The organism is Terriglobales bacterium (genome assembly GCA_035937135.1).
Lineage (GTDB): Bacteria > Acidobacteriota > Terriglobia > Terriglobales > Acidobacteriaceae > DASYVL01.
Genome location: DASYVL010000022.1, coordinates 1 through 42,921 on the forward strand (window position 1 = coordinate 1; position 42,921 = coordinate 42,921).

Sequence of the window (42,921 nt, forward strand, 5' to 3'; positions counted from 1 at the left end):
AACTCGCCGCGCTCGAACTTATCCCTGGTGATGGGGGTCTGAAAGGGCGCGCCGCCGCCGCCCAGCGCCGCATCCAGCGCCCAGCTCCAGTTCCCGTTGCGGATGCCCACCACGAACACCTTCTGGTCCGACTGCCGCAGGTAGGCGGCCAGGTCCTGCACGTCGCGGGCGCTGGGGGCCTGAGTATCCAGGGGCTTGGAGGTGTAACGCAGCGCCGAGTCCTTGCAGATTTTCTTCGCCTTTTCGATGAACGGCTGGTAGTCGGGCTTGTTGGGGTCGAGGATGGAGACCACCTCCCGTACGCCCGTGCTCAGGATGCTCAGGTACCATTCGTCGTCGCTGGGGAAGGGGCCCACCACGATGCGCTTGTTGTCGTAGGTGAGCAGCATGCCCCGGTCGAGCGCCGCCGGCAGCAGCGCGTTGGCGGTCTGCATCCCATCGCGCTGTCCCTCCAGCACCCACTGCCGGGCCAGGTTGGTCCGGTGTGTCCCCAGGTAGCAGTGGATGTAATAACGCTTGCCGCTGCTCTGCACCAGTTTATTGAGGTTCTCCCGTGCCTCGTGGTTGTCAGAGATCCACGGCAGCATGGGGAAGTGGTAGAGCTTGATGCCCACCTGCTGGGCGTTGGCCTCCTCGCGCGCGATTAGGACGATCTCAAAGGGGATGGTGGGGTGCAGCAGGGAGATGACTCCGTCGTATCCCTGCTCCTTCAGCTTTTGCATCTCCGCCAGCTCCGGATAGGGGCCGAAGGTGGCCTGGGCGCTCACCTGCCGCACCGAGCCCTGGCGGGACGTAATCACCTTCAGGTCGGTGTCCAGGAAGGCGAAGAACACCAGCACGGCCGCCAGCACGCTTGCGCCCGCGATCCCGTAAGCCAGTCGCGGCCGCGGCGGCTTGACGGCCAGCGCTTTCCGGTAATACAGCAGCGTCACCACCAAAGCGATGACGAACCACCCATACACGAACGGCGCCAGGGTGCGGTCGATCCCCGTCTGCGACCATCCCATCGCGTTCAGCCAGCGCTCCACAGGCACCATCAGGAACATGAGGAAGCTGCCGCCGCCGGCAAACCCGAAGCTGCCGTAAAAGACGAGCCCCAACAGCAATCTTTGCCACTTCTTCATGGATGGAGGTAGGGGCTTGGGCACGTTAAATTAAAGGGGGTGCACTACTACTATCACATTTTCCACCCGCTACCAAGGCGTCCTCTCGGCCCGACCCTGACGGGCATCCCCCGGGGAACGGGGGGAGGGCAGCCCCAAAATAAACGGCCCAGCGCATGCGCCGGGCCGGGCAGCAGAGGGAACTGCCGAACTCATCCTGTCTTGCGGATATTGATGTCGCCGTGGGAATTGGTGAGCCGCAGGGCCGGCCCTCCCGCGCCCACCGCTCCGGTGGCCTTGGACTCGCGATCCGAGTTTTCCACCTTCAGCTCGCCGAAATCCGACTGGATGTCCCCGTGGTCGGTGCGCGCGGTCATCTGGAAGTTGGCTTTGGCAGGCAGCTCCACGCTGATGTGGCCGTGGTCGTTGACGATTTCCACCGCGCCCGTGGGCGGCTTGTCAGAAGTCAGCTCCACGTCGGCGTGGTTGCTATCCACCTTGATGTCGCCATTCATGTCTTCCAGGTGGATGTCCTTGGAGCGGGTCACGATGCGGAACGGTCCGGTCACGCCCCGCGCCCGCAGGTCGCCGATCTCCATGGTCATGTCGCCGTCCAGCCGCCCCATCTCCAGGTCGGTGCGCGAGGACTTGAAGCGCACCCCCTTGCCCACCTTGGCCAGGCTCATGGTGCCGAAGAAGTCGCCGTGCAGGTTCACCGCGCCGCCAATCTCGGACAGGTTGGAGTCGTGGATCCAGCCTTCCACGTCCACGTCGCCGGTCACCTTGCGGGCCCGGATGGAGCCCCGCCGCAGGTGGATCTCCGCGTTCCCGGTCACGTCGTCCATCGAGACGTCGCCGCGCGAGGTGTGCGCCTTCACGTTGCCTTCGCGCCCCTCCACTTCCACGTTGCCCCGCAAGGTCATCAGGTCGGCCACGGCCTTCCTGGGGACCTGGATCTCCAGGTCCATGGCGCTGCCCCGGCTGTAGTTGGCGATGCTGATGGCCACCTCGCTGCCCGAGACGTTGATCACCGGCTGCATGCTGCTATTGGTCCGGTCGGCCTCGCTCTGCGAGCCCGCCAGCACCGTCTTGCGCACCGTCACGTGCAGCTTGTCGTCCGTCCCCGCCCGCAGCTTGATGTCGCCGCGGTCCAGCGAGACCCGCAGGCTGCCGCCGGCCGGGAAGGCCTGGTCCAGTTGCTGGTTATAGGTGTAGCGCGTGCCGAAGAGGATGGGGAAGTCGTCTCCCAGGTCCATTTCGTCGCCCAGCGATCCCCAGTTCACGCGCGAGGCCTGGCTCGCCATCATCCCGAACAGGATCACAAACACCAGGAGAACGATCCCGCCTCCGCCGATCCCCGGCGCCGGACGTCCTTCGCTGCGCGCCTGGTAGTACTCCACCAGCTTCACCACTCCCCACAGGATGATGAACAGCGGCCAGTAGCGCGCGAACCACCAGCCCACGTTGCCCCAGCTCCAGAAGCCGGCGTTGATCAGGAGAAAGGCCACCCCCAGTCCGATGAGAATGATGGGGCCGAAATAGGAGCGGGGACGCGGGGTCTGAGTTTGAGTTCCGTTAGTCATGACTTGGGTCCTTTGGTGTTTCTGGGACGCTGGGCGGCGCGGGAAGGCCCGCAGCCGGAGCGCCCGGTGAGATGTGTCCGGCCGTGGAGCCGCTCGAACGCAGGAAGAGCAGCACTCCGATGACGATCAGGATTACCGGGAAGGTGTTGTGGAACCGGATGTGCGCCATGGTGGAGAGCAGGAACAGGACTCCCAGGGTGATGAGCATGGCGGCGCCCATCAGGTCCCACGCCAAGCAGCGCTGGCACCTGCAAGCCCGGTTTCTGACGTAGTTCTCCAAAGCAGTTCCTCCCTATCGGCCCGCGGCCGAGCGGCGCATGTACATGCGGATGCCCAGCGCGATCAGGATCAGCGGCCACAGCTTTCCGATCCAATTCCAGTGGAACAGGCCCGCGTTGCTCAGCAGGAAGAGCACACCCAGCCCGATCAGCACGATGGCTCCCGTGGGCACGTGGGAGAAGCTGCCCGCCGACTCGCCCGGGCCCCACAACCCCCGGCTCAGCCCCAGCGGATCGTCCGGCACCGGCTGGCCCAGGAGCCGCGCCTTAGCTGTCCTGTAGGCGTCGAACACCTGATAGAAGAAGAAGAACATGATCAGGATTCCCCACAGCGGTTCGTACTGTCCGGAATCCGCCAGCGTCACCAGCACCGCGAAGATGACCACGTGCACCAAGCCCTTGCCGAACTGGCCGTTGTACATCGCGCCCACGCCCGGGATGAGGCCAAGAAGCGCCGCCAGCACTGGGTTGCCGGCCCCCGGCGCGCCCACTCCCGGCGCCGTGCCCGCCAGCCGCGCCGCGATGCACTCCTCGCAGTAGATCACCCCGCGCACGTCGCGCTTGCACTCCTCGCACAGCGACTTGCCGCAGGTCCGGCAGAAGGCGGTGCCGGCCACTTCAGGATGGATTGCGCAATTCATGCTTTGCTCCTGGCATTGCTCTCCAAAGTTGCTCCCCGAATCCCTTGCCGTACCCGCGCCGAAGCCAGCACCAGCTCCCGGCTCTCCCGGCTGTACTGCTTATCCTTCTCCGGGTCGGGCTGGCCGCTGGTGTCGTTGTTCTTCTTGTCGTCTTTCTTGGGGGCGGAGGGCTGGGCCTGGGGCTCGGGCCGCGCCGCGTCCTTCAGCTGCTGCATCCGCGTCTGAATCTCATACACCAGCCGGATATTCTCGTAGTACTTCACTACCTTGGAGCTGGTCTCGTTGTAGTTGCGCACCGCGCTGCTCTGCAGGGCGCTGGGGCGCAGGTCCAGGTGCCGCAGGTCGCTCAGCTTTACCCCGGTCACCTGCATCATCAGGGAGACGGAGAAGAAAGCCATGGCCGCCGACATCGCGAACCGCGGCTGTCGCACCGCCGCATACAGCGGGAACAACGCCGGCTTCAGCCATCCCCGCGTCCAGCCCCGGCCGGGCTCGCCCGGCGCGCTGGCCTCGGCTTCCGCCTCCTGCCCGCTGGTCGCGATCAGGATGTTGTGCACCAGGTTCCGCGGCGGCTCCACCTCTTCCAGGGACTTCATCCAGCTCAGGCCGGCGGCTGCGTCCGCATACAGCGGACCGCAGTCGGAGCACGCCGTCCGGTGCTGCTCGAAGCGCTCGCGCTCTCCGCCCGCCAGGGCGCCATCCAGCGCCTCCGCCAGCAGGGCTTCGAACTCCGCGCAGTTCATCCGGGTTGTGCCTTCGCCCGCCATCAGTTCACCTGCCTATGAATACGTGCCAGCAGGCGCGCCAGTTCCGTACGCCCACGGTTAATCCTCGATTTCACCGTTCCCTCCGGGACATTGAGCGCCTGCGCGATCTCCTTGTAGTCCATATCCTGCAGGTCCCGCAGGATGACCGCCTCCCGCAGCTCCGGCGAAAGTTTCCCCAGCGCCTGCTGCACCATCTCCTGGGTCTCGCGCCGTCCCACATGGCGGTCGGGCGACACCCCGCCGTCGGCCAGCTTCTCCGCCAGGCTCAAGCCCTCTTCTTCCGGCCCCGACCCCGCGTCCAGCGACTCCGTCACGCGATCCATCTTGCGCTTGCGGAAGTTGTCCACCAGAAGGTTGCGGGTCACCGTGGTCACCCAGGTGGTGAAGGCGCCGCGCTGCACGTCGTAGCTGTTGAGGGTGCGATACATCTTGATGAAGACTTCCTGGGTCAGGTCCTCGGCTTCATCGCGGGAGCCGGTGAAGCGGTAGCACAGGTTGAAGATGCGCCGGTTGTGCTGCTCGACGAGCCTCTCCCACGCCGCGGCGTCGCCCGCCAGGCAGCGACGGAGCAAGGCAACTACGGCCTGAGCATCGTCCAACCCGCACTCCTATGCGCTCCCGGGTCAAATTCCTACAGCCATAAGATACGGAATTTGGAAGCCAAAAGTTCGCCGAAATCCATGAGCCGGGGCATTGTAGCAAAGAGGGGGAAAGCCCGGTGTCTGAGACGAACGAAAAGGGAAGATAGGCCGTCTCCCCCCCCGGCTATTCCGACGTGAAGTTGAGGCGCTTTGCGAGCGTGAGCGAGGCACCAGCCGAGCGGGAGCTCGCAGCCGAAATCCTGAGCGAGCGGAGCGAGTCGAAGGATCCTACTCGGACGTGAAGTAATCCGCGGTCACCGGGCTCTCGAACAGGGAGTAGTCGCGGGTGACCACGGTGATGCCGCTCTCGGTGACAAAATACCTCTGCTTGTCGGCGGCGGTGTCGTAGCCGATCTCGGTGCCCTCGGGGACCTCCACGTCGCGGTCGAGGATGGCGCTGCGGATGCGGCAGTGCCGCCCCACCCGGACGTGCGAAAACAGGATGCTGCCCTCCACCTCGCTGTGGGAGCTTACGCGCACGTCGGGGGAGAGCACGCTGTTGCGCACCGTCCCGCCCGAAAGGATGCAGCCCATGGAGACGATGGAATCCACCGCCGTCCCCAGCCGCCCCGGGTCGCCGAAGACGAACTTGGCCGGCGGATACTGCCGCTGGAAGGTGCGGATGGGCCAGTCCTTGTCGTAGAGGTTGAACACCGGCGACACCGCCACCAGGTCCATATTGGCCTCGTAGTAGGCCTCCAGAGTCCCTACGTCGCGCCAGTAGAGCGCCTCCGTCTTGTTCTCGTCCACGAAGTTGAAGGAGTGGACGCGGTACTCCGCCACCATCTTGGGCAGGATGTCATGCCCGAAGTCGTGCGTGGAGTTGGGGTCTTCGGCGTCCTTCAGCAGGACGGCCAGCAGCACCTCGGTGTTGAACAGGTACACGCCCATCGACGCCGAGATCATGCGCGGGTTGTAGGGCGAGCGGATCTCGGTCGACTCCGGCTTCTCCACAAATCCGACGATGCGTCCCTCGCGGTCGATGTCCACCACGCCCAGCCGCGAGCACTCGCAGGGATCCGCCAGCAGGGTGGCCAGGGTGACGTCGGCGCGCGCCTCCTCATGCTGCTGCAACATGCGCTCGTAGTTCATCTTGTAGATGTGGTCGCCGGAGAGGATCAGCACCCGCTTGGGCTGCTCCGCGCCGATGGAGTAGATGTTCTGGTACACCGCGTCCGCCGTCCCCAGGTACCAGTTCTCGCTCACCCGTTTCATGGGCGGCAGGATCTCGATGAACTCTCCCAGGTCGCGGGCCACGATGTTCCAGCCCTCGCGGATGTGCCGGTTGAGCGAGAGCGCCTTGTACTGGGTGAGGATGTACACCTTGCGCAGGTCGCTGTTGATGCAGTTGGAGAGCGTGACGTCGATGATGCGGTAGATGCCGCCAAAGGTCACCGCCGGCTTGGCGCGGTCCCGCGTCAGCGGATACAGCCGCTCCCCCGCGCCCCCCGCCAACAGCACTCCCAGTGTGTCTTTCATGGTGAAAGGACGATGGTAGCACAGCGAAAACCGCGCTCCGGGGCTAGAGCCCAGATGTGTTATAGGCCTGCATTCACTGGGCTAAAGCCCAGTGCTCCCACCACAAGAGGCACGACGTGATGCTGCCCATGAGTCTCGGAGAATCCAGTGGTGCGAGCACCGGCAGTGGTGGGAGCACCGGCCTTTAGGCCGGTGATTCAAGCGGCACTGAAATCTGGGGCTTTAGCCCCGGCTGCTACAATTCCGACCGTGAAGAAAACCGTGGAGAAGCCGCCCGCCCGCGAGAAGAAGCCCGCCGGGATGCGTCCCCTCTACACCCCCGCTGACCTGAAAGGGAACGACCCCGGCTATCCCGGCGACTATCCCTACACCCGCGGCATCCAGCCCACCGCCTACCGCGGACGCCTCTGGACCATGCGCCAGTACGCCGGCATGGGCGACGCCGAGGAATCCAACAAGCGCTACCGCTACCTGCTTGCCCACGGCACCACCGGCCTCTCTGTCGCTTTCGACCTGCCCACGCAGATGGGCATGGACTCCGACCACGCGCTGGCCGCGGGCGAAGTCGGCAAAGTCGGCGTGGCCATTGATTCCATCGAGGATATGGAGCGGCTATTTGAGGGCATCGACCTGACCAAGGTCTCCACCTCGATGACCATCAACTCCACCGCGTCGATCCTGCTGGCGCTCTACGTGACCGTCGCCAAGCGCGCGGGCGTGGACATCCGCAAACTCTCCGGCACGGTCCAGAACGACGTCCTCAAGGAGTACATCGCCCGCGGGACTTACATCTATCCGCCCCAGCAAGCGCTGCGCGTCATCACCGACATGTTCGCCTGGGCTCTGCGCGAGCTGCCCGAGTGGAACACAATCTCCATCTCCGGCTACCACATGCGCGAAGCCGGCTCGACCGCGGTGCAGGAAGTGGCTTTCACCCTGGCCAACGGCGTCACCTACGTCCGGGCCGCGCTCGACGCCGGCCTCGACGTGGACGACTTTGCCCCTCGGCTCTCCTTTTTCTTCAACGCCCACAACAATTTTCTCGAGGAAGTGGCCAAATTCCGTGCCGCGCGCCGCATGTGGGCGCGCATCATGCGCGAAGACTTCCACGCCAAAAACCCGCGCTCCTGGATGTTGCGTTTTCACACCCAGACCGCCGGCTCCACCCTGACCGCGCAGCAGCCGGAGATCAATATCGTCCGCACCACGTTGCAGGCGCTGGCCGCCGTCCTGGGCGGGACGCAGTCGCTGCACACCAACAGCTTCGACGAGGCCCTGGCCCTGCCCACCGAGGAAGCCGCGCGCATCGCCCTGCGCAGCCAGCAGATCCTCGCCTACGAATCCGGAGTGCCCAACACCGTGGACCCGCTGGCCGGCTCCTACGCCATCGAGTCGCTCACCAACCAGATCGAGGCCGCCGCCCAAGCCTATCTCGAGAAGATCGCCGCCCTGGGCGGCATGCTCACGGCCATCGAGCGCGGCTACGTCCAACAGGAGATCCAGAACGCCGCCTACGAACAGCAGCGCACCATTGATAGTGAGCAGTCCGTGGTCGTGGGCGTGAACCGCTTCCAGATGGAAGAAGAGAGATCGGTGCCCATCCAGCGAATCGATGAGCAACTAGGACGCAACCAGGTGGAACGGCTGCGCGCCCTGCGCGCTCGCCGCGACCAGAAGACATGGAAGGCTACGCTCCAGGCCGTCGAGGCCGCCGCCCGCTCTGGCGACAACCTGATGCCGCGCATCTTGAGCGCGGTCGAGGACTACGCCACCGTCGGCGAGATCTCAGACGCCATGCGCAAGGTCTTCGGCGAATACAAGGAAGCAGTGGTGATCTAGAGGTAGAGGCCAGCCTGCTACGTCGGCGTCTTCAGTTCTGCGCCTGCAGGTCGCAGGCCTCGCGGCAGTCGATGCAATACCACAGGCCGTCGTTGCACAGGCGGACATTGTTTCCCCCGTGGCACAGGCCGCAGTACTTGTCGCAGATGCACTTGGCCTCTTCCAGGTCGCAGACGCTGCAATGGAACGGTTGCGCCATAGAGGAAGCACTGTAGCGCGTTTTTTCGGTTCTGAAAAGAGGCTGCCGTTGACCCCTAGAAAAAGCGCGTGATAACGTAGCGGGTTCGTTCATCCCACGCCCGCCTAAGGAAACCTTTCTTGTCCACATCGCTGGAGGCCGCCGGCACGCTGCGCAAGACGGCGCTCAACTCCGTCCATCGCCAGATGGGCGCCAAGATGGTGGACTTCGGCGGCTGGGACATGCCCGTGGAATACCCCGCCGGCTTTGGCGAACGCCCCGGCGGCCTCATCCAGGAGCACCTCGCGGTCCGCACCGCCGTGGGCCTCTTCGACGTCAGCCACATGGGCGACATCGGCATGGAAGGCCCGCAGGCGCTGGCCGCGGTCCAGCACATCACCATGAACGACGCCTCGCGCCTCGCCTTAGGACAGGCGCAGTACTCCGCCATGCTCTACCCTCCGGGCACCTTCGTGGACGACGTCATCGTCCACCGCATGGACGAGAACAGCTATCTGCTGGTCATCAACGCCGGCACCCGGGAGAAGGACTACAACTGGGCGCGCGAGAACGCCCGCAACTTCGAGTGCCAGGTGGAGGACGCCGGCGACAACTTCACCCAGCTCGCCATCCAGGGACCGCGCGCCGCCGAACTGCTGCAGCAGCTCACCGACGCCGATCTCTCGAAAGTGAAGAACTACTGGTTCACCCACGGCACCGTATGCCGCCTGAAGGAGACCCTGATCGCCCGCACCGGCTACACCGGCGAGGACGGTTTCGAGATCTACATCCCCTCCGACCCCGCCATCAGCCGCCGCGTCTGGTTCGACATCCTGGAGACGGGAAAGGAAATGGGCATCCTGCCCTGCGGCCTGGGTGCGCGCAACACCCTGCGTCTGGAGTCGAAGATGGCGCTCTACGGCCACGAGATCTCGGACGACATCACTGTCTGGGAAGCCGGCCTGGACCGCTTCTGCCGGCTCACGCCGGAGAAGGGTAGCTTCATCGGCCGCGCGGCGCTCGAGCACCAGAAGGCCGAAGGCATCACCCGCACGCTGGTCGGCCTGGAGATGACCGGCCGCGGCATCGCCCGCGACGGCTATAAGGTGGTGGACAAGTCCGGCGCCGCCATCGGCGTGGTCTCCAGCGGTTCCTACGCGCCCTTTCTCAAGAAGAACATCGCCCTCGCCTACGTGCCGCCCGCGCAGTCTGCCATCGGCGGCACGGTTTCGGTCGAGATCCGCGGGCAGCCCGTCGAGGCCCGCATCGTTCCAACGCCGTTCTACAAGCGCCCCAAGGTCTAGGTTTTTCCGTCACTGAGAACCGAGAACTGAGAACCGAGAACTGGGGTTCGAGAACTGAGGCCCAATGACCTATCCCGCGAACTTGAAGTACACGAAGGAACACGAGTGGATCAGTCTCGAGACCGGCCAGGTGGGCATCACCGACCATGCCCAGGAGTCGCTCGGCGACATCGTCTTCGTCGAGCTGCCTAAGCTCGGCGCCGAGGTCGTTGCCGGCAAGAGCTTCGGAACCGTGGAGTCGGTGAAGGCGGTCTCTGACCTCTTCGCCCCCGTCTCCGGCACGGTGACCGCGATCAACGACTCGCTGGCCACCGCTCCCGAGCAGGTCAACAAGGATCCCCACGGTGCCTGGATGATCACCTTGAAGGTCAAGGACCCGAACGAGGCCGCGAAGCTGCTCTCCGCCGCCGACTACGAGAAGTTTGTGGCGGAAGAGGCGGGACACTAGTTCAACAATTCAACGAATCTCACATCAACCTCATGCGATACCTTCCCAAGTCCCCGACGGACCGCCAGCAGATGCTGCGCGAGATCGGCGCCGCGTCCATCGATGGCCTCTTCTCCACCATCCCGGCCGAATACCGCCTGAGCCGCGACCTGAAGGTCCCGCGGCAGATGGCGGAGTCGGAGGTCGTGGACTACTTCCGCCAACGCGCCGCTGAGAATGCCACCGGCTACGCGCTCTTCCTGGGCGCCGGCGCCTACCATCACTACCGCCCGGTGCTCATCGATGCGCTCATCTCTCGCGGCGAGTTCTTCACCGCCTACACCCCCTATCAGGCGGAGATCGCCCAAGGCACGCTCCAGGCCATCTTCGAATTCCAGTCCATGATCTGCGAGCTCACCGGCATGGAGGTGGCCAACGCCTCCATGTACGACGGCTCCACCGCCGTCCCTGAATCCGTGATGATGGCCGCGCGCATCACCGGACGCTCCGCCGCTGTCGTCGCCCGCAGCGTCCATCCCGAGCACCGCGAGGTGCTGGCCACCTACGCCAAGCATCAGGGCTTGCCCGTCGCCACCGCCGGCTTCACCGAGAACGGGCGCGTGGACCTGGCGGCGATGGAGAAAGCCGTCACCGACCAAACCGCCTGCGTGGTTATCCAGTCGCCAAACTTCTTCGGAACCATCGAAGACGTCGCCGCCGTCGCCGAGCTGGCCCACCGCAAGGGCGCGCTGCTCGTCGTCTCGATTTCTGAGGCGCTCTCGCTGGGCGCGGTGAAGCCACCGGTCGAAGCCGATATCGTCATCATGGAGGCGCAGTCCTTCGGCGTCCCGCTGGGCTTTGGCGGGCCTTACGTGGGCGTGCTCGCCACCCGCGACAAGTTCGTGCGCCAGATGCCCGGGCGCCTGGTGGGCGAGACCCGCGACCGCCACGGCAAGCGCGGCTTCTGCCTCACCCTCTCTACCCGCGAGCAGCACATCCGCCGCGAGAAGGCGACCTCGAACATCTGCACCAACCAGGGCCTGGTCGCCCTCATGGCCACCATCTATATGACCGTCTATGGGCGCGAAGGGCTGAAGGAGCTGGCGCGCCACAATCTGGCCAAGGCCGCCTATGCTTCTGGCGAGTTCGCGAAGAAAGCGAAAGTGCTCTTCGCCGGTGCGCCGCGCTTCAATGAGTTCGTGGTCCAGACCGCGGAAGACCCCTACACCATTAACCAGCGGCTGCTGGAGCAAAAGATCATCGGCGGCTTCCCGCTGAAGAAGTTTTACCCGGAGCTGAGCAACGCCGCTCTGTGGTGCTGTACCGAGCTGAGTACGAAAGCGGCGATTGATGCCGCGGTTCAGGCGGTGTCGAAATGAGCGTCAGCAAGGCAGCCTCCCGCCACGTCAACCGCGACGAAGGTCTTATTTTCGAGAAGTCCTCGCCCGGCAAGGCAGCGTGGAAGCTGCCGCCCCTCGACGTCCCCGAAGTGGACGCCGCCAAAACCCTGGGCACGGCCGCGCGTTCCGACCTCGGCCACATGCCCGAGGTCTCGGAGATCGAGATCATCCGCCACTTCACCCGCCTCTCCACCTGGAACTACGGCGTGGACACGGGCATGTACCCGCTGGGCTCTTGCACCATGAAGTACAACGCGCGCGTGAACGAGGTCGCCGCCCGCCTCGACGGACTAGCCAACGCCCATCCCTACCAGCCCGAGCGCGCCTCGCAGGGCGCGCTACGCATCCTGAAGACGCTCTCCGAGTGCCTGCTGGAGATCACCGGCATGGACGCCATCACGCTGCAGCCCGCCGCCGGCGCCCACGGCGAGATGACCGGCATCCTGCTCATCCGCGCCTATCTGGAATCGAAAGGGAACCCGCGCAAGAAGATCCTGATCCCCGACTCCGCCCACGGCACCAACCCCGCCACCGCCGCCATCTGCGGATACGCGGTCGAGAACCTAAAATCGAACGCCGCCGGCATGGTGGACGTCCCTTCGCTCGCCGCGCAGATGAACGAAGACGTTGCCGGCCTCATGCTCACCAATCCCAACACCCTGGGCGTCTTCGAGCAGGAGATCCACAAGATCGCCAAGCTGCTGCACGCTAAGGGCGGCCTGCTCTACATGGACGGCGCCAACATGAACGCCCTGGTGGGCAAGGCCCGCCCCGGCGACTTCGACGTGGACGTCATGCACCTCAACCTGCACAAGACCTTCTCCACGCCCCACGGCGGCGGCGGCCCCGGCTCCGGCCCCGTGGCCTGCAAAAAATCGCTCGAGCCCTTCCTGCCCGTACCGGTCATCGTCACCAAACCCGATGGCGCGCTGGGCTTCGACTACGACCGCCCCCAGGCCATCGGCCGCGTGCGCATGTTCTACGGCAACTTCGGCATGCACGTGCGCGCCCTCGCCTACATCCTGGCCAACGGCCCCGACGGCCTGCGCCAGACCACCGAAGACGCCGTCCTCAACGCCAACTACATCCGCGCCAAGCTGAGCGGCGCCTACGACCTCCCGTACGCGACGCCCACCATGCATGAGGTCGTCTTCAGCGACAAGCTGCAGGCCAAGTTCGGCGTCAAGACTGGCGACATCGCCAAGCGGCTCATTGATTATGGCTTCCACCCCTACACCGTGTCCTTCCCGCTCATCGTTCACGGCGCGCTGATGATCGAGCCCACGGAGAGCGAATCGAAGGAAGAGCTCGACCTGTTCGTCGAAGCCATGCTCGCCATCGCAGAAGAGGCGGAGAAAGATCCGCAGGTGATCCTCGAGGCCCCGCACTCCACCCGCCTCTCCCGCCTCGACGAAGTCCAGGCCGCCCGCAAGCCCGTGCTGCGCTGGAAGCCGCCAGCCAAAGAGTGAGGCCCGATGTCGGTTTTTGAAGACAAGAAGGAAGAGCTGGAGAAGTACGAGTTCATGATGGGCGTGCCGCGCGGGCGCCTGGCCGTGACCCTCGACCTGCTCACCGACGCCCTCACGCTCGCCGGCCAGCACGGCGTCTACTGCCAGAGCCAGCGCTATCCCGGCCGCCCGGTCATGGACGTCGAGCTGATCATGAAGTCCCTCACCGACGCCAAGGAACTAATCAGCACTGTGATGGAAGAACTGCGGAAGGCGCGCGAGGCGGAAACCAAAAACTAACCGCGGATTCTCGCGGATAAACGCGGATTAAGGTCTTGACCTTTCTCAATCCGCGTCCATCCGCGGTAGGAACTACACAACGTACTTTCCCGCCTCCAGCACCCGCTTCGCGATCTGCTGCCTGAGCACGATGGCATTCACCGGCTCATGCTTGCCCAGGCGGCGCAGGATGGCGAGCTGCGTGCGCAGCATGTCGCCCTCGGCCACCGCCACGATGACCTTCTTCGCCGCTGACTCGATCCGTTCCATCGCTCCCGCCGCGTACACCTGCGTCATCTGCACCGCCAGCGCAGCCGCAGCCTCGCCCTGGTTCGCGACGAGCTTGCGCGCGCGCAGCACGCACGAATCCATCGCATAGGTCTCGGTGACGATGTCGGCCAGCGCGGCCATGATCTCCTGCTGGTCGGCCAGCCCCATCATGTACTTTTGCGACGCCGAGCCCGAGGCGAACAGCGCGATCTTCTTCGCGCTGGTCACCAGCGCCCGCTCCGCCGCCAGCGCTCCTTCGAGCGCCTCCGACGCGCCCGGCCCCGCCAACACCTCGTCCATGATCTTCTGGATGGCGGGCATGAGCGCCAGTTGTCCCGACATGGCCCGCTTCAGCAGCCAGCCGGTGATGATCATGCGGTTGATCTCGTTCGTGCCCTCGAAGATGCGGTTCACGCGCGAGTCGCGATACGCCCGCTCCGCCGGGTACTCCTCCACGAAGCCGTACCCGCCGTAGATCTGCACCACCTCGTCCACCGCGCGGCTCAGCATCTCCGAGCCCCAGACTTTCAGGATCGAGCACTCGACCGCGAACTCCTCGATGCCCTTGCGCAGCTCGCGCGGCGCCTCCGGGCTGTTCTTGTCGATGGAGGAAAGAGCCGCATCCATCAGCCCCACCGTGCGATACACCATGGACTCGCCAGCGTAGATTCCCACCGCCATCTCCGCGATCTTCTCCTGGATCAGCCCGAACTCGGCGATGCTCTTGCCGAACGCCTTGCGCTGCTTGGCGTAGCCGATCGCGTTCTGGATGGCGGTGCGGGCCCCGCCCACGCAGCCCGCGCCCAGCTTGAAGCGCCCGATGTTAAGCGTGTTGAAGGCGATGACGTGTCCCTTGCCGATCTCGCCCAGCAGGTTCTCCACCGGCACCTTGCAGTCGTTGAGGATGATGGGCGTAGTCGAAGAGCCGCGGATGCCCATCTTCTTCTCCTCCGCGCCCGCGGAGAAGCCGGGGAAGGTGCGCTCCACGATGAACGCCGAAAACTTCTCGCCGTCCACTTTGGCGAAGACGATGAAGAGGTCGGCAAAACCGCCGTTGGTGATCCACATCTTCTCGCCGTTCAGGATGTAGTGCTTGCCGTCTTTGGAAAGCTCGGCGCGGGCGCGGCAGTTCAAGGCGTCCGACCCCGAGGACGATTCCGAAAGCGCATACGCTCCGATCATCTCCGACGACGCCAGCTTGGGCAGGTACTGTTTCTTCTGTTCCGCGGTGCCGAAGTACACGATGGGCAGCGTGCCGATGCCCACGTGCGCGCCAAAGCTCACCATGAAGCTGCCATTCTTGGCCATGCGGTCGGCGATGATGCACGACGACACCTTGTCCATGTCCGCGCCGCCGTACTGCTCGGGCACGTCCACGTTAGCCAGGCCCAGCTCGCTCGCCTTCTTCATCAGCGCGCGCGTCACCGCCCAGTCCTTGTGCTCGATCTTTTCCGCGTTGGGCAGGATCTCGTTCACGGCAAACTCCTCCGCCGTCTGCGCGATCTGCCGGTGTTCCTCACTGAAGTCTTCGGGAGTGAACACCTCGTCGAGCCCGCGCTCCTCGATCAGGAAGCTGCCGCCCGTGATCTTCGTCTTGGGTGCTGCCGTCGCCGTCGCCATAGAACTCCCCTTTAATTCAGATTCTCAAAGATCCCTGCCGCGCCCATGCCTCCGCCCACGCACATGGTCACCAGCCCGTAGCGCCCCTTGCGCCGCTTCAGTTCGCGGATGATGGTTGCCGTCAGCTTCGCCCCCGTGCAGCCCAGCGGATGCCCCAGCGCCACCGCGCCGCCGTTCGGATTCACCCGCGCGGGGTCAAGCCCGCCGGCTTTGATCACCGAGAGCGCCTGCGCCGCGAAGGCTTCGTTCAGCTCGATGACGTCCATATCCGCCAGCTTCAGCCCCGCCAGCTTCAGCGCCTTGGGAATGGCGTACACCGGCCCTACACCCATCTCTTCCGGCTTGTATCCGGCGGTAGCAAAGGAGACATAGCGCGCCAGCGGCGTGATGCCCAGTTCCTTGGCCCGGGAAGCCGACATCACAATCGCTACCGCTGCGCCATCGGACATCTGCGAGGAATTGCCGGCCGTGACGGTGCCGTGCGCATGGAAGGCCGCCCTCAGCGCTCCCAGCGCTTCGAGTGAAGTGTCCGCGCGCGGCCCTTCATCCACCTTGAAGGTGATCTCGATGCGCTTGGGCTTCGCCCCGTTGGGCGTGGTGAAGCTGACCGGAACCGGCACAACCTCATCGTCAAAGCGTCCGGCGGCTATCGCCGCCAAAGCCTTCTTGTGGCTCTGGAGCGAAAACTCGTCCGCCATCTCGCGCGTGATGCCGTACTTCACCGCCAGGCGCTCGGCGGTCAGCCCCATCGAGAGATACGAATCGGGATAATGTTCGATCAGCCAGGGATTGGCCGAAACCTTGTTCCCGCCCATGGGGATCATGCTCATGGACTCCGTGCCCCCGGCAACGATGACCTCCGCGCCTCCCGCCATGATCCTCTCCGCCGCCAGCGCGATCGCCTGCAAGCCCGAAGAGCAGAAGCGGTTGATGGTCATGGCCGAGGCTTCGACCGGCAGTCCGGCGCGCAGGGAAGCGATGCGCGCCACGTTCATCCCCTGCTCGGCCTCGGGCATGGCGCAGCCCAGGATGACGTCCTCGATCTCTTTCGTGTCGAGCTGCGGCATGCGAGCCAGCGCGCCCTTGATGGCCGTCGCCGCCAGGTCGTCCGGCCGCGTCGCCCGCAGTGTGCCTTTGAAGGCCTTGCCCACCGCGGTCCGCACCGAACTTACAATCACTACTTCTCTCATAACTCCCTCGTGCTACGGCTCTCGCTGCAATATCGGCTGCGCGTCCTTCAGCAGCCTGCCCAGCTCCAGCTCCATCTGCGTGGCGCTCGAGAAGTACGCCATCGCCCGCCCGCACTGGCTGCACACGATCGAACCCTCGAACCCGCCATAGCTTCCCGTCTGGGTTCCCGGCGCCGAGCAGTCCGGACACACCAGCTCGGCCGGCATCAGCTTCCCGCCCTCCAGCTTGGCCGCCACTTTCAGCATTCGCACCGTGCTCATCGCTTCACCTTCCCTCAAGGATTGTCATTCCGAGCCCGCCGGGCGGGCGAGGAATCTTCGGTTCGGCCAATTCTGCAATCTTCAATTCCGCAGCGGCTTTCCTGTCTTCAGCGTGTACTGGATCCGCTCCTGCGTCTTCTTCTCCCCGCACAGCGACTTGAAGCCCTCGCGCTCCAGGTCGAGGATGTACTGCTCGCTCACCGGCGTGCCTGGGGTGATCGCGCCGCCGCAGAGCACCTCGGCGACCTTGGTTCCGATCTTCACCTCGTGGTCGCTGATGAACTCTCCCTGGCGCAGCAGATGGACGCCCAGCTTCAAGGTCGCCAGGATATTCTCCCCCGGCGCGGGGATATTGTCGCGCGGGACGGGCGCGACGTATCCTGCGCGCGCCAGCTCCAGCGCCCGCGCTTTCGCGTCCGTCAGCACCCGCTCCCGATTCATGGTGATGCGGTCCTGCTCGCTCAGGAAGCCCAGCCCGCGCGCTTCGTACGCCGAGGTCGAGACCTTGGCCATGGCGATGGTCTCAAACGCGCGCTTCATCGCCTCCATCAACTCGACTCCCTCGCCGCGTCCATCCGGGCGGATGTGCGCCGCGCTATCCACCGCCCGCAGCAGCATCTCTTTGCAGCCGCCGCCGCCCGGCAGCAGGCCCACGCCCACCTCCACCAGTCCCATGTACAGTTCGACGTGCGGCTGGCGCGCCGGCGCGTGCAGCGAAACCTCGGTGCCCCCGCCCAGCGTCATCCCGAAGGGCGCGGCCACCACCGGCTTGGACGAGAACTTCACCGCCTGGGTCATGGCCTGGAACTGCCGGATGGCCAGGTCCACGTCGTCCCACTCTTCTTCCTGGACGGTCATCAGCAGCAGCATGAGGTTGGCGCCGACGGAAAAGTTCTGCGCGTCGTTGGTGATGACGAAAGCGTCGAAGCCGTCGCCCGGTCCGCCCGGCTGGAGCGAGCGCGTCACCAGCTCCACAATGTCGCCGCCCAGCGAGTTCATCTTCGAGTGGAATTCCAGGCACGCGACGCCGTCGTCCAGGTCCACCAGCGACGCCCCGGCATTCTTTTTCACAACCTTCGCGCCGCTCTTTTTCGCGACCGTGACCGACCACACGCCCTCGGGCGCCGCCACCGGCTTGTAGCCGGGGCACGCCAGGTCGAAGTACGAGCGCCCGGAAGGCACATCGGGATGGTCCTGATACCAGCCCTTGGCGCCGCTCGCCAGCAGTTTTTCGGCGTTGGCCGCCAGCGGGCGGCCTTCCATCTTCATGCGCGCGACCGTCGCCTCGACTCCGGCGGCGTCCCACAACTCGAAGGGCCCCATCTCCCAGTTAAAGCCCAGTCGCATGGCGCGGTCGATCTCCACCACCGAGCCCGCGATCTCCCCGATGCGGTTGGCCGAGTAGGTCCACAGGTCCGCCAGCGCCGACCACACGAACTTCGCGGCCTTGTCTTTTTCCGCGTCGCCCGAGAGCAGCATGCGCAGCCGCTCCTCGGTGCCTTCGACGTTCTTGGCCATCTCCAGCGCCGCAAACTTGGCCTTCTGCTGCGGACGGTACTCCAGCGTCTTCCAGTCCAGGCCCATCCGCTCGTCGCCTTTGGGACCCTTCTGCTTCTTGTAGAAGCCGCCCTTGGTCTTGTCGCCCAGCCACTTGCGCTCCAGCATCTTCTGGAAAAACTCGGGGACGGCCAGCTCCGAGCGCTCGTCGTGCACGTTTTCCTTCAGGTTCCCGACCACGTGGGCCAGGATGTCGAGCCCTACCAGGTCCATGGTCCGGAAGGTGGCTGAGCGCGGCCAGCCCACCGCCGTGCCGGTGAGCGCGTCCACTTCTTCGATCGAGAGGTCCAGCTCCTGCATCAGCCGCATCACGTTCAGCACGGAGAACGTCCCAATGCGGTTGGCGATGAAGTTGGGCGTGTCGCGCGCCACCACGATGCCCTTGCCCAGCAGCACGTCCGAGAAGTGCTCGACCGCGGCCATGGCGCCCGCGTCGCTCTCCCCAGTGGGGATGATCTCCAGCAGCCGCATGTAGCGCGGCGGATTGAAGAAGTGCGTGCCGAACCAGTGCCGCCGAAAGTCGTCGGAGAATCCCTCGGCGATCTTGGATACCGGCAGCCCGCTGGTGTTGGTGGTGACGATGGTCCCCGGCCGCCGCGCCGCTTCCACCTTCTTGAGCAGCGCGCGCTTGATCTCGAGGTTCTCGGCCACGGCTTCGATGATCCAATCGGCCTGGGCGACCAGCTTCATGTCGTCGTCGAAGTTGCCGATGGTGATAAGCCGCGAAAGGGAAGCCTCGCAGAACGCCGCGGGCTTCGACTTCTTCGCCGCCTCCAAACCAGCGGCGGCAATCTTGTTCCTTTCCTCGCGTGTGGAAGCGGGCGACACCGGGGTCCCCGGCGCGCCCGCCTTTGGCGCGTTGGGGTGGGAGTCGCCCGCCTTCGTTGGCGGCACCATATCCAGCAGGAAGCAGGGTACCCCGGCGTTGGCCAGGTGAGCGGCGATGCGCGCGCCCATGGTGCCCGCGCCCAGCACCGCGACGCGCCGGATGGGCTTCAGTTGATGCGATCGCTCCACGTTGCGAATGGTATCAGTCTGGCGGGTCGGGGAAGAGGATTTTGCAGCGCCGGAAGAGGGAACCGCAGAGTCGGTGGAGATCATGAAATGCTCCCAACCGCGCGCCCAGGGGAAAAGCAGCGGCGCGCGCCGACTTCTATGATTGAGTACATACTACTGAATGAGCCATCATTCAGTCAAGAGGAATCTGCGACTCCGGCGCAGCCGGCTGGAGCCCATGTGGCACAGCCGTCTTCGGCTGGGGGAAGCGGCACGGACCATGTGGCAGCCGCCCTCGGTTGTGGGAAGCGGCACAGCCCGTGTGGCACAGCCGTCCTCGGCTGTGTGCCTTTACGGTCTCCTGCCTGCTCCTTGCCTCCGTGTCTCCGTGGTGACGTTGTACGCGGGGTTTTCCTCAGCCCCTGCGTTGACCGCCCTTTCCGCCCCGGTTACACTAAAGCCGTTCCCAGAAAATCCTCCTGAGGCCTGAGCGTGAAACGCATTCGCTCTCCCCGCGAAGTGCTAGCCGCCCTCGACCTGGTGCTAGCCGCAAAGGCCGGTCCGGTGAAGGATGGCTCCCCGCTGGACCAGGCGGTGGAGATCCTCTACCGCCAGCGCCACTATTTCTGGGTGGGCATCTATCTGGTCGCCGGCGACCGCGCCATGCGCCAGGCCTTCCGCGGCCCGGTGCCGCCCTGTCACAGCTTCGCCCTGGGCAAAGGCAACGTGGGCACCGTGGGCGAGAGCGGCTTCCTGAAGGTCATCCCCGACGTCTCCGCCGACCCCACCTACAGCATGTGCTTCCTGGAGACCAAATCGGAAATCGTCGTTCCAATCAAGATCGTTGGACGCATCCTGGGAGTGATTGACGTGGAGAGCGACCGCCCGGACGCCTTCGGTCCCCTCGACCGCATCCTGCTGAAGAACGTGGCCGCCCGCCTGGCGCGCTTCCTCACTTCCACGGGGAAGCGATACGTGCGCAAGGCGAAGGAAGCGGCGGCGGCGGAAGCCGAACCCGTTGCCCAAGCCGAGCGCGGACATCCTCCCGCTTCCGAAAAGCCCGCAGCCGCTTCGGTGCAAGCTCCACGGCGCGCCGTCGCAGGAGACCACGTCCGCCCATGACCGCGCCGGCGGTTTCCTCCCAGCCCAGCATCACCGAGCTGAAGCGCATCGCTCGCGGCCTGCGCATCGACATCGTCAAGATGATCGGCGCCGCCGGCAGCGGACATCCCGGCGGCTCGCTCTCCGAGGTCGAGCTGCTGACCGCGCTCTACTTCCGCGTCCTGCGCCACGACCCCAAGGATCCCACCTGGGCCGACCGCGACCGCTTCGTCCTCAGCAAGGGACACGGCTGCCCGGCGCTCTACGCCGTCTACGCCGCCGCCGGCTACCTCGATCCCGCGCTGCTGCCCACGCTGCGCAAGCTGGGCTCCCCGCTCCAGGGACACCCGGACAAGCGCATGCTGCCCATCCTCGAAGCCTCCACCGGTTCGCTCGGCCAGGGCATCTCCATCGGCATCGGCATGGCGCTCGGCGCGCGCCTCGATTCCCGCGACTCCCACATCTTCGTCCTGGTCGGCGACGGCGAACTCCAGGAGGGCCAGAACTGGGAGGCCGCCATGTTCGCTCCCTTCCACAAGCTCTCCAACCTCACCGTCATCGTGGACAACAACAAGCAGCAGCTCGACGACTGGACCAACAAGATCCTCGACCTCTCCCCGCTCAAGGACAAGTGGGCGGCCTTCGGCTGGAACGTCCGCGAGATCGACGGCCACGACTTCGAGCAGGTGATCCCCGCGCTCCAGGAGGCCCGCGCCAACTCCACCGAGAAGCCCACGGTCATCCTCGCCAACACGGTGAAGGGCAAGGGCGTGTCCTTCATGGAGAACAACATCAAGTGGCACGGCGTCGCCCCCAAGCCGGAAGAGGTCGAGGCTGCGGTCAAGGAACTGGAGGCTCAAGCAGTATGATCAGTCCCGTCCCGCAGGGACGGCATGAGAGTAGCCCGGCACGTCAGTGCCGGGGTCACTGAGGCGTGATGGATCCAGTTCCGTTAGGGACGACTGAAAACCAATGAAAGCCGCCACCACCAAACTCGAGCTCAAGATGGGCAAGGCCACGCGCGAGGCCTACGGCGAAGCCCTGGCCGAGCTCGGCCGCTCCAACCCCAACATCATTGCTCTCGACGCCGACCTGGCCAAGTCCACCTTCAGCGCCACCTTCGGCAAGGAGTTTCCCGACCGCTTCTTCACCGTGGGCATCGCCGAGGCCAACATGGTGGGCATCGCCGGCGGCCTGGCGCTCTCCGGCAAGATCCCCTTCGCCTCCTCCTTCGCCGTCTTCCTTTGCGACAAGGGATACGACCAGTTGCGCATGTCCGTCGCCTATCCCGGGGTGAACGCCAAGTTCTGTGGCTCGCACGGCGGCATCTCCATCGGCGAGGACGGCCCCAGCCAGCAGTCGGTCGAGGACCTGGCGCTCATGTGCGCCCTCCCCGGCTTCGTCGTCATCCATCCCGCCGACGAATTCGCCGCCCGTGCCCTCGTCCACCGCATGGCCGAGCACGTGGGGCCCTGCTACATGCGCACCGGCCGCGCCAAGGCGCCCATCCTCTACGGGCCCAACGACACGTTTGAGATCGGCAAAGCCAAGGTCCACGGCTCCGGGCGCGACGTGGCCATCGTCGCCTGCGGCTTCGAGGTCGGCTACGCCCTCCAGGCCCAGGCCCAGCTCGAGGAAGAGGGCATCGCCGCCCGCGTCGTCGACATGCACACCCTGAAGCCGCTGGATAAAGGAGCCGTCGCCCAAGCCGCGCGCGAGTGCGGCGCCCTGGTCACCGCCGAGGAGCACTTGCTCGACGGCGGCCTCGGCTCGCGCGTCGCCGCCGCCGCTGCACGCTCCTGCCCCGTGCCCATTGAGTTTGTCGGCATCCAGAACACCTATGCCGAGTCCGGCACGCCCGACCAGTTAATGGAAAAATACGGCCTCACCGCGCCTCACATCGTCCAGGCGGTGAGGACGGTTCTGAAACGAAAGTGAGATGTCGTATGCGCACCCGAATGGTTTCCCTCTGCCTGGCGTTGTTCGCCCTGGCGATTCTCCCCTTATGCGCCGCTCAGCAGGCCATCATCCTGGTCCGCCACGCGGAAAAGATCGGCGACGACATGAACGGCAAGGACGTCCCACTCTCCAAGGCGGGGCAGGAGCGCGCCCGCCTGCTGGCCGAGATGCTCAAAGATTCTGGCATCACCGTCATCTACGCCAGCGACACCGTCCGCACCCGCGCCACCGCCCAGCCCCTCGCCAAAGAACTGCGGCTGCCGATCAAGAACCTCGACCAGCGCGACCCGGAGGCCGCGATCAGGCGGCTGAGGAAGGAGAACCCCAATGACGTGGTTCTGATCGTCGGCCACGCTGACACTCTCCCCGGGCTGCTGCAGGCGCTGGGCTACCGCCGGGAGGTCAGGATCCATTCCAACGAGTACACCAATCTGTTCGTGGTGCTTCCCAGGGCCGGCAAGGCGCCCGCGGTCATCCGCGTCGGTTACGGGGAGGACAAAAACGAGACCGACGCCCGCCGGAAGCATCCGCCCTCGCCTCGCTCCAAGTCGTCGCCTCCCGGCGCGCCTTGAGGCGGCAGGGACCGAGCCTGATTTTCGGGCCAATCTGAAATCTTCAATCTACAATGTGCAATCGTCGGCTCCTCCGGCGCTGCCATGACTGCCTCCGCTCCCTCCCGCCTCGCCTACATTGACTGGATGCGCGGCCTGGCGTGCCTGCTCATGTTCCAGACGCACGCCTATGACGCCTGGCTCACCCCCGAGGCCCGCAAGACCCAATTCTTCATGTATTCCCAGGGTCTCGGGACCTTTCCCGGGCCGCTCTTCCTGTTTCTTGCCGGCATTTCTTCGGCGCTGGTGGTGGACCGCCTGCGCCAGAAGGGCGTCGCCGCCAACGACATCGCCCGCGCCACCATGAGCCGCGGCCTCGAGATCTGGGGCCTGGGCATGGCCTTCCGCCTGCAGGAGTATCTGATCGCTTTCCCCTGGGCGCCGTGGAGCAATCTGTTCCGCGTGGACATCCTCAACATTCTGGGGCTGGCCATGATCCTGATGGGCGCGGTCGCGCGCCTGGCCGCTGGAGGGAAGGGATCGAGCGCTGCCCGCGCCCGCTGGCTCACCCTCGCCGCCGCCATCACGGTCGCACTCGCCATCGCCCTGCTCACTCCGCCGCTCTGGACCACCTGGCGCCTGCGCTTCCTCCCCTGGCCGCTCGAGTCGTACATCAACGGCGTTGACGTCTTCGACCAGCCCCATCCAGGCCTCTTTCCCATCTTCCCCTGGGTCGGGTTTGCCTTTGCCGGGTTGGCCATGGGCCTGGCGCTGTTCAGCGATTGGGCGCGCCGGCATGAAGGCGCCGCGCTGGCGCTCCTCGGCGTGGGCGGCGCGGCGCTCTTTCAGTCCGCCCGCTGGCTCGAAGCCCAGCCCATCCAGCTTTACGCCGTCCACAACTTCTGGCTCACCAGTCCCAACTTCTTCCTGATGCGCGTCGGACTCTTGCTGGGGATCCTGTGGGGAAGCTACGCCTGGTGCCGCTGGGGGTTGGCGACCAAGGGCTTCAGCCCGGTCATCCAACTCGGCCAAACCTCATTGCTGGTCTACTGGGTACACATTGAGTTGGTCTACGGCCGCGTTTCCATCCTCCCCCAACACACGCAGAGCATCCGCGGCGCCTCCCTCGGCCTGGCCACCATCACCCTGGCCATGCTAGTGCTCTCGGTGATCAAGACCCGCATTCTCCCGCGGCTGAGTTGGTGGCCCGGCTCCAAGCGCCCGATTGGTTCAAAAGCTTCCTGAAGCTGGAATCGCCCAAGTCAATCTGCAATCTGTAATCTGAAATTTGCAATTGTCGATTGTCAATTCAATCCAGCCTCCTCAACTCCGGCCTGGTGAAATACAGGAACAGGCTGGTCACCAGCGCCAGCGCGCACATCCCAGCGATGGCGTGGGGCGCGGTGACCGCGCCTGCCAGCGACCCGGCGATCAGGCTGCCCACGGGCGCGAATCCCAGGAACGCGGTAGCGTACATGCTCATCACCCGCCCGCGCATCTCATCGCTCGAAAGGTGTTGCAAGAGCGCGTTGACGGTGGCCACCATCAGCACCATGGAGTACCCGATCACCATCAGCAGCGCCGAGGAGAGCGCGAACGAGCGCGAGAAGCAGAACGCGATGATGGCCACGAAGAACACCACCCCTGCGCTCACCACGAATCTTCCGCGCCGCTTCACCCGGCCAAGGTACGCGATGGTTCCGGCGCCCAGGAATGCGCCTAGCCCGGAGAAGGCCATCAGCAATCCCAGCCCGGTCTCGCGTACGTGCAGGATGTCGCGCGCGAACAGCGGGATGAACATCAGGTAGGGGATGCCGAAGGTCGAGGCCAGCCCCACCAGCGTGATCAGGGTCATCATCTCCTGCCGCTCATACACGTAGCGGAATCCGTCGGCCAGCTTCTGCCACATCGTGGCCGAGCCGTCATCCGGCTCCGGCGGCGGATAGTGGATCTTCCGCAGCGCGAAGATCACCGCCAGGAAGCTCACCCCGTTCAGGAAAAAGTTTCCCGCCACGCCCAGCCCGGCCATGGCGAATCCGCCCAGCGTGGGCCCCACGATGCGCGAGAAGTTGAACTGCGCCGAGTTCAGCGCGATGGCGTTGTTCAGGTCCTCTTTGGGGACCAGCTGCGGCACCAGCGCCTGGTAGCTGGGCACGTTCAGCGACATGGCCATGCCCGTCGCGAAGGCCAGCAGCACGATCTCCGGCACGTTGATGACCTTGGCCCAGGTCAGTCCGGCCAGGGCGAAGGCGAACAGCATCATGGCCGCCTGGGTGCGCACCATCAGCTGCCGCCGGTCCACGCGATCGGCGATCACCCCGCCCAGCAGCGTGAACACCAGCATGGGCGCCGAGGCCGCGAAGCCCACCACGCCCAGCCAGAAAGCGGAGTTCGAAAGCTCCAGCACCAGCCAACCCTGGGCCACGTTCTGCATCCACGTCCCAATGTTGGAGAGCATGTTGCCCGCCCAGAAGTAGCGGAAGTCGTGGTGACGCAGCGCGCGCAGGACGCGTGGCATTTCCACCGCCGCCGGGGCCACCTGCGCCGCGATGGTCTCTTCGGCGCACACGCCCTGCAGCGCCCCCTTGGCGTCGTTTGCGGCAGAGGAGTCGCTCACACCTTCGTTCGGTTCCGGCGCGCGGATGGGTGCTGGGCTTTCGGGATTCAATGGGAAGGGATCAGCGGCGCAAACTGTGCCAGAAGTCCTTGAATAGTGTAAATTGTTCTGCCTTCCCGGTTCAGGCGCTGCCTCGCACCCGCTTGCCCGGGTTATGTTGCGGAATAGAGGAGCAGCGATGAAACGAAGAGCGGTGTTGGCGTGGTTGGTAGCGGCATCGGTCCTGACTCTGTGCGCGCAGACCGCGATGCCGCCGCCGGCGCAGGCGGCCGCGCCCTCTATCCCCGGTTTCTTCGACCCCGCCGCCGAAGCCGCGCTCGAAAGACAGTTCCTCGCCGTCCCCGACCCCAAGCTCGCCGAGGAGCACCTGCGCATCCTCACCGCCGAGCCTCACATCGCGGGCTCCCCTGAAGATCGCAAGACCGCCGAGTATGTCGCTAAAAAGTACCGGGAAGCCGGCCTGGAGACCGAGATCGTCGAGTACAAGGTGTGGTTCAACTATCCCGCCGAGATCTCCGTGGACGTCCTCTATCCCAAGATGCTGCGCACCCACCTGCCCACGCCCGAGCACGTCGAAGGTGATCCCTACCAGGACGACCCGCGCGTGGTCACCGCCTACAACGGCTTCTCGCCCTCGGGTGAGGCCGAGGCCGACTTGGTCTACGCTAACTTCGGACGTCCCGAGGACTTCAAGAAGCTGGAAGAGCTGAAAGTGGACGTGAAGGGCAAGATCGTCATCGTCCGCTACGGCTCGAACTTCCGCGGAGTGAAGAGCTACGTGGCGCAGCAGCACGGCGCCGCCGGAGTCATCATCTACTCCGATCCCATCGACGACGGCTACTTCAAGGGCGACAAATACCCGCAGGGCCCCTGGCGCCCCGACTCCGGCGTGCAGCGCGGCTCCATCCTTTATATGTTCAAGTATCCCGGCGACCCTACCACTCCGGGCGTGGCCTCGGTGCCGTCGCTTCCTGACAGCCAGCGCGTTCCGCCGGAGAAGGCCGAGAGTCTCTCCAAGGTGCCGACCACGCCGCTCTCCTACGGCGACGCCCGCTCACTGCTCGAGAACCTGGGCGGGCCGCAGTCGCCGCGCGACTGGCAGGGCGCGCTGCCCTTCACCTATCACATCGGGCCCGGCCCGGTGCGCGTCCGCATGCGCCTCAAGCAGGACTACGCCTACCGCACCATCTGGAACGTCATCGGCAAGATCAAGGGCAGGGAACTGCCGGAGCAGTGGGTGATCGCCGGCAACCATCGCGACGCCTGGGTGTACGGCGCCGTAGATCCCAACAGCGGCACCACCTCGCAACTGGAAGCCGTCCACGGTCTGGGCGAACTGCTGCGCTCCGGCTGGCGCCCGCGCCGCACCATCGTCATCTGCAGTTGGGACGCCGAGGAGCAGGGCCTGATCGGCTCCACCGAGTGGGTTGAAGAGCACGCGCAGGAACTCTCCAACGCCGTCGCCTACTTCAATCTGGATGTCGCCGTAGCCGGGCCTTCTTTCGGCGCCTCCTCCGTCCCCAGCCTCAAGCAATTCATTCGCGACGTCACCAAGGCCGTCCCCAGCGCCAAAGGCGGCATGCTCTACGACGTCTGGAAGCAAGAGAAGGAGAACGAGGCGGCCAAGGCCAGTCCCATGGATCTGAGCGGCCGCCGCGCGCCCAACGCCAGTCCCAAGGCCGATGTCTCCGTCGGCGACCTGGGCTCGGGCTCCGACTACACCAGCTTCCTGCAGCACCAAGGCGTGCCCTCCGCCGACATGGGCTCCAGCGGCAACTATGGCGTCTATCACTCCGTCTTCGACAATTTCCAGTGGTACAAGAAATTCGCCGACCCCGACTTCCTCTACTCCCAGGAGATTTCCCGCGTCTATGGCCTGGAAGTGCTGCGCATGTCCGAGGCCGACGTCCTGCCCTATGACTACGAGACCTACGGCAAGGAGATCAGCGAGTATCTGGAAGCCGCGCAGAAGAAGTCCGGCACCGCCTTCGGCGACCAGTCGCCCGCCTTCCAGCTGGCGCAGGTGTCAGCGGAGCGCTTTACGCTGGCGGGCACGGCCATCGCCGCCGCCCAGCGCGATCCCGCATCCGACCGCGCCCAGCTCAACCGTCTGCTCTCCCAGACCGAGCGCGCCCTGCTGCTGCCCAACGGCCTTCCCAACCGCCCCTGGTTCCGCCACTCCGTCTACGCTCCGGGGGAATATACCGGCTATGCGGCCGTGGTCATCCCCGGCGTGAACGAGGCCATTGACGCCGGCGACCGCCCGCGCGCTACTGCCGAACTCCTCCACCTCACCGAGGCCCTCAATCGCGCAGCTGCCCTGCTGGAGAGCTACCACTGACGCTCCCGGCTGTGGTAACTTTTGTCTCCTATGTCTCCCCGCTTGCAGGCACAACTTGGGAGCGTGATTGCCGCCGGCGGAGTCGTTTGGACCATCGCCATCGCCAGCCAGCAACTGGGAGTCGCAGGGATCGTGCTTCCCTCCGGCCCTCTCGAGGTTTGCGCCGTCGGCATCCTCATCTGGCTGCACGGCAAATGGCGTGGCTCGGTCCGAAGGGTTTGACCGCAGCGATATGCTCGGTGATAGAAACGCCCGGCAGGACGTCTGGCCGTCGTGCGATTCAACTTCAGGGAAAGGGACCCCATGACTCGTAAAATCCTTGGGCTGCTCTCCGCTTCAGTTTTTCTCGCGCTTGCCGCCATCGGTTTCGCCGCCCAGGGCAAACCCGCCGCCGGCAAGCCCGGCGCCGCTCATGCCGCGCCGGCCATGATCGTCTGGACCTCCGACCAGGGCGAGTGGATCCCCATCCCCGGCATCGCCGCCAAGATGAAGGTGGTGCGGGCGGACCCCGGCAAGGCCCCCACCGACCTCTACATCTGGCAGCCCGCGGGCACGGATACGCCCCTGCACTGGCACTCCTCCGACGAGCGCATCTACACGGTAAGCGGCGACCAGGTCTATCGCATGTGGAAGGGGACGTTCGGCGCGGCCCTGCACCCCGGTGCCTTCGTCCTGGTTCCGGCGCGCATGATCCACCAGGCTCGCTGCATGGGCAAACAGGACTGCACCGTGCTCATCCACACCACCCTGCCCTTCGACGTCAATATCGTGGACGAGAACGGCAAGCCGATCCCTTCGCCCAAACCCGCCGCCAAGAAGTAGAGACGCAGCATGCTGCGTCTCTCGTTCGGTGGGAGAGCGGGCGACCGAAGAAGCGCCAGCCCCGGGGACCTACTTCGCCGTCAGCTTGGTGATCAGTTGCGAGTGGTCCTTCTTCTCCAGCCCATGCACCTGCTTGTTGTACTCGTCCACCTTGGACGAGTAGTTCATGGAGCAGAATTTCGGGCCGCACATCGAGCAATACGCCGCGCCCTTGTAGTAGTCGTCGGGCAGGGTTTCGTCGTGCATGGCGCGCGCCGTCTCCGGATCGAGCGAGAGCTCGAACTGCTTGTTCCAGTCGAAGGTGTAGCGCGCATGGCTCAGGGCGTCGTCGCGGTCGCGCGCACCCGGACGGTGCCGCGCGATGTCGGCCGCGTGCGCCGCGATCTTGTACGCCAGGATGCCGTCCTTCACGTCCTTCTCGTTGGGCAGTCCCAGGTGCTCCTTGGGGGTGACGTAACACAGCATCGCCGCCCCGTGCCACCCGATCATCGCCGCTCCGATGGCCGAGGTGATGTGGTCGTAGCCCGGTGCGATGTCGGTCACCAGCGGCCCCAGCGTGTAGAACGGAGCCTCGTAGCACCACTGTTTTTCCAGCTCCACCTGCTCCTGGATCTTGTCCAACGGGATGTGTCCCGGGCCCTCGATCATCACCTGCACATCGTGCTCCCAGGCTTTCTTCGTCAGCTCGCCCAGCGTGCGCAACTCGGCGAACTGGGCTTCGTCGGAGGCGTCGGCCACGCAGCCCGGCCGCAGCCCGTCGCCCAGCGAGTACGAGACGTCATGCTTCTTGAGGATCTTGGTGATGTCGTCGAAGCACTCGTAGAGGAAGTTCTGTTTGTGGTGGTGCGCCATCCACTGTCCCAGGATGGCTCCGCCGCGGCTCACGATCCCGGTGATGCGCTTCGCCACCAGCGGCAGGTACTGGATCAGCACTCCGGCGTGGATGGTCATGTAGTCCACGCCCTGCTCCGCCTGCTCCTCGATCACTTCCAGCATCAGCTCGGCCGTCAGGTCCTCCACCCGCTTCACCCGCTGCACCGCCTCGTAGATGGGCACGGTCCCGATGGGAACGGGCGAGTGCCGCAGGATGGCCTCACGGATGCGGTGGATGTCGCCTCCGGTTGAAAGGTCCATCACCGTGTCCGCGCCGAAGTGCACGGCGGTATGCAGCTTCTTCAGCTCTTCCTCGATGTTCGAGCTGACCGCCGAGTTCCCGATATTGGCATTGATCTTGCACAGCGAGGCCACGCCGATGGCCATGGGTTCCAGCGCCGGATGGTTTACGTTCGCGGGGATGATCATCCGCCCGCGCGCTACTTCGTCGCGGATCAGCTCCGCCGGCAGCTTCTCCCGCTGCGCCACGTATTCCATCTCCTCGGTGGTGACGCCGCGCCGCCCCAGGTGCATTTGCGACAGGTTGCCGTCGCCCGTACGCGCCGCTTCCTCCCGCCGCTTGCGGATCCACTCCACGCGCGGCTGCGCCACGCCTTCCGCTGTCGCTACGTTGCCGTTCTTGCCTTCAGTCGCCATACGGGTTCATGACCTCACCGAGTGCAACGCTTGATTATACGCCGCGAGCAAAAAGCAGCTCCTGGTGGCCGGCTTTGTTCTTATGAATCAAGGCTTATAGGCCCAGCCGTGGGTAGCGCTTCGGGTCGGCCCACAAAAGGGCGATTCGATGTTTTGCGCTATTTTTCCCCTTCTCAAAGTGGTAAATATATGCAGGGGTGTTCCATTGTTGGAAGCGGTTCTGCGGCTCCAAGGCGCCAGATGTTAGACCGTAACCAACTGAAGAGCCAGGGCATCCGCTTCGCTCTCTCCCTGCAGATGCTGTTCAAGAATGCAACCATGTTCTCGGCCGGCCACCCGGCCGCAAGCATGTCCTTTCAGCGGAGCTTCGACTTCCTCAATGTGCTGGTGAAGGAAACCGGTGAATTCACCGTCGGCTTCGTAGACCAGCGCGTCATGCTGAACAACATCCTCACCATCGACCGCTCGCTGACACACTTGGAGAACGAGTTCCTCAAGCGCGGCATCGGCGCCATCACCTTCCAGGCGGGCATGACTCTGGCCAGCTACAAGCGCGGCATGGGAGCGCTGGTGTGCCCGGTGAAGGCAATTGAAGCGGCCGGTGGTCTGGTCAAGTACTTGGAGGAGCAGCCGCTGGAGTTGATGCGCGTCTTCCCCGCCAGCAAGAGCCAGGCGCGCACCGAGAGCGGCGACACCGTGCTCGACATGGACTCAGAATCCTACCTGATGGCCAAAGCGTTTTCCGAGATCCGGCCTTCGGGTACCACCGGAATCCAGGACTTCGAGAACATCTTGCAGTCGGCTGGCGTGGGGGGCGCGGGCACCGGCGAGGGAACCGGAGCGGGCGATCCGGGCGGTGTCGAAGCTGGATTAGGAGTGGAAGGCTTGGTTGGCGGGCTTGACGACGGCGGATTTGGCCCGGGAGGAGGGGGAAAAGCCCTGCGAGGCCCAGGCCCGGTCGGTGGCGGTCCTGGCAGAGGCGGCCCTGTGGGCGCGGGGTTGGCCGTGGCTCCGCAGCCGGGTGTAGGCGGGCCCGCACAGATCACCAGCATGGTCGAAGGCTACCTGCAGTCCTCGCTCATCGATCCCGAGAACGCCCCGCAGCGCTCCTACGTGGAGCTGGCGCGCGTGATCAAGGACATGCGGCCCGAATTCGTGCTCTCCGCCTTCCCGCCGGAGCGGCGCGAGCAGTTGCGCGCCATGCCCCCGGACCAGATGGCTGCCGAGATCGTCGAGGACTCCGCGGTGCAGTGGGCGGCGCGACACCTGGCCACTGCGCCCAGTGGTCCGGAGGCATACATCGTCGAGGAGGAGGTTATACGCGTCCTGCTGCGCAGCTTGCAAACCACGCAGACCGCTCAGCGCCTGGCCACCAAGCTGGCGCAATATTTCAAGGATCTGAACATGCCCGCGGCCACCACCGGCCGCATCCAGGAAGAGCTCGAGTGGGTGGTCGTGCCGCAGAAGCAAAAGATTGAAACGCTGCTCTCGCTGAAACACTTCAACCGACACAAGTTTCGCCGGTTGCTCGATCTTTTGCGCGATCTCATCAAGGGTGTCGACAAGGAGAACGCCACCCAGCTCGCCAACCACTATATGCGGTTGCTGGCGCCGGAGAGCGAGGCCTTGCCTGAGGAGATTGGTCGTATTCCGGAACTGTTCGGAGTAGTAGCCAGCGTGCGCACCGACTTCTGGCACAAGTCGGCGGAGCTGCTGGCGCACGCGCTGCCCTCGTCCGAGCCGGGGTTCCAGCACCAGCAGATTGTGAACTGCACCGTGGCGTTGGCCAGGAACTCGGCCATCTACGAGGACTTTGCCTTGATCCAGACCGTGGGCTCGGCATTGGAAAAGCTGGTAGCCAAGGGTCCGGAGAAGCACCAGGCCTGCTGCGGCGCTGCACTCTCCACGCTGCTGACGCGCACGGCGATCGAGCGCATGATCGAGATCTCCGTGCGCAAGCGCGATGACGCCGCCGGAGCGCGCACGGCGGCAAGGCTGCTGGGCTGGGCGGGACCAGCAGCCATCGGCAAGGTCTTCCAGCAGTTGGACGATGAGCAGGTGACTTCGAACCGCCTCACTCTCATCCGATTGATCAGCAAAATCGGTCCCCTGGCGCTCGACTTGGCTCGACAGCGCCTGGCGCACGACCGCTGGTACGTCGTGCGCAACGCCTGCAAGTTGCTGGCCGACCTGAAGGATCCCGAATTGCTCGCGCAGTTGACGCCGATATTGCGGCATCCCGATGAGCGGGTGCAGAAGGCGGCCGCCGTGGCCATCATGGAGAGCCGTTCGCACGCCCGCAGTCTGATCTTCGCGGAAGCGCTCCCCTACCTGCATCCCCACGTTCTGGAAGAGGTGTTAGGCGACATGCTCTTCCTGAAGGACCCGGCCGTTCTGCCGGCGCTGGAAAGCTTCATCTTCCGCGACGCTCATGGCAAGACCAGGCTCCTGATCGCGGCGGTGCAGGCCCTGGCCGTCATTCCGGGCCGGCGCGCTGAGCATCTGTTGAGCAACATTCTGTCGGACTCGAGCTTGGACATGATTATCCGCCGCATCGCCATGGTGGCGCTCGTCCGCAGCACCACAGCCACCAGCACCAAGGCGATGCACGAGTTCATCAGCGGCTCGCCCGCGGATCCCATGGCCCAGGAATGCGAACGCACCCTGAAGGCGCTGGGCCGGACCGTCTAAGTTCCCGGACGTTTCACCGAGAGCAGAGGATCATGGCCAGAACACCAGAACAACGGCTCAGTGTTGCCGCAGAATGGCGGACGATTCGCCGTTTGTATCCCATCTATGCCGCGATCGCCCGTGAGTTCCAGCTGGGCGATCCTCCCTGCGAGTCTTTGAACGAGGTCAACGAGCGGTCCGAGCCGGACGCATTCCAGCGGATCGGACAATGGTTGGCGGAAATGGACCAGCGCATCGAGGCGCACCACTTCCGGCAGCTGTTGCAGACCAGCGACCTGGCCTCCTCGGAAGACAAGATGCACACCCTGGTGGACCGGTACCTAAATAAGGAACACAGGACCGAGTTCGACCGCGACAAGATCGATTTCCTTCTTATCCAGTATTTCGCGGTCTGTGCGCCTCCCAGTTTTCATGACCGCGAGGTGGACCTGGAGGAGGTAGCCGAGGTGCTCGAGCCGATTCTCGGGGAGTGCCCCACCTCCCTGCCGGAATGGCTCCGGCCACTCGAGCAATTGATCGCAGACATGCAACGCTGCCGGACTCTCGCCGACCTGGAGCGGCATCGCATCATCGAGCGCGGACGCGAGCTGAAGGCCGCGGCCGGAGGGAGGTACTTCGATTCCATCGCGCTGCTGGCGTTTACCCGCTTTAATTATCTTCTGCGGTGCGCCTGTTTTCGCCTCGTGGACAATGATTTGCGGGCCATCGAGGCTGGTCTGTGGGAGCTGGGCGCGCGCAGTGTGTACTTCGTGGACTGTACCTCCGTGCAACTCTCGCCCCAGGAGCCCCTCAGCAATCTGTTCCAACTGTGCCTCAACTTGAGGAAGCCGCTGATTCTCGACTATTCGACCGGCCGTTCCTTTGACCTGTTGATGGGACTGCGGACCATTATCGAGCGGGCGCTGGCTCCCGAAGCTGCGACGGACGGGGCTGGCGAAGCTGCAGCTCCGGATCTGCAACGCCGTCTGGAGCGGATGAAAGAAGAGATGGCGGGGCTGCGCGTCCTGCTGGAGCAGGCTCTGACGCACGGGAAGCCTGGGCTAGCAGCTTCGTTGACGCCGGCACCACCCCAAGCGGCTGCTCCGCCGGACTCCCAAGCGAAGCCCCGGGTTTCCCCGGCTCTATCTTCTAAGGCCACCGTTTCTCCGGCCGCCACTCCTTCGCCAGCCCCGTTACCCCCTCCCTCTGCTCGGCCCAGCAATGCGGCAAAGGTTGCTCCGTCTCCCCCGTCAACCGTCAGTGTTGAGATCGAGCACATAAAAGAGCTCCTTTCGGTCAGTGGCAGTAAAGGGCGATCGTCCGTCAGCCTCGCCGTCGGTCCTACGACCAAGCTGCTACTGACCACGGCGGAGGTGAACGCTTTTCTGAAGGGCGGCGACGAGGCCGGGGTTGCTCTCCAACGGGCCGTAGCCGCCCGTTTTCTCTTGGTAGCCACCTTGGAAAACTCGAAGCGCACGGGGGAGAAACCGGATTTAAAGCCATTACTTCAGTCGGCGCGCGACGAGTCGGCCAACCTGAGCCCGCTAATCGTCCAGGCCGAAAAATCCGGCCAGACCTCTCTGGCTGAGGCCCTTTCCTTCACCCACCGGCAGTTGCTCGCGATCATCAACCAGGTGGAGAATCGGAAGGGTTAGAATCGGTTGAGAGCCAACAGGAACTCAGACCGTCCGGCCCATCGCCTTCGGGGCGCCTTCACACGCCTGAGCCCATAGGACCCACCGCAGAGCAGGTCCTAAGGCCAAGTCTGGCCTCACCCGTCGGCTTGACCCTGTCAATCCGGACAGCGTACAGTTTTCGGAAGTGACATCAGCCCGCAAAAAGTACCTGCGTTTCGGCGTGGCCATCGGCGTCATCGTGCTTTCGCTCGGCTACCTCGCCTACACCGGCGTGGAACAGAGTAAGAGCTACTACGTCACCATCGCCGAGCTGCGCCAGCAAGCCTCCCAGGGCGACGCCGTCTACTCCAAGCGACTGCGCGTGGCCGGCACGGTTGAGCCTGGCTCCATCCGCCGCCAGGGTTCCAAGGTCGAGTTCACTCTGGTCGAGGAAGGGAAGACGCTCCCCGTCATCTACCGCGGCAGCGAGGCGCCCCCGGACACTTTCAAGGACGACTCCCAGGCCCTGGCCGAGGGCGAGTTCGGCCGCGACGGCGTCTTCCACGCCCGACAGCTCCAGGCCAAGTGCGCTTCCAAGTACGCCCCCGCCGAGCAGCCCGGCAAGCCCGGTGCCGCCCCGGCTGTGCAGCAGAAGCCCGCCACCCCCGCTCCGAAGTAAGCTCTGGCCCGTGTGGATGCGGGCGACTCGCCCGCGCCGCCGCCCGTCCCCTTCGTGTTACCTTTGTGTCCTTTGTGGTCGAGCTTTGTGATGTGATTCCCCCGCATGCCCGACGCCACCGTCCCCGTCCTCGAACTCGACTCCGTCAGCAAGCTCTTCGGACGCGTCGCCGCCCTGCGCGAGGTGACCGCCGGCTTCGCTCCCGGACGCCTTTACGGCGTCTTCGGCGAGAACGGCGCCGGCAAGAGTACGCTGCTGCGCCTGATCGCCGGACTCGCCCGTCCCACTCGCGGCCGCATCCTGCGCTGGTCGAGCGACGACCTCCACCCCGCCCTCGCCCGCATGGGCTACATGGCCCACGCCTCGCTGCTCTACGACGAGCTCACCGCGCTCGAGAACCTGCGCTACTTCGCCGGCCTCTACGGCCTCGCCGCCTCGCCCGCCTGCGAGGACGCCATCTCCTCGGTCGGCCTCGACCCCGCGCTCTCCCGCCGCGTCGGCGACTACTCCCAAGGCATGCGCCAGCGGCTCTCGCTCGCCCGTGCCTTGCTCCACGGCCCCGACTTGCTGCTGCTTGACGAGCCCTTCTCCAACGTGGACGCCGGCTCCGCCGCCGCCATGGCCGCGCGCCTCGGCCGCCTGCGCGACTCCGGCAAAACCATCTTCGTGGTCACCCATCAGCCCGCGCATCTCGAAGCCGTCGCCGACGAATCCCTGTGGATCGCGGCCGGCGAGATCACCGCACGCCAGGCCGGCATCCGCGCGGCGCTCGCGGCTCCTCCGGCGGTGACGCCGTGACCGGACTCTTCGACGTCACCCGCGCCACCCTCGCCAAAGACCTGCGCCTGGAGTGGCGCTCCAAGGACGCCATCAACGCCATGCTATTTTTCTCCGTGTTGGTGGTGGTCATCTTCAGCTTCGCCTTCGACCCCACCGCCGAAGAGTCCCGCCGCATCGCCGGCGGACTGGTCTGGGTGGCCTTCCTCTTCGCCGCCAACGTCGCCCTCAACCAGACCTGGATGCGCGAGCTGCGCAACCATGTGCTCGACGCCTACCGCGTCTCGCCCGCCCCCGCCAATGCTCTGTTCCTGGGCAAGGCAATCGGGAACTTCTTTTTTGTGACCCTGGTCGAGCTCGCGATGACGCCGCTCTTCATCGTCTTCTTCAACCTGCGCGTCCTCGGCCCTGCCTGGCAGCTAGTGATCGTCCTCGTCCTCGGCACCTGGGCGCTGGTGGTGAACGGGACCTTCTTCGCCGCCGTCTCTTTGCGCACGCGGGTGCGCGAGCTGATGTTGCCCCTGCTGCTCTTTCCCATCTCCATCCCGGCGCTGCTGGCCATGGTCGAGGCCACCACCGCCATCCTCACCGGCGACTCCTCGCCCCGATTTTGGCTGAACCTGCTTCTGGTTTACGATGTCGTGTTCACCACGGCCTGCTTGCTGCTCTTCGAGACCGTCTTGCACGCGGAATGAAAGCACTGATATGAACTACAAATTCCTGATCTTCTCGCTCTTCACCATGGTCTTGCTCTTCTACGGCCTCCACCAGGGGCTGTACGTGGCGCCCGAGGAAAAGACCATGGGCGAGATCCAGCGCATCTTCTACTACCATGTCCCCTCGGCCTGGACCTCGTTCCTCTGTTTCTTCGTCAACTTCATCGCCTCCATCATCTATCTGGCGCGGCGCAAGTCGAGCCCCTCCGCGGGACTCGCCGCTGACGCCGTGGCCGTCGCCACCGCCGAAGTCGGCGTCGTCTTCTGCACCATCGTCCTGGTCACCGGGCCTCTGTGGGCCCGGCCGGTCTGGGGCATCTGGTGGACATGGGACGCGCGGCTTACCACCACCCTTATCCTCTGGCTCATCTACGTGAGCTACCTTTTCCTCCGCCATAATGCCGCCGGCGGACAGGCGCCGACCCTTGCCTCCGTGGTCGCCATCATCGGCTTTCTGGATGTGCCGCTGGTTTACATGGCCATCCGCTGGTTCCGCACCCAGCATCCGCAGCCGGTCATGGCTGGCGGCTCCAGCTCGGGCCTGGATCCGGCCATGTGGACGGCTCTGCTCTGGAACTGGGCCGCCTTTCTAGCTTTCGGATTCCTGCTCATCTGGATGCGCTACAACCTGGTGCGCTTTGAGCAGCGCCTCGACGAGCGCCACGCCCTGGCAGCCCTCGCGGGCTCGAAAGGAGGCGCGCGATGAACCACCTCCACCTCGAACTCGCCTACATCTCCACCTGGGTCATCCTCATCGCCTATATCGTCTTTCTGACCGTGAAGGTCCGAGGGCTGAAGAAGGAGTTCGAGGAACTGGAGCGAGAAGGACAGAAAAAGTAAAAAGTAAAAAGGAAGAGCGCACTTGCTCTTGGCTGTCATCCTGAGCGAGCCCCGAGGCACAGCCGATGGGCGAGTCGAAGGACCCCTATCCTCAGAACAACGCTGAGCCCCCTGGGCGACCAGCTTCTACTTTTTCCTTTTTACTTTTTCCTTTGCTCGTACACTGTCCGCGCCTCTGCCAGCCCCTTCATCACCGCATCTTTCTCCGCCTCGCTATTCCACCCAGTGTGCTGCCGCACCGCTTCGGTCACGCGGTCGATCCACTTCACGAAGTACGCCGCATCCTCGGGTGACGCCACCGGAGCACCCTCCACCGCGACGTACACCGCGCTGGTCGTGGCATACGGATACGCATCCAGTACCGGATGTTCTGCCTTCTCGCTCCATGCGCGCAGCAGGCACCAGCCACTTCCGGAAATGGGAAGCGTCCCGGTGAAGTCGCCGGAATCGCGCCCGCCCTTGAGTTCGAGCGCCCGCACCACCTTCCCATTGCACACGACTTCCAAATGATCCACCGGCACGATCGACCTCAGCCAGGCGCTGAACTTCACCTCATGCTTCCCGGCCGCGAGCTTCACCTCGCCGCCCGGGGTCTTTTCTCCCAGCCAGAACCAGACGAGCGGCCCATTGCTGACGAACGTCGCCCCGCGCTTCAGCGCCGGATAGAACCGTTCGTCGAGCTTCAGCGTCGCCAGCGGCGCCGGCAGGAAGACGCGGTTCATCCCCACCGGCCCGCGCAGCGAGGCGTAATTCGCCATGGCATCCGTGCCCGCGCCCGCCGGCAGCCGGTAGCCCAGGTTGAGCAGCCGGTACCAAACGTCGGCCGTCGTCCGGTGCTCGCTGAAGCCCACTACCTCGATGTAATCTACCTTGCCCAGCGCTACGTCCACCGGCAGCGCGTTGGTCAGCGCCGCCTTCGCGCTCCCCGCCGCTCCACTTATCCCCGCCTCAACATCCGGCGGATCATCGAACGGGTGGACGTATCCCACCAGCGCCCGTTGCTCGTGCGCCAGGTCGGCCACCGCGCTGTTCGAGGGATACAGACTCGCCGCCGCCGTTCCCGGATACCCGGCATAGCCCGGCATCACCAGGCCGCGATGCAGGTCGAGCAGCCCCAGGTGTCCCCAGTAGCTGGTGTGAAACTCCTGGTCGTGCACCAGCAGCCGTCCGGTCTTGGACGCCGCATCCAGCCCCATGCCCGCATAGGCGATGTCAGGGACGCGCTGCTCCTTGTTGACGATGAGGTTCTCCACCACGTTGACGTCTTCGGCCTCCGCCTGCGCCACCATGTTCTTCGGCGTGTTGCGATACGCGCCGCCGTAGTTCATGTGGACGTGCAGGTCGCCGCTCACCCAGCGCCATCCTGGTGTCGCCGGCAGCTTCAGCGGAGTGAGGCGCACCGTGAGCGCCAGTTGCTGGTCGGGCAGCAGGTCGAGCTCGCGTCGCTCGAAGCGGTTGGCGAATCCTTTCATGACTTCGACCGTCACGCGTCCCGCCGGCGCCGTCACCGGTGCCGCTCCTGGCGAGTGGAAGTAGTGGGCCTCGAAGCGGCGCTGGCTGCGGTCGTAGCCGTCGTCGGCGCGCACCCAGGCGTCCTCGGGCGCATAAGCCAGCCCGTCGGCGCCGGTCACGGAAACGCGCGCCGCCGTCGGCTTTCCCGCGGCATCGAGCACGCGCACCAAGAGGCGCGCCATCGGCCGCATGTATTTCCGCTGCTTCGCGCGCAATTGCCGCTGCGCCCCGCCCGGCAGCTCCAGCAGCCACAGCTCGGTGTTCCCGCTGCGATTGGAGACGAACGCGATGTGCTTGCCATCCGGCGCCCACCGCGGCGCCGTGTTGTCGTAATCGCCGTAGGTGAGCTGGAGCGCGTGGCCTCCCTCTGCCGGCATCAGCCACAACTGGTTCCACTGCCGCCCCAGGTAGGAGCTATAAACCAAACGCTTGCCGTCCGGCGAAAACTCCGGACGCGCCTTCCACGCGGTTTCCTCGTAGTAGATCTCGCGCGCCTCCGCGCCCGGCTCTGCCTTCATCCGCCAGAAGCCGCCCGTGCCGTAGATGTGCCCGCGGTTGGAGACGAACACCAGCTCCCCGCCGTCTGGCGACCACGCCGGACTGATCTCGGTGTCGTACTTGCTGTAGTAGTAGCGGGGAAGCGGGTTCTCGCTCTCGCCTGTCAGCCGCTGGACGGATTGCAGCACGCCGTCTTTCACCCGCACCACGAAGATGTGGAATCGCTTGTTGTAAGAGGTAGAGACGAAAACGACGCGCGTGCCGTCCGGCGACCAGCGCGGCTCAACATTCACCGCGCCGCCCGCGGTGAGCTGATAGTTTCTTCCCGTCGCCACCTCCAGCAGGTGCAGCTCGATCGCGTCTCCGAAATAGCGCGCAAACACCACCCAACGTCCGTCCGGCGACCAGTCTGGCTGGTAGTCGTACCCCGGCCCGGCGGTCATTTGCTGCGCGGCCTCGGAATCAATCTCCTGCCGCCACAGCGACCCGGCCATGGAGTAGATCACCGACTTCGAATCCGGCGACCACGCCACCGCGCTCGCTCCGCTGGTGAGCTGTGGCAGATACATCTCGCGGTAGTAATAGGAGTGCGGAAGGTCGATCTGCTCCAGCACCGGCCGCCGCTGCGCGCCCATGGGCGCCGCCCCAGCCACCATCAGCGCCAGAAGCAAACAACGTCGAACGCGCATCCTTCGAGACATGGGAGCAAGGAACGGTATTGCATGCCGCGCCGCGAATCAAGTGCGCCTAAAGCTTGACAACCCGTATTTCTGAGCGCACCATCGGGCGCCAGCTGACTGGCTGAGGGCCAGGCTAAGAGGCGACAATGGGTTTATCGCAGGCTGGCGCTCCTTCCCCGCCATCGTCGTGGGAGTCCCCTGCTCCGCTCGGGGAGCGCCCGCCCAAGCCCCCCTGGAAGCCTCGCGTGTCGGGTGTGATCGGCTTCTTGTTTGGCCCGATAGCCGCCGCCATCGTTGCGTTCATCAATCTCCGAAGGCTGGGACAGCGCCGGAAAGCTGTCCTCACGCTAGGCGCGACCGGCCTCGGCTCTGTCCTCTTTTTTGTGGCGCTGTACTGGATTCCTGAAGGGGCCGCGAAGGGTGTAGGGGAGGTCGTGCAACTCATTAGCATCTTTCTCTTTCCGTTTCTTCAGAAAGACGGCTTTGAACACTGGGAAGCTGCCAACCCTGGGATCGAGCCATCCAACGGATGGAAGGCAACTGGCTGGGGGCTCCTCGGACTTGTCTTGCTGCTTGCGGTCGCGGTGGTCGGGTTGGCGTCCCTTCTCGTCTCCGAGAAAGTCGAGAACGTCAACGTCTACATCTCCGGTCCCGCCAAGGTTGGCCAGGGAGAGGAATTCGTGTTTGCGGTTGAGGTGGAGAACACCGCCGCCAAAGCCCAGCTCCTGAGCAGCATCGACTTCGACTCGGGGTTCCTGGAGAAGGCGGAGATCTTGAAGACAGACCCCTCCTTCAAGAGCTCCGAGTCTGTTCCACTTACACAGGCTCGAACCTATATCTTCGAAACACCCATCCCCCCGAAGGGCAAAATGCGTGTGCAGTTCCATGCCCGCGGTCGCAAGGCGGATTATTTTTCTCCGGTCGTGTCGGTTTGCATCGACTCACCCACCAATTGCGCCGAGTTTCAGAGGAAGGTACCGGCGGAGGACCCACACTGAGGGCCTTCCAAACGCCCTTTTCTTGACACCTCCGGGCCCCTCCGTTACCATCCGCGCCGTCTCACGCGAGGTGGCTATGGCAGCGCTGAACCGCAAGCGGGTGTTTCTGGCCGCTCTCGCCGGAGGCGTCGTCTGGAATCTCTGGAGCATCTGCCTCAACTTCGTCTTTCTCGGCCAGCAGTACGAAGCGCGAGCGCCACGCTATAATGGGACTCTGCCAGCGCGCCCGTAGCTCAGCTGGATAGAGCGATTGCCTCCGGAGCAATAGGTCAGGGGTTCGAATCCCTTCGGGCGCGCCATTCTATTTGGCTTGCCTTCAGTTGATTAGACCTACCGGCTCCACTACTTCACGGTCCAACTTGGGAGCAACTGGGAGCAACTTTCCAGCAACCTTGCTTGCCACGCGCCGCTGCGCCTCAGGCATGGGTTGGACGTAGACGGAAAGCGTCAGGCGAGCATCGGTGTGTCCGAGCTGCGCCTGCAGCGCCTTGATGCTTTCACCGCTCGGGTCCGCCCAGGTGGAGTAGGTGTCGCGGAAGCTATGCCAACCCACGCGGGGGATCTCGGCCCGTTTACATGCTGGAATCAATACCCGGTTGCGCACATTGTTGGGGCTTAGGGCGCTTCCCGGTTGGCTGTGAAAGACGAAATCCTCAGGATTCACGGTTTCGGCTCGCAACCGCGCCAAGCTATCGAGGACCATTTCGTCCACGAAGACCAAGCGCCGGGAAGCACGCGTCTTTGGCGGTAACGAGCGGCCCTGGTAGATGGACTCCGCCACCCGAATGGAGCGTTCGGCGAAGTCGACATTGCGCCAGCGCAGCCCAAAGATCTCACCGCACCTGAGCCCTGAAAGTACAGCCAGCAGGACCATGGTGCGGTAAGGTTCGGCGAGTTCCGCCAACAATCGCCGAACCTGCTCGGGTGTTAGTGCCAGCCGTTCCCGCTGGTCCACGAGGGCCGGAATTTGCGTGCCTCGCGCCGGGTTCGACTGCAAGTAACCCCATGTGACGGCTACGGCAAAGACCTTGGAGAGGCGATTCCTAAGCGAGAGAACCGTCCTGGGCGCAACACGCTTGGACTTCTCCGCTAAGAACATCTGGACCTCTGCCGTTCCGATCTCCGGCAGCAAAGTGTTTCCAAAGAACGGAAGCATGTGTCGCCGGACAAGTGACTGATAGAGTCGGCGCGTGGAGGAGCGCAGAGTCGGAAGAATGTTCGCCTCGAAGCGCTCCAACATGAACCGCTCAAAGGTAATCATCCGCTCGGGTTTGTGCCTACCCTGGTTAATTGCTGCCAGTCGTTCCGAGAGCAGCCTTTGCGCTTGCCGCTTGGTCAGGTCCCTCACGGAGCCGAGCACCATTGAGCGCTGACGCCGCAAGCGTGAACCATCCTCGGCTAGCACATCCTCGCGATAACGACCCACCCACACTGGACTTCTACTTCCTCGTTTGAACAACCAACCTGTTTGCCAACGTCGTCGAGCCACGGTGTCCTCTCTTTTCTCCGTGGCCCGTCTTCCTTCTGCGAGCGGGAGCATAGCACAGCTCACGGGCTCCGCTCCTGGAGTGTTTCCGTGGCTTGAGAATGGGTCAACGCGCCGCATCTCTTCCCTCGCTACATGCGGCCGCCATGCGATTAAAAACGCTTTGAAGCGCCTGGTTGAGGTGCCCTGGGCCCCTGGCTATATCTCTCGCGCAGACGCGACAGAGCGCAATGCGAGGCGCGTGGTACAGAACCTTTCGTCCCCGCC

At 64.7% G+C, this 42,921-nt stretch carries 39 protein-coding genes and 1 tRNA gene; 24 read left to right on the forward strand and 16 right to left on the reverse strand.

Annotated elements, in window-relative coordinates; all coding sequences use genetic code 11:
* The 7 genes from VGQ94_00950 to glgC all read right to left on the reverse strand — a co-directional run.
* The coding region (locus tag VGQ94_00950) for a hypothetical protein (protein ID HEV2021074.1) at positions 1–1,124 on the reverse strand (1,124 nt) is incomplete at its 3' end.
* A 191-nt stretch (positions 1,125–1,315) separates the two neighbouring features.
* Positions 1,316–2,686 (reverse strand): DUF4097 family beta strand repeat-containing protein, encoded by a 1,371-nt coding sequence (locus VGQ94_00955; protein ID HEV2021075.1) that lies wholly within the window; start codon positions 2,684–2,686, stop codon positions 1,316–1,318.
* The gene (locus VGQ94_00960) at positions 2,679–2,921 is read right to left on the reverse strand and encodes a hypothetical protein (protein ID HEV2021076.1); all 243 of its coding nucleotides are present in this window, start codon (positions 2,919–2,921) and stop codon (positions 2,679–2,681) included. Before VGQ94_00960 ends, VGQ94_00955 begins: the two co-directional genes overlap by 8 nt.
* Before the next feature lie 57 nt (positions 2,922–2,978).
* On the reverse strand, positions 2,979–3,605 hold the full coding sequence (locus tag VGQ94_00965) for a B-box zinc finger protein (GenBank protein HEV2021077.1): 627 nt from the start codon (positions 3,603–3,605) through the stop codon (positions 2,979–2,981).
* A complete protein-coding gene (locus tag VGQ94_00970) occupies positions 3,602–4,372 on the reverse strand; it encodes a zf-HC2 domain-containing protein (GenBank protein HEV2021078.1) in 771 nt (256 codons plus the stop codon). The genes VGQ94_00965 and VGQ94_00970 overlap by 4 nt, the downstream gene beginning before the upstream one ends.
* On the reverse strand, positions 4,372–4,971 hold the full coding sequence (locus VGQ94_00975; protein HEV2021079.1) for a sigma-70 family RNA polymerase sigma factor: 600 nt from the start codon (positions 4,969–4,971) through the stop codon (positions 4,372–4,374). Before VGQ94_00975 ends, VGQ94_00970 begins: the two co-directional genes overlap by 1 nt.
* Positions 4,972–5,241: 270 nt before the next feature.
* A complete protein-coding gene (gene glgC / locus VGQ94_00980) occupies positions 5,242–6,492 on the reverse strand; it encodes a glucose-1-phosphate adenylyltransferase (GenBank protein HEV2021080.1) in 1,251 nt (416 codons plus the stop codon).
* 249 nt (positions 6,493–6,741) lie between these two features.
* Here glgC and VGQ94_00985 point away from each other — a divergent pair, with 249 nt between their 5' ends.
* A complete protein-coding gene (locus tag VGQ94_00985) occupies positions 6,742–8,331 on the forward strand; it encodes a methylmalonyl-CoA mutase family protein (protein HEV2021081.1) in 1,590 nt (529 codons plus the stop codon).
* A gap of 31 nt (positions 8,332–8,362) precedes the next feature.
* Here the strand turns inward: VGQ94_00985 and VGQ94_00990 are convergent, their stop codons facing one another.
* Positions 8,363–8,530, reverse strand: a complete 168-nt coding sequence (locus VGQ94_00990; GenBank protein ID HEV2021082.1) for a hypothetical protein — start codon at positions 8,528–8,530, stop codon at positions 8,363–8,365.
* 119 nt (positions 8,531–8,649) lie between these two features.
* On the opposite strand from VGQ94_00990, the gene gcvT reads away from it, so the two are divergent.
* From gcvT to VGQ94_01015, 5 genes are all read left to right on the forward strand, one after another.
* Positions 8,650–9,813, forward strand: coding sequence for a glycine cleavage system aminomethyltransferase GcvT (gcvT, locus tag VGQ94_00995; GenBank protein ID HEV2021083.1), 1,164 nt, complete (start codon positions 8,650–8,652; stop codon positions 9,811–9,813).
* Between the two features lie 64 nt (positions 9,814–9,877).
* On the forward strand, positions 9,878–10,261 hold the full coding sequence (gcvH, locus tag VGQ94_01000; GenBank protein ID HEV2021084.1) for a glycine cleavage system protein GcvH: 384 nt from the start codon (positions 9,878–9,880) through the stop codon (positions 10,259–10,261).
* 32 nt (positions 10,262–10,293) lie between these two features.
* On the forward strand, positions 10,294–11,619 hold the full coding sequence (gcvPA, locus tag VGQ94_01005; GenBank protein ID HEV2021085.1) for an aminomethyl-transferring glycine dehydrogenase subunit GcvPA: 1,326 nt from the start codon (positions 10,294–10,296) through the stop codon (positions 11,617–11,619).
* Positions 11,616–13,109, forward strand: coding sequence for an aminomethyl-transferring glycine dehydrogenase subunit GcvPB (gene gcvPB, locus VGQ94_01010; GenBank protein HEV2021086.1), 1,494 nt, complete (start codon positions 11,616–11,618; stop codon positions 13,107–13,109). Before gcvPA ends, gcvPB begins: the two co-directional genes overlap by 4 nt.
* A gap of 6 nt (positions 13,110–13,115) precedes the next feature.
* Entirely contained in the window at positions 13,116–13,388 is a 273-nt protein-coding gene (locus VGQ94_01015) for a hypothetical protein (protein ID HEV2021087.1), read from the forward strand.
* Positions 13,389–13,460: 72 nt separating this feature from the next.
* On the opposite strand, the gene VGQ94_01020 is transcribed toward VGQ94_01015, so the two are convergent.
* The 4 genes from VGQ94_01020 to VGQ94_01035 all read right to left on the reverse strand — a co-directional run bounded on the left by VGQ94_01020 (position 13,461) and on the right by VGQ94_01035 (position 19,282).
* Positions 13,461–15,257, reverse strand: a complete 1,797-nt coding sequence (locus tag VGQ94_01020; GenBank protein ID HEV2021088.1) for an acyl-CoA dehydrogenase family protein — start codon at positions 15,255–15,257, stop codon at positions 13,461–13,463.
* Positions 15,258–15,268: 11 nt separating this feature from the next.
* Complete coding sequence (locus tag VGQ94_01025) at positions 15,269–16,447, reverse strand: acetyl-CoA C-acyltransferase (GenBank protein ID HEV2021089.1); 1,179 nt, start codon at positions 16,445–16,447, stop codon at positions 15,269–15,271.
* Between the two features lie 12 nt (positions 16,448–16,459).
* Positions 16,460–16,708: a hypothetical protein gene (locus VGQ94_01030; protein HEV2021090.1), complete on the reverse strand. Its 249-nt coding sequence runs from the start codon at positions 16,706–16,708 to the stop codon at positions 16,460–16,462.
* 81 nt (positions 16,709–16,789) lie between these two features.
* Positions 16,790–19,282: a 3-hydroxyacyl-CoA dehydrogenase NAD-binding domain-containing protein gene (locus VGQ94_01035; GenBank protein ID HEV2021091.1), complete on the reverse strand. Its 2,493-nt coding sequence runs from the start codon at positions 19,280–19,282 to the stop codon at positions 16,790–16,792.
* Positions 19,283–19,753: 471 nt separating this feature from the next.
* Between VGQ94_01035 and VGQ94_01040 the strand changes: the two genes are divergently transcribed.
* The 5 genes from VGQ94_01040 to VGQ94_01060 all read left to right on the forward strand — a co-directional run bounded on the left by VGQ94_01040 (position 19,754) and on the right by VGQ94_01060 (position 24,117).
* On the forward strand, positions 19,754–20,383 hold the full coding sequence (locus VGQ94_01040; GenBank protein ID HEV2021092.1) for a GAF domain-containing protein: 630 nt from the start codon (positions 19,754–19,756) through the stop codon (positions 20,381–20,383).
* Positions 20,380–21,231 (forward strand): transketolase, encoded by an 852-nt coding sequence (locus VGQ94_01045; protein HEV2021093.1) that lies wholly within the window; start codon positions 20,380–20,382, stop codon positions 21,229–21,231. The genes VGQ94_01040 and VGQ94_01045 overlap by 4 nt, the downstream gene beginning before the upstream one ends.
* Positions 21,232–21,334: 103 nt before the next feature.
* Positions 21,335–22,300, forward strand: coding sequence for a transketolase C-terminal domain-containing protein (locus VGQ94_01050; GenBank protein HEV2021094.1), 966 nt, complete (start codon positions 21,335–21,337; stop codon positions 22,298–22,300).
* Positions 22,301–22,308: 8 nt separating this feature from the next.
* Positions 22,309–22,893, forward strand: a complete 585-nt coding sequence (locus VGQ94_01055) for a phosphoglycerate mutase family protein (protein ID HEV2021095.1) — start codon at positions 22,309–22,311, stop codon at positions 22,891–22,893.
* A gap of 84 nt (positions 22,894–22,977) precedes the next feature.
* Complete coding sequence (locus VGQ94_01060) at positions 22,978–24,117, forward strand: heparan-alpha-glucosaminide N-acetyltransferase domain-containing protein (GenBank protein HEV2021096.1); 1,140 nt, start codon at positions 22,978–22,980, stop codon at positions 24,115–24,117.
* A 64-nt stretch (positions 24,118–24,181) separates the two neighbouring features.
* On the opposite strand, the gene VGQ94_01065 is transcribed toward VGQ94_01060, so the two are convergent.
* Positions 24,182–25,489 (reverse strand): MFS transporter, encoded by a 1,308-nt coding sequence (locus VGQ94_01065; protein ID HEV2021097.1) that lies wholly within the window; start codon positions 25,487–25,489, stop codon positions 24,182–24,184.
* Between the two features lie 178 nt (positions 25,490–25,667).
* Here VGQ94_01065 and VGQ94_01070 point away from each other — a divergent pair, with 178 nt between their 5' ends.
* The 3 genes from VGQ94_01070 (at position 25,668) to VGQ94_01080 (ending at position 28,652) form a co-directional block, all read left to right on the forward strand.
* Positions 25,668–27,830, forward strand: a complete 2,163-nt coding sequence (locus VGQ94_01070; protein ID HEV2021098.1) for a M28 family metallopeptidase — start codon at positions 25,668–25,670, stop codon at positions 27,828–27,830.
* Positions 27,831–27,860: 30 nt separating this feature from the next.
* Positions 27,861–28,052 carry a hypothetical protein gene (locus tag VGQ94_01075; protein HEV2021099.1) on the forward strand — a complete coding sequence of 64 codons (192 nt, stop codon included), beginning with the start codon at positions 27,861–27,863 and terminating at the stop codon, positions 28,050–28,052.
* A gap of 81 nt (positions 28,053–28,133) precedes the next feature.
* The gene (locus VGQ94_01080; GenBank protein ID HEV2021100.1) at positions 28,134–28,652 is read left to right on the forward strand and encodes a cupin domain-containing protein; all 519 of its coding nucleotides are present in this window, start codon (positions 28,134–28,136) and stop codon (positions 28,650–28,652) included.
* 69 nt (positions 28,653–28,721) lie between these two features.
* Here the strand turns inward: VGQ94_01080 and thiC are convergent, their stop codons facing one another.
* Positions 28,722–30,182 carry a phosphomethylpyrimidine synthase ThiC gene (gene thiC, locus VGQ94_01085; GenBank protein HEV2021101.1) on the reverse strand — a complete coding sequence of 487 codons (1,461 nt, stop codon included), beginning with the start codon at positions 30,180–30,182 and terminating at the stop codon, positions 28,722–28,724.
* 240 nt (positions 30,183–30,422) lie between these two features.
* Here thiC and VGQ94_01090 point away from each other — a divergent pair, with 240 nt between their 5' ends.
* The 7 genes from VGQ94_01090 to VGQ94_01120 all read left to right on the forward strand — a co-directional run bounded on the left by VGQ94_01090 (position 30,423) and on the right by VGQ94_01120 (position 37,480).
* Entirely contained in the window at positions 30,423–32,873 is a 2,451-nt protein-coding gene (locus tag VGQ94_01090) for a HEAT repeat domain-containing protein (protein HEV2021102.1), read from the forward strand.
* A gap of 32 nt (positions 32,874–32,905) precedes the next feature.
* A complete protein-coding gene (locus tag VGQ94_01095; protein ID HEV2021103.1) occupies positions 32,906–34,507 on the forward strand; it encodes a hypothetical protein in 1,602 nt (533 codons plus the stop codon).
* 166 nt (positions 34,508–34,673) lie between these two features.
* On the forward strand, positions 34,674–35,147 hold the full coding sequence (locus VGQ94_01100) for a cytochrome c maturation protein CcmE (protein HEV2021104.1): 474 nt from the start codon (positions 34,674–34,676) through the stop codon (positions 35,145–35,147).
* A 105-nt stretch (positions 35,148–35,252) separates the two neighbouring features.
* On the forward strand, positions 35,253–35,945 hold the full coding sequence (locus VGQ94_01105) for an ABC transporter ATP-binding protein (protein ID HEV2021105.1): 693 nt from the start codon (positions 35,253–35,255) through the stop codon (positions 35,943–35,945).
* On the forward strand, positions 35,942–36,619 hold the full coding sequence (locus VGQ94_01110) for a heme exporter protein CcmB (GenBank protein HEV2021106.1): 678 nt from the start codon (positions 35,942–35,944) through the stop codon (positions 36,617–36,619). Before VGQ94_01105 ends, VGQ94_01110 begins: the two co-directional genes overlap by 4 nt.
* A gap of 10 nt (positions 36,620–36,629) precedes the next feature.
* Positions 36,630–37,346, forward strand: coding sequence for a cytochrome c biogenesis protein CcsA (gene ccsA / locus VGQ94_01115; protein ID HEV2021107.1), 717 nt, complete (start codon positions 36,630–36,632; stop codon positions 37,344–37,346).
* Positions 37,343–37,480 (forward strand): CcmD family protein, encoded by a 138-nt coding sequence (locus VGQ94_01120; protein HEV2021108.1) that lies wholly within the window; start codon positions 37,343–37,345, stop codon positions 37,478–37,480. Before ccsA ends, VGQ94_01120 begins: the two co-directional genes overlap by 4 nt.
* Positions 37,481–37,620: 140 nt before the next feature.
* Here the strand turns inward: VGQ94_01120 and VGQ94_01125 are convergent, their stop codons facing one another.
* Entirely contained in the window at positions 37,621–40,191 is a 2,571-nt protein-coding gene (locus VGQ94_01125; protein HEV2021109.1) for a CehA/McbA family metallohydrolase, read from the reverse strand.
* Between the two features lie 224 nt (positions 40,192–40,415).
* On the opposite strand from VGQ94_01125, the gene VGQ94_01130 reads away from it, so the two are divergent.
* The 3 genes from VGQ94_01130 to VGQ94_01140 all read left to right on the forward strand — a co-directional run bounded on the left by VGQ94_01130 (position 40,416) and on the right by VGQ94_01140 (position 41,467).
* Entirely contained in the window at positions 40,416–41,168 is a 753-nt protein-coding gene (locus VGQ94_01130) for a hypothetical protein (protein ID HEV2021110.1), read from the forward strand.
* Between the two features lie 76 nt (positions 41,169–41,244).
* Positions 41,245–41,400 carry a hypothetical protein gene (locus tag VGQ94_01135; GenBank protein ID HEV2021111.1) on the forward strand — a complete coding sequence of 52 codons (156 nt, stop codon included), beginning with the start codon at positions 41,245–41,247 and terminating at the stop codon, positions 41,398–41,400.
* Positions 41,391–41,467: transfer RNA gene (locus tag VGQ94_01140), tRNA-Arg, on the forward strand. The genes VGQ94_01135 and VGQ94_01140 overlap by 10 nt, the downstream gene beginning before the upstream one ends.
* A gap of 17 nt (positions 41,468–41,484) precedes the next feature.
* Here VGQ94_01140 and VGQ94_01145 read toward each other — a convergent pair.
* A complete protein-coding gene (locus VGQ94_01145) occupies positions 41,485–42,594 on the reverse strand; it encodes a tyrosine-type recombinase/integrase (GenBank protein ID HEV2021112.1) in 1,110 nt (369 codons plus the stop codon).
* Between the last annotated feature and the right edge of the window lie 327 nt (positions 42,595–42,921).

Coding starts and splice junctions, on each gene's coding strand:
- VGQ94_00955 (HEV2021075.1), bottom strand. CDS start 2,686: ATGACTAACGGAACTCAAACTCAGACCCCGCGTCCCCGCTCCTATTTC.
- VGQ94_00965 (HEV2021077.1), bottom strand. CDS start 3,605: ATGAATTGCGCAATCCATCCTGAAGTGGCCGGCACCGCCTTCTGCCGG.
- VGQ94_00970 (HEV2021078.1), bottom strand. CDS start 4,372: ATGGCGGGCGAAGGCACAACCCGGATGAACTGCGCGGAGTTCGAAGCC.
- glgC (HEV2021080.1), bottom strand. CDS start 6,492: ATGAAAGACACACTGGGAGTGCTGTTGGCGGGGGGCGCGGGGGAGCGG.
- VGQ94_00990 (HEV2021082.1), bottom strand. CDS start 8,530: ATGGCGCAACCGTTCCATTGCAGCGTCTGCGACCTGGAAGAGGCCAAG.
- gcvH (HEV2021084.1), top strand. CDS start 9,878: ATGACCTATCCCGCGAACTTGAAGTACACGAAGGAACACGAGTGGATC.
- gcvPA (HEV2021085.1), top strand. CDS start 10,294: ATGCGATACCTTCCCAAGTCCCCGACGGACCGCCAGCAGATGCTGCGC.
- gcvPB (HEV2021086.1), top strand. CDS start 11,616: ATGAGCGTCAGCAAGGCAGCCTCCCGCCACGTCAACCGCGACGAAGGT.
- VGQ94_01015 (HEV2021087.1), top strand. CDS start 13,116: ATGTCGGTTTTTGAAGACAAGAAGGAAGAGCTGGAGAAGTACGAGTTC.
- VGQ94_01020 (HEV2021088.1), bottom strand. CDS start 15,257: ATGGCGACGGCGACGGCAGCACCCAAGACGAAGATCACGGGCGGCAGC.
- VGQ94_01025 (HEV2021089.1), bottom strand. CDS start 16,447: ATGAGAGAAGTAGTGATTGTAAGTTCGGTGCGGACCGCGGTGGGCAAG.
- VGQ94_01030 (HEV2021090.1), bottom strand. CDS start 16,708: ATGAGCACGGTGCGAATGCTGAAAGTGGCGGCCAAGCTGGAGGGCGGG.
- VGQ94_01045 (HEV2021093.1), top strand. CDS start 20,380: ATGACCGCGCCGGCGGTTTCCTCCCAGCCCAGCATCACCGAGCTGAAG.
- VGQ94_01050 (HEV2021094.1), top strand. CDS start 21,335: ATGAAAGCCGCCACCACCAAACTCGAGCTCAAGATGGGCAAGGCCACG.
- VGQ94_01055 (HEV2021095.1), top strand. CDS start 22,309: ATGCGCACCCGAATGGTTTCCCTCTGCCTGGCGTTGTTCGCCCTGGCG.
- VGQ94_01060 (HEV2021096.1), top strand. CDS start 22,978: ATGACTGCCTCCGCTCCCTCCCGCCTCGCCTACATTGACTGGATGCGC.
- VGQ94_01070 (HEV2021098.1), top strand. CDS start 25,668: ATGAAACGAAGAGCGGTGTTGGCGTGGTTGGTAGCGGCATCGGTCCTG.
- VGQ94_01075 (HEV2021099.1), top strand. CDS start 27,861: ATGTCTCCCCGCTTGCAGGCACAACTTGGGAGCGTGATTGCCGCCGGC.
- VGQ94_01080 (HEV2021100.1), top strand. CDS start 28,134: ATGACTCGTAAAATCCTTGGGCTGCTCTCCGCTTCAGTTTTTCTCGCG.
- thiC (HEV2021101.1), bottom strand. CDS start 30,182: ATGGCGACTGAAGGCAAGAACGGCAACGTAGCGACAGCGGAAGGCGTG.
- VGQ94_01090 (HEV2021102.1), top strand. CDS start 30,423: ATGTTAGACCGTAACCAACTGAAGAGCCAGGGCATCCGCTTCGCTCTC.
- VGQ94_01095 (HEV2021103.1), top strand. CDS start 32,906: ATGGCCAGAACACCAGAACAACGGCTCAGTGTTGCCGCAGAATGGCGG.
- VGQ94_01105 (HEV2021105.1), top strand. CDS start 35,253: ATGCCCGACGCCACCGTCCCCGTCCTCGAACTCGACTCCGTCAGCAAG.
- ccsA (HEV2021107.1), top strand. CDS start 36,630: ATGAACTACAAATTCCTGATCTTCTCGCTCTTCACCATGGTCTTGCTC.
- VGQ94_01120 (HEV2021108.1), top strand. CDS start 37,343: ATGAACCACCTCCACCTCGAACTCGCCTACATCTCCACCTGGGTCATC.
- VGQ94_01125 (HEV2021109.1), bottom strand. CDS start 40,191: ATGTCTCGAAGGATGCGCGTTCGACGTTGTTTGCTTCTGGCGCTGATG.
- VGQ94_01135 (HEV2021111.1), top strand. CDS start 41,245: ATGGCAGCGCTGAACCGCAAGCGGGTGTTTCTGGCCGCTCTCGCCGGA.